The organism is Chitinophaga filiformis (assembly GCF_900102545.1).
Taxonomy (GTDB): Bacteria; Bacteroidota; Bacteroidia; order Chitinophagales; family Chitinophagaceae; genus Chitinophaga; species Chitinophaga filiformis.
The window spans coordinates 1,416,249-1,473,919 of record NZ_FNBN01000001.1; the positions used below are offsets into that span (position 1 = coordinate 1,416,249).

Genomic DNA, 57,671 nt, shown 5'->3' on the forward strand with positions numbered 1-57,671 from the left:
AGGCTGCGGAGAAGTTCGAGTTCAAATCATTTGAGCATGAGCAGGATATGGAGCAGTATAAGGGTGTGGTGAAGAAGTTTGTGGAGAGTCTGGGGTAATTACTTACCCGCAGCCGCCTGCAATCCTTCCACCGTCTTCTTATCACTACCGACGAAGATCTGCTTTCCAATGATAGCTACCGGCCTTTTCAAAAAGGTATACTCCTCAAGAATCAGGTCGCGGTAATCTTTTTCTGTGAGTTCCTTTTCGTGTAACCCCATTGGACGGTACTTCTGTGACCGGCGACTGAAAAGCGCCTCATAGCTTCCCGCCAGCTTATGCATCTCGTCGAGTTGTGCCGGCGTGATCTTTTCTGTCTTAATGTCCTGCAGTACAAATCCGTTCTCTTTAGCGCTGATTTCTTCCAGGATGCGTTTGCAGGTACTGCAGGTAGATAAATGATATATTTTCTTCATGTCATTCCACTTTCGACGCAAATATCTGCCGGCAAAAGGAACTTCCAAAATATCAGGCGCTCATTTCCGGAAACCGATCTTATCCAGGAGAGATAATCTGCATTTGTTTATACGTAATTCATCATTGATAATTACTTTTGGCGGATGCAAAAGAAATTGTTTTTACTGGATGCAATGGCGCTGATCTATCGCGCGTACTATGCATTGATCAGAAATCCACGCCTCACCAGCACGGGCAGGAATACCAACGCACAGTTTGGATTTACCTCAACCTTGCTGGACCTTATCAATAAAGAAAAGCCTACTCATATCGCAGTTGCTTTTGATACACACGCCCCCACTGAAAGGCACTCCACTTTTGTCGACTATAAGGCTAACCGTATGGATGCTCCTGAAGACATCCTGGATTCCCTGGACGATATAAAACGCATTATCACCGGCTTCAATATCCCTGTCGTGGAACTGGATGGCTACGAGGCTGACGACGTAATCGGTACCCTCGCCTGGCAGGCGGCCGATGCCGGATTCAGCGTCTACATGGTGACGCCCGATAAAGACTACGGACAGCTGGTAAGAGAAAACGTGTTCATCTACAAACCTCCTTATATGGGTAACAAGGAGGAGATCATGGGGCCAAAAGAAGTTTGTGAAAAATGGCAGATCACCGATGTACACCAGGTAATAGATATCCTCGGACTCATGGGAGACGCGGTGGATAACATCCCCGGTATCCCTGGCGTAGGAGAGAAGACCGCCATGAAACTGCTTTCCCAGTATGGCTCTGTGGAAGGTGTGATTGAGAACGCCGATAAGATTGGCGGTAAGATGGCGGAAAAGATCAAAGCCGGTGCGGAAAGCGCTATCCTTTCCAAACAACTGGCCACTATTATCACCGATGTACCAGTTAGCTTCCATGAAGAAAACTTCTGCATCAAAGCTCCCAATAAGGAGCAGCTGGCGGAGATCTTCACGGAGCTGGAATTTAAAACGCTCGGCAAACGTATACTCGGAGATGGGTTTGCCACAACTGCTGCCACAGAACCTGCCTCTCCGCCCAAAGCCCAGCTGGACCTGTTTGGCAACGAGATCCAGGGCGCTGTACCTCCTCCGACTGAGGAGCCACAGGAAGCACCGGTAAGTGTCCTGATCGCTGAAAAGAATATCAACAACACTCCCCATAATTATCAGCTGGCTGATACACCTGAGAAAAGGAAGGAACTGCTGGCCACCTTATTACAACAGCAGGAAATCTCTTTCGATACCGAAACAACCGGTACTGATGCTAATGCTGTTGAACTGGTGGGCATGAGCTTCTCCTTCAAAGCAGGAGAGGGCTGGTATATCCCCGTGCCGGCAGACAGAACGCAGGCACAGGAAATAGTAGATAGTTTCCGTCCACTGTTCGATACCACCCATATTCTCTTCATCGGTCAGAACATCAAGTATGATATGATCGTGCTGAAATGGTATGGTGTGGAAATCAAAGGACCAGTTTTCGATACGATGCTGGCCCACTATCTCATAGAGCCGGAAGGCCGCCGTGGTATGGACCTGCTCAGCGCCCAATATCTGCAATACGAACCAGTGTCTATCGAGACCCTGATCGGTAAGAAAGGAAAAGGTCAGGGCAACATGCGGGATGTGGAGATCGAAAAGATCAAGGACTATGCTGCAGAAGATGCCGACATTACCCTCCAGCTGAAAGAGAAGTTTGCACCATTACTGCCGCTGAAAGCAGTAGAAAAGGTATTCTATGAAGTAGAAAACCCGCTGGTGAAGGTGCTGACCGATATGGAATACGAGGGTATCTCCCTTGATATACAGGCACTTTCTGACTACTCCCGCGAACTCGAAAAAGAGATCAAACGCGCAGAAGAAAGCGTATATACACAGGCGGGCGTCCGCTTCAACCTGGCTTCCCCCAAACAACTGGGAGAGGTGCTGTTTGAAAAACTGATGCTCGACCCTAAAGCGAAAAAGACACGAACGGGACAATATGCTACCGGCGAAGATGTGCTGGCGAAGCTTTCCAATAAACACCAGATCGTGGAAGACATCCTGGTATTTCGTGAACTGAGCAAGCTGAAATCCACTTACGTGGATGCGCTTCCCCTGATGCTGAACAAGCGTACAAACCGTGTGCATACTTCTTACAACCAGGCAGTAGCAGTGACCGGGCGTCTCAGTTCCAACAATCCTAACCTGCAGAACATTCCTATCCGTACAGACAGAGGACGTGAAGTACGTAAGGCTTTTGTGGCCCGGAATGAGGAATATGTATTACTGTCTGCCGACTATTCACAGATCGAGCTGCGTATTATTGCGGCTATCAGCGAAGATGTGCATATGATCGAGGCTTTCCGTGGAGGACTGGACATTCACGCCGCTACCGCAGCAAAAGTGTACGGCGTGGAGCTGACAGATGTAACGCCAGACATGCGCCGCAATGCCAAGAGTGTGAACTTCGGTATCATCTACGGTGTGAGTGCCTTCGGTCTGTCTGAAAATCTGGGCATTGCCAGGAGCGAGGCGAAAACACTGATTGACAACTACTTTACACAGTATCCGTCTATCAAACAGTACATGGACAACCAGATAAAATCCGCACAACTGAATGGTTATGTGGAAACAATGCTGGGCCGCAAGCGCTGGCTGAAGGATATCAACTCCTCCAATGCAGTGGTGAGAGGTTACGCGGAACGAAATGCCATCAACATGCCGATACAGGGTACTGCTGCCGACATGATCAAACTTGCCATGATCTCCATCCATAAAAAGCTGAAACAGGAGAACCTCCGTTCCCGCATGATCCTCCAGGTACATGATGAGTTGGTCTTCGATGTACACAAAGACGAGATAGAACTGATCAAACCTCTGATAGAGGAGGGAATGCGTAATGCATTGCCACTGACGGTTCCCGTTGACGTTGAAATCGGTACCGGCGCCAACTGGCTGGAGGCGCATTAACGCTAATCAGGTTAGATCTTAAATAATTAATAACCAGGGACTAAAGCGCTATCATTGCGTGCCAGTTCCTGGTTTTTTGATCAATTACATTACACGTACAATATCCTCCCGGGATGCTATATTGAATCACCCCCGTAACACCATTGCAGCTACTATATTTCCTGCTGATAATTAGTAATTTTTCCCTTGCCCGCCCTATTGTGTTTTCAAAAATCGTTTACTAGCTTTCGCCCATGATCCTGACACCTCGCCTTCAATTATTACCATGTACCCTGCAGTATTTTGAAGCACTGTTACAGGGAGAAGAGGTATTGGGTGAACTGCTGAACATCCATATCCCCGAATCCTGGACAGAGTTTCCGGAAGTGATACTTGTAGCATACGACAAACTCCGTAATGACCCCAGCATGTTAGGCTGGTTCTTTTACCTGGTGATACACCAGGAAGACAAATGCCTTATGGGCGCCGGTGGATTTAAAGGGCGTCCCGACCGGAACGGTACCGTAGAAATTGGATATGAAATCTCTTCGCCTTACCGCGAGCATGGTTATGGCACGGAGCTGACCCAGGCCTTGGTCCGTTTTGCGTTTAACCATTCCTATGTGAACAAAGTAATCGCCCATACCGAAGAGGAATATAATGCAGCCGTGAAAGTGCTTCAGAAATCAGGTATGCACTTCGTAGGAGAGGCCCCTGAACAACTGTGGAAGTGGGAGATATCCCGGGAGGAATATTTGGCCATAGCGTTAAAATAACAATCCCGCACCCTCACACCCTGATTACTGTGCACCCGGAAGATTGTGTTAACGCCATCCTGCAATCTATTGCAACTCCCATTCATCAATCTTTACCCATTAAGAATGACTGTTTTAGCTTAGATTCGGCCATTTATTTTTCAAATATATCCAAACCTAGTTACAATGAAGACATGGGCACTTTGCCTTGCCGCTTTTTGCTCCACAGCGGCTATCGCACAAACAACCAATAAAGAAGGCAGTAACTACAAGTTCACTGTTATTAAGAACCTCGATGCTGGTGATGTAGAAAACCAAGGCAATACCGGTACTTGCTGGTCCTTCTCAGGACTTTCCTTTTTCCAGGCCGAAGCGCTTCGTATAGGGAAGGGCAAGAATATTAACCTCAGCGAGATGTATGTAGTAAGAAAAATGTATCCCCTGAAAGCATCTAACTATGTACGCATGCATGGTAAGGCCAATTTCGGTGAGGGCGGTGGATTTCCCGACGATTTGCTCTGCCTCCGTGAATATGGTCTCGTACCGCAAAGTGTATACGACGGTAATCGTGTAAAAACTTACAATCATGCCGAAATGACATCCATCCTCGATGGTATGGTGAAGAAGATCGGTGCTACCGAATCTGTCATCAACCCTAACTGGAGTAAAGCCGTTGACGGTGTATTGAACGCCTACATTGGCGACGCTCCTGAAAAGTTCGAGTACAACGGTAAGAGCTACACCCCTAAAACTTTCGCAAAGGAGCTGGGCCTCGATGCGGATGATTATGTAATGATCACCTCTTTCACACATCATCCTTACTATCAGCAGTTTGTGCTGGAAGTTCCGGACAACTGGAATTGGGATAAAATGTACAATGTTCCCCTGAACGACCTGACCACCATCACAGAAAACGCTATCCAGAACGGTTACACTGTTGCCTGGGCTTCTGATGTAAGCGAAAAAGGTTTCAACTTCGCACAGGGTCTGGCAATCGTTCCTGATGTTGCAAACCTTACTCCTGATCAGCTGTCAAAAGCATTCACTGAGCCTGTAAAAGAGTTGACTATCACTCCGGAGATCCGTCAGCAGGCTTTTGATAATTACGAGACGCAGGATGATCATGGAATGCACATTGTAGGTATGGCGAAAGACGCAAACGGGAAAGTTTTCTTCCGTGTGAAGAACTCCTGGGGAACTGCTAATCCTGGTAGCGGATACTTCTACGCTTCCGAACCGTTCTTTGCTTACAAGACTACCAGCATTATGCTGAACAAAAAAGCAATTCCAGCAGATATTGCGAAGAAGTTAGGGATCAAACAGTCTTAATTCATCTTTCTTTTTATAGTAGCGGCTGTCTCGTTTTGAGGCAGCCGTTTTTATTTTACTTGCGTTTTAAGAGTCTCTAAAGGTGCCTCCTTTTGTAAGTTGGGGATACTGCGCCGGTTTGGACCGCACACTTCATGGTAGGGGAGCCTCTTATCATGGAGAGTATAAAATTGGCGTTCACAAAAAGAATAGCCGTTCACTTATCAAGTAGTATGCAAGCCATTGACTAAATCAATCAGCTTCTGGGAAGAGCTGCACTTACCGATAGTAGGAGGCGGACGAGGACATGGGTGACTCTTCGATCCAGTTGGTATATCCATCTAATTGACGCCATCAATGGGTAAGCTTTGAAAGTAAGAGCGCTTACAAACCGGCAGAAATTACAATCCAATAGTGATATACATCAGGATTAGGCTAAGGCCGTAACAGCACCCGGCTTTCTATACGTGGACCACTTGAATCCAGACGGGGTTCAGGTGGAGACTACTGGCCTAAGTTGTTTGAAGCCGCTGATACGACCCACCAGGGGTTTAATAAATAACCAAAAGCTCAATACGACTTTCCAATGCCTAATCTTCCGAAGCTTCAAAGAACTCAGCCAGTGGTCCCACCTGAAAACCCCCGTCGTATGTCCCTTTTTTATCTCCAAAAACATCCTTGCCAAAGTCAAGTATCAATATTTCACACAGTAACTTTCCCCTGCTTTGATACCCAACGCAGCCCGCTAAAAGCATCCTCTATAAACAATAAAAACTGGAGTATTTACATTTAAAAAAGAAGAGGTTTCCTGCTCAAAAATTTAATTGACCGAAGCAATTAATTTAATTGACACAGTCATACATAATAGAAAAAACGCAATACAGCAAAGGATTTACAAACAAAACAAGCAGCAAGCATCACTTGCCTTCGAGACGCTGCGCCTCCTGATAAGTCCCCAGTCTCACCTTCACCGGCAACTGCGTCTGCTTCTCCCAATTCCACTCCTTTTTACAGAAAAAACCAAAATGTTGCTGATAGTAATCATTTGGTGCAAGAGGAGATTTTGCAGCAGACATCCCCCTGTTTTCCGTAACCTGAAATGAGGATAAATACACCGGCGCCACCACCTCTTTAGGAGTAGCAAGCCACAACTTACTTGACTTCGTCAAAGGATAAAGCGGCGCTACTGCTATCTTGTTCTGCGCAGATAGATGCGACAGGCAAGTAAATGTGATCAATCCCAATATGGACAATATTTTCTTCATAAGATATTCATTTATACCAATGCCTCCCAGCTACCCGCACCTTCCCTTATCAGTTCCGGCTCATCACCAGTGCAATCTACAACAGTAGAAAAGGTCAAACCTCCCAGACCACCATCCACAACAATGTCCACGATCTTCCCAAACTTCTCATGAATGATCTCCGGATCCGTATATTCCTCTACGTATTGATCCACCGGAAGGGACGTGCTCATTACAGGATTGCCCAACTCTTTTACGATAGCCCTGCATATATTATTATCGGGAACACGGATACCGACAGTATCCTTTTTGGCCTTTAACATACGCGGCACCGCCCGGCTGGCTGGCAGGATGAAGGTGTAAGGGCCGGGTAAGGCTTTTTTCAGCATACGGAAGGTAGGCGTATCCACACTCTTTGCATAGTCTGACAAATGGCTCAGGTCATAACAGATAAAAGAGAACTGTGCTTTGGCCGGGTTAATATGTTTGATCTGGCAGATCCTTTCCACAGCCTTATGCTGACAGATATCACAGCCCATACCATATACAGTATCGGTAGGATAGATGATCACACCACCGTCTTTCAAACACTCTACAATCGTTTTTAAATGACGGGGATTCGGATTGTCTGGATGTAAGGTTAAGAGCATACTACAAATTTACGAAACTACTCGGGGAAGCCGTCCCAATTTCCAGGCCAACACATTTTCCACATTAAATAATCTTACTATCTTTCCAACCAATTTGCAAAACAGATCTGGATGAATTTAAAAGGGATTGTTCCGAGAACCTGGAGAAGGCTGAAAAAGATTGCACTCATTCTATTCATTGCGCAATTCGTTTACATTATAATATTAAAGTGGGTCAATCCTCCGATCACCCTTACCATGATATCCTCCTGGTTTAGCCTCATCGGAACAGATAAACATTTCCATAAGACCTGGGCAGACTATGATGAGATCTCTCAGCATGCCAAGCTGGCAGTATTAGCCAGTGAGGATCAGCTGTTCCCGGACCATAATGGTTTTGATTTTAAGTCCATCGAGAAGGCCATGAAACATAATCAGAAAAGTAAAAAGATCCGGGGCGCCAGCACTATCAGTCAGCAGGTAGCTAAAAATGTGTTCCTCTGGCAGGGACGCAGCTGGATACGCAAGGGACTGGAGGTCTATTTTACTTTTATGATCGAAAAGATCTGGGGCAAAGAAAGGATCCTTGAAATGTATCTGAATGTGGCCCAGACAGGTGATGGTATCTTTGGGGTAGAAGCGGCGGCACAACAATATTATCATAAAAGCGCGGCCAGCCTGAATCGTGAACAGGCCGCCATGATTGCTGCATGCCTTCCGAATCCGATAAAATATACGGTAACTCCTCCGGCTCGTATTACATCTTACCGCCAGCGGAAAATATTACAACAGATGCGGTTCATTGCGCCAGACCCGGATATCTCTGAACTGGTGAGCAGCAAATAATATCAGCTGTTCCTTGTTTCAAGCAGTTTATCCACAGCAGTTATCGCCAACGCCCTTCTTTCTTCAAAACCGCCCTTGATCTCTACCCAGGGTACGCCAGATCCGGCAATAAGATTTCTATAGATATTGTAAAAATACTCCCGCATCCGGGGGGCGGGGTATTCCCGTTGCGGATCTTCCTCCCAGGGAATATCAATGTAGGTTAACAGGTACAGGTCGTAGTGACGGGCTGCCATGTGCTCCAATATCCGCGGATCACATGTGCCGTACTTATGTTCACTCCATACCTTGATGACATGTAGGTCCGTATCGCAGATCAGCAGCCCGTTGGCTTGTGTCGCCAGTTTATCTTCCAGCGCCAGCTGTCCTTCTGCTATCGTGAGCAGGTCGTGTTGTTCATAGGACCGGGGCAACTCTTCCAGGTATTGACGTGCATATTCCGGCACCCATATCGTTTGATAATGTGCCGCCAGCTGCTCACTCAATGTACTCTTTCCGGTAGACTCCGGCCCTATAACAACTACTTTCAACATATACTATAATTACTTCGCTATTCCTGCCGCGTGCTGTTCCCGCCAGATCTTTCTCCAGCTGAAATAGCCCAACACAGCAACAATGAACAGGAATATTGTCAATACTGCCGTAGGCAATAAATGTTTGTGGAACAATAAGGGGATAGCTACCAGGTTGGATACATTGAGTACCAGCCAGTTCTCTATCTTTCGCTTCGCCAACAGCCACATACCGCCGCAGGCTGTAGCAGAGACAAACGCATCTATCAGCGGAACGTCGGAGTTGGAATAATTACTGAGCAGGTAAGCAAAAAGGCCCCAGCCGATCACGGTTATCAGCACCGTTACTATCCATTCCCGGCGACTGGCCCATTCCACCGGTGTTTCGGGTTCACTCTTGCTCTTTTTTGCCCAGTGATACCAGCCATACACGCTCATGACGAAATAATAGATATTTAAAGTCGCTTCCGCATACAGGCGAAACTGTTCCCTCGACAGGAGATAAGCATAGATGCCAGTGCTTACCAGCCCCGTGGGGTACAGCCATATACTATTCTGTTTACTGCAAATCACACTAATCGCGCCAAATAGCGCCGCGACTATTTCCAGCCAGCTCATTGCCCGTATTCCTTCCTGTAAGCCCTGATATAATGCGTCAAAATTCATGTCCCAAAGTTATACTGCTTATTTATCTCCTATCAGACAGCCGGAAACATTCCAGGCGCTGAAGCTGTTGCCTTCACGCTCTCCCAGCGGGATCTTCACTTTAATGATATGTTTTCCCGGTGTCAGATCGGGTAGGGGAATCGTAACGGGTTCTGTTACACCGCCCGGACACCAGTTAGATCTGCTCAGATCAGAAGAGGCCAGCCCGTTCACAAAATTGGCAGTAGCGGGGTTTGATAAACGAAAGTTTCCGCAGTCTGTACGCCATGGAATGAAATGATATACCCGCGTACCGTCTATGAAGATCTCGTTCAGCTTTTTGTTGAACTCATCTCCACCGCCCCAGCCACCATGACCGGTAGTAGTATAACGCAGGCGCAGGTTCTTTAATCCTTCAGGAATGGTTACAGTTACCTGCAGGGAATCCTTTCCGAACATAGTACCATACTCCTGGTCCGCCATTTCCATCAGGTTGGTGGTATTGAAAACAGGCATTACCCAATGTCCAGCAGTAGTATCTTTCTGGTCGCTGTCTGCCGGATAGTATTTCAGACGCAGGCTCACCTTATGGCCACCTTTGTCGTAGTTGCCGATGTACACACCCAGCCATACTTCTCCCTGCAAACGGGGCAGCAACTCAGTGATATCCTGGCGATACACGGCAGAATCAGCCCACTGGTAGCCTTTTATCTTCACTTTCTCATTATAATAATTGATGCCGAAAGGAGTGAAAAAGCGCATCAACTCTATGGTTGGCAGATAGTTGTCTGTTGCTGCAACGCCACGGTATTTCTCATGATAAGCAGGCAGTTCTTTTACTCCCTTTTTCAGACCATCCAGGAAAGAGATCTTTTTATCTACGGGAATCATAAAGACTGATCCGGTACGATCGTAGGAGTCGCCGTTGGAGTATTCCGCCACTTCCGCAAACAGTGTAACATCCATGGTTTCAGGCAGTTTCACCTTTTTAAGGATAACAGTTCCTCCTGCATAATGGTAAGTCACATTCTCCTGCTCATCAGCAGGGTCATTAAATTTATTTCCCCAGCTGATCTGTTCCTGGTTGAAGATGTGCAGGGTGTTGAATCTGTTCTCAATAACCTGTCGCAGGTAAGTGGCATCGTCCACCATTGATCCCATCGTAGCCGGCCATTTCAGTTCTTCGTCCTTGATATTCCGTACGTCAACTTTTGTGGCAATGTATTCGGAGGTACCATTACGCAATGTTCTCAATATCAGACCCAGACCAGGAGCAAAACCCTGCACAGGCGTTCCTTTATAAGGCAGGGCATCGGTATACCAGATCTCAATACTGTTGGAGCGCACCTTTACCTTGGCTTTCTTACAGGGATATCCCAGCACGGTATCTATTCCCGGCAGCAGTTCCGGCTGATCATACGCGCTGAAAGCTTTTTTGAATGTCAGCAGTTGCCCTTCTTTATTGGTGATCATCTGGTAGGTAGCCTTTCCTTTGTTGTCCAGGAACTGCCGTTCTTTCTGCACAACGCTGTTCAATGCCTGGTAACTGGCCTTGCTTCCCTGGATGACGAGTTTTAGATTTCCCTCAGGAACATCTTTTCCGTTATAGCGAAAGCTATAGGTGATTTCAGCTCCTGGCTTTTCTTTCCCCGATTGTGCCTGTATTCCTCCCGTTATTAACAGGGCGATCCACAGTAATGAGTGTTTTTTCATAAGTATAAAATGTTTCCGAATAAGGGCTAAAGATATACCAGGGACAATAAAAAAGCACAGTCTAAAGACTGCGCTCTTTTTTAACACTATCATTCTCTCAACTATGGCTTATTCTGCTTCTGCCACCACTTCCTTTACTTCAGGGATCATACGCTTCATCATGCCTTCAATACCGGCTTTCAGCGTGATCATGGAAGAAGGGCAACCTGAACAGGAACCCTGCAGCATCAACGTCACAGTACCGTCTTCGTAATCTTTGAACTGGATAGCGCCACCATCCATCTCTACTGCTGGTTTAACGTAGTTTTCAAGTAATTCCTTGATACGTTTTACCACATCAGTATCATCCGCACTTACTTCATTGGTAGCGGCAGCCTTTGTTACCACGATTTCCTCTTCGTTGATAACGGGACGGTTATCTTCCAGATATTCTTTCAGGAAGGCTTTTATAGTAGGTATAATATCGTTCCAGTCAGTGTCAGGAGTTTTTGTCAGCGTAATAAAATTAGCCATAATAAAAACGCCCCTTATGAACGGGAAGCTGAACAGCTCGACTGCCAGAGGAGATGGCTTAGCGCTGGCCTCATCCGGGAAATCGATGTGCTTACCTGGGTACAACAGCTTGTTAGCCACAAACTTCATTGTTTCCGGGTTTGGCGTCATTTCCGTATATATGCTGATAATGGGATTGCCTGTTTTAATCATGTTACTCTAAACTTTTTGATGGAACAAAGGTAGCAACTTTCGTCCACATACCCAGTGGAATCAACGGTTTTCCATATCGAATTTTACAATAGGGATATAGAGGAATTTTAAATCACATATGTTTTTTGACCTTTTTATCCCCATTCCGGCACCGTTTGTGCAGCATTATCAACTTCATGGCCGGCAGTCTGTTACTCCGGATTGCTTAAATGAATGGTTTTGTTATTTTCGCAGTTTTTCAGGTCTTAACCTACATACCAGATGGTCAAGTATTTATTGGGAGTTGCGCTGATACTGACAGGCATCCTCAACCAGGTCAAAGCACAACTGCCACCTAAACGGGAATTTCGTGCAGTATGGATTGCCACGGTGGAAAATATTGACTGGCCTTCCAGGAAAGGATTGCCGGTTGAGATACAGAAACAGGAATTTATCAATCTCCTCGATAAACAGCAGCGTAACGGCATGAACGCCGTTATCGTGCAGATCCGTCCGGTAGCTGACGCCTTCTATGATTCACCATTTGAACCATGGTCTGAGTATCTGAGCGGCGTACAGGGACAGGCGCCCAATCCGTATTATGATCCGCTGCGCTTTATGCTGGAAGAGACCCATAAACGGGGTATGGAATTCCATGCCTGGTTCAACCCCTACCGCGCCGCTATCAGCACAGGAAAGAATGCTGTTGCTCCCAATCACATCACCCGCATGCGGCCTCAGTGGTTCGTCAATTTTGATGGTAAAAAGTATTTTGATCCGGGTATTCCGGAAGTACGTGAATATGTTACCCAGATCATCCGGGACGTTGTACGCCGCTATGATATAGATGCCGTACACTTTGATGATTATTTCTATCCTTATCCGGTTGCCGGCAGGGAGTTTCCCGATAACAGCTCCTACCGCCAGTATGGCCGTAATATGCAGAAAGACGACTGGCGCCGCTGGAATGTGGATACCATTATCCAGATGGTGAGTAAAATGATCAAGGAAGAAAAACCCTGGGTGAAGTTTGGCATCAGCCCATTCGGCATCTGGCGGAATAAAATTAAGGATCAGGATGGCTCTTATACCACAGGACTCTCCAATTACGACGACCTGTACGCTGACGTTCGTAAATGGCTGCAGAATGGCTGGATTGATTATGTAGCGCCGCAGCTATATTGGGAGCGGGGGCACCGGGCTGCCAACTACGAACTCCTGCTTAACTGGTGGGCACAGCATGGTTATGGCCGCAATGTGTATATCGGCCAGGGAGTATACCGTATCCGCAGTAATGCCGCCTGGAGCAATCCGGCAGAACTGCCTATACAGATCACAGAACTCCGCACCCTTAACACCATCCACGGAAGCGCCTTCTATAGTAATAAATCATTCAATGGCAATCCTTTGGGATTTGAAGATACCCTGCGCAATCACTTTTACCGTTACCCGGCCCTGCGTCCCGCTATGCCGTGGATAAACCTGCCAGCGCCATTGCCGCCTTATTTTATAGATGCTTTTGAGAGAATGGATGGCCTGCATCTTTATTGGGCAGATGACGATACTTCTGGTCGTACACAACAGTATGTGCTATACCGCTTCAACGCCAACGAATCTATCAATCTGAATGATCCTACCAAAATACTGGCTATCGTACAACAGATGCCTGACCCGCAGTTCATCGATTATTCCTATGTGAAGGGAACGCTTTACACTTACGTGGTTACAGCGTTGAACCGGCTGCAAACCGAAAGCTGGGCAAGCGATCCACTATACATGAGAAAGTCTGGAAAGAAGACCTTATTTGTGTTTGATCCTGAGCCAGCCGGCAGATATCAATAACATATTAACACATAAAAAAGCGGGGAACATGTTAAACATGCTCCCCGCTTTTTTTATCAGTCATGATCAATTACTTATTATATACTGCCTGTACCGGTTTTCCCACGGCGCCATTCGGCATCTGGATGTGTAGCATAGCTGCAATAGTTGGTGCAATATCCGCCATACTCACCACATCGTTGGTCGCTCCGTGTTTCACATGCCAGCCCATGAATACCAGCGGGAGATGAGTATCATACGGGTTCCAGTTGCCGTGGGTGGTACCCTTATCAGACCCGGAATACCAACCCGGCTCAGGGATAATCACCACCGCTCCACAACGTTTGGAATTATATCCGTTGGCGATCATTGCCTTGATGGGTTCTGGTATCGGACTGTTACCCAGGTTATCCACATCCGCAGCAAATTGTACACCTGGCAGCTTTTGCAGATACTGAACAGCCACTTTCTTTATCGCATCATAATCAAGCTTCTGTGCTGAAATGGTTTTCAGGTCGAACCCAATATGATAGTTTTCTGAATTCACGGCCAGTTTATCCACACCAAAGTGTTCTTTCAATACAGCATTCAATCCTGTCATCATTCTGCTGTCTGGCAGTCCGGCCGGGATCTTGTACTCTTTCATAAATCCTACGGAGTTGGCAGCGCCATGATCGGCAGACAGGAATACCAGGTATTTGCCTTTGCCCAGGCGCTGGTCCAGGTAGTGGAAGAAGGCCGCCAGGTCTTTATCCAGACGCAGATAGGTATCTTCTACTTCGATGGAATTAGGCCCGTATTTATGCCCCACATAATCTGTTGAAGCACAGTTGATAGTAAGGAAATCTGTTACCATATTGCTACCAAGATTATATCCTTCAATGGCTGCTTTTGCAAATTCCAGGGTAAGTGTATTGCCGGACGGCGTAGTACGCAGGCTTCCTTTATCCTTCTGATAAATATCCTGCATGTTGTGCGGAAAAGTAGCTGTTGTTTCTCCGCTGAAAATGCCTTCCCATTTTACGTTATCCTCCGTACTCTGAACGTAGGTGTTGATAGGATACAGCGTTTCCCAGGGTTTTGACATCAGCTGCGCCGGCAGTTGACGAGCGTTAAACGCCTTCACCCATTCCGGCAGATCCTGCATATAATAAGAGCTGGTCACAAAGCTGGCGTTGCTGTCATCCAGCCAGAAAGCGCCATTAGCGGTATGGCCTGCTGGTAGGATAGAAGCCCTGTCTTTCAGAGATACGCCCACTACCTTTGACCGGAAGTTAGTAGCTATTCTCAGTTCGTCGGTAATCGTAGAGGCCAGCAGGTTACGGGGAGACATTTTGCCGGCATCAGTGGTGGTTCCTACCGGCTGTACGGTTGTATCCTCTGTACAATACCAGTGGCGACCGCTTACCTGGTCGGTCCAGTCATTGCCTGTGATGCCGTGAATAGCGGGTACAGAGCCCGTGTAAATGGTACTGTGACCCACCGCCGTAAAAGAGGGAAGATGAGTAATGAAAGTATTCTCACAGGAAAACCCTTCAGACAACATTCTCCTGAATCCGCCGGATTCATAGCGGTCGTAATACCGGTACAGGTAGTCCCAGCGCATCTGGTCAACAACAATCCCTACAACTAACTTTGGACGATCCTCCGGTTTCTGGGCAGAAACAGCAACTGCCTGCAACATAGCGCCAGCGAGCACCAGTGCAGACAGTGAATGACATAGTTTTCTCATGATAAATAATTTCAACAACAAATAAGTCCTGACTATTAACGCTTTCGGTTATTTAAGGTTGTCAAATTATCCATCCTTTCAAAATTAAGTTTGTGCAAATAGTACCAGCGGGAATATAACAGGATAAACACCTTGTTTCTTCTCTGCTTGTTCTCTGCGTCTTCTCTGCTTGTTCTCTCAGGCAGGGAAACCACCGACTCCTGATCATTAACTAGCGACCGGTTGCAGGCATAAGTACAATACTGCCGCAATAGCAGCTCCTATAAACGGACCAACCACAGGTATCCAGGCGTAGTCCCATCCGCTACCTTCTTTCCCTTTTACCGGGAGAACAGCATGCATGATACGCGGACCTAGATCCCTTACAGGATTGATCGCATATCCGGTAGTGCCCCCGAGCGACAGCCCTATGGCCAGTACCAGCAAGGCAACCGGCAAGGCTCCCAGTGAGCCCATTCCCACCGGCGTCTTCTCTTTCCCTAATTCCGCTCCGGTAAAGTAAAAGATGGTGAATAGCAGTACGAAGGTGCCTATCACTTCACTGGCAAAATTGCGCCCGTTATTCCTGATAGCAGGCGCTGTACAATAACAGGCCTGTATCAATCCCGGGTCAGCAGTAATATCCAGGTGATCTTTATAATAGAACCATACGAGAAAAGCGCCCGTCATGGCGCCCAGTAACTGCGCCACTATAAAAAGGAAAACTGCCGACCAGGCAAACTTGCCGGCGATAGCCAGCGCCAGCGTCACCGCAGGATTCAGGTGTGCGCCGCTGTAAGGACCGGCCACCACCACACCTACAAATACGGCCAGGGCCCAGCCGGTCGTGATCACGATCCAGCCGCCGCCGTTGCCTTTTGTCTTGTTGAGAATAACATTTGCTACTACGCCATTGCCCAGCAGTATCAGTAACATGGTTCCCAGAAACTCTGCTAATAAAGGGTGCATCGAGAATTATTTTTATCAGTTTTCATTAGTCGTGGTGCGGGATGATATCCCAGATCATCCACAGTTATTATTGGCTTACAACAACGTCTTCCTGTGCCGAGAATTTCGCCCAGGCCTTTACCGCCTTTACAGCATGGCTCCAGCCTTTGATCCATTTGTGCACATCCTCTTCTTTACCTGCCGGGGTGAAAGAATGGTCTACCTGCCACTGGCGGGCAATTTCCTCCTGATCTTTCCAGAAACCTGTTGCCAGTCCGGCCAGATAAGCGGCGCCCATCGCCGTTGTTTCCGTAATCCTGGGGCGTATAACCTTGGTTCCCAGTATATCAGCCTGGAACTGCATCAGCAGGTTGTTGTTGGTTGCTCCGCCATCCACGCGCAGTTCCTTTATGCTGATACCGGCGTCTGCCTCCATCGCGCGTAGCACTTCCATAGTCTGATAGGCAATACTCTCGAGCGCTGCCCTTGCAATATGCGCCGACGTTGTACCCCTGGTCATGCCCACCAGCGTACCTCTCGCATGCTGGTCCCAGTGCGGAGCCCCCAGACCTGCGAATGCAGGTACCAGGTATACTCCGTCGTTATGAGCCACCTTCGCCGCCAGGCCTTCCACCTCGGAAGAAGACCGGATAATGCCCAATCCATCGCGCAGCCATTGTACCACAGCTCCCGCAATGAAGATGCTGCCTTCCAGGGCGTATTCCACTTTCCCGTTTATTTTCCAGGCAATCGTAGTAACGAGGTTGTTCTGTGAAAGGATAGGCAGTTCACCAATATTCATCAGCATAAAACATCCCGTACCATAGGTGTTCTTTACCATACCGGGGGAGGTGCACATCTGCCCGAACAGGGCCGCATGCTGGTCGCCCGCAATACCGGCAATAGGAATCGTTACTGAGAAAATAGAGGATGCTGTTTCCGCGATCAGCTCACTGGACTGCTTCACTTCCGGCAGCATCGTAGCCGGAATATCAAAGAGGGACAGCAATTCTTCGTCCCAGCTTTGTGTATGTATATTAAATAACATCGTCCGCGAAGCATTGGTAATATCTGTCGCGTGTGTTTTTCCTTCTGTGAGGTTCCATACCAGCCATGCATCCACGGTGCCGAAAGCCAGTAATCCTTTGGATGCTTTTTCCCGGGCACCGTCCACATTATCCAGGATCCATTTCACTTTCGTCGCGGAGAAGTAAGCGTCAATTACAAGACCCGTCTTTTCACGGATCATCTGTCCATGGCCTGCTGCTTTCAATTCATCACAATAGGCGGCAGTACGGCGATCCTGCCAGACGATGGCATTGTGCACGGGTTTCCCTGTATGGCGGTCCCACACAATGGTAGTTTCCCGCTGATTAGTGATCCCAATGGCCGCAATGTCTGTTCCTTTCAATCCGGCTTTGGCTACTGCTTCGGCAGCAACGCCTAACTGGCTGGACCAGATCTCGCTGGCATCATGCTCCACCCATCCGGGGGAAGGGAAGATCTGCCTGAATTCTTTTTGGGCTACAGATACGATGGCGCCGGCTTTATCAAAGATGATTGCCCTTGAGCTGGTGGTACCCTGATCCAATGCCAGGATGTACCGGGTTATTTCCTTTTCCTTCATATAGCAAACACGTGAAATTTAACGGATGTGGAACTATGATTTATGTTGTTGATGTTCTGATCACTGCAGGAGATAATGTGCTGCTATCGCTGTAAAGGTTTTCACCTGCGCATCCTCCCAGGTCTTATCTTTCCCCAGTTCCGCTGCCAGTATAGCGGCAACGGCAGGGGCCATCTCCACAGCAGCACGGGCATCCAGCAAGAGTGCCCGTAATCTTCTGGACAAGACATCATCTACGGTACGGGCCATTTCCTGCTGCACCGCCCAGACCACCTGCGCCTCAATATAAGGCAACCGGGGATGCAATTGTTTAGACAACTTAGGATTAGCTTTTATCAGGGCATTGATCTGCTCTGCATCACTGCCATATACGTCTAGCGGGGCAGGAGCGGGAGCCGCTGTCGTATATCCGTGAATGTGCAGGCCTTGCGTTGTACAGGGAACAGCTGCCAGTTCACCGGTAGCGATGGCCGTATCCACGGTATCTTCCGCCATTTTGCGGAACGTGGTCCATTTTCCGCCTGTAATGGTAATAAGTCCTGAAGTGGCGGTAATCACCTTATGGCTGCGGGATATTTCCTTGGTGCTATCGGTATCTTTCTGTGGAGCGGCCAATGGTCGCAGGCCCGCATATACGCTCAACACATCTGCGCGGGTAGGCGCTTTTTGCAGGTAACTGCCAGCAGTCTGCAGAATGAAATTGATCTCTGCTTCGAGCGCCTGTGGTTCCAGGCTATGGTCGTTCAGTGGCGTATCTGTTGTACCTACCAACACTTTCCCATGCCAGGGCAGGGCAAACAACACACGTCCGTCCGCTGTTTTCGGAATCATCAATGCGCTGCTGCTGTTCAGGAAACTCTTATCCAGTACAAGGTGTACTCCCTGACTGGGACGGATAGTGGGCCGGGCACCTGGTTCATCCATCTGCAGTACTTCGTCGGCAAATACACCGGTCGCGTTGATCACCGTTTTAGCCTGGAAATCATATGTTTCTTCTGTTTCCATGTCCTTCGCGCTTACCCCGTTTATTTTTCCGTTGCCGTTTTTCCGGAGACTGGTCACTTTAAAATAGTTCAGCAGTACGGCTCCTTTTTCGGTGGCTGTCTGTGCCAGGTTTATTGCCAGACGGGAATCGTCAAACTGTCCGTCGTGATAGACAATACCACCTTTCAAACCTTCGCGACGTATAGCCGGCATGGCTTTGATAACCTTCTGTCGCCCAATAACGCGGGAGGGGCCGAGGCTAAGTCTACCGGACAGCAGGTCATATAGCTTCAGGCCTATACCATAGAAAGGGCCCTGCCACCATTTATAGTACGGGATGATGAATTCCTGGTCGTGTGCAAGATGTGGCGCGTTAGCCAGCAGCAATCCTCTTTCGTACAGGGCTTCTTTTACCAGTCCTACGTCACCCTGAGCCAGATAGCGCACCCCTCCATGCACCAGTTTTGTACTACGGCTGGAGGTGCCTTTGGCAAAATCGGACTGTTCCAGCAGGAGAGTATGGAAGCCCCGCTGAGCGGCATCCATAGCAATGCCTAATCCGGTAGCGCCACCACCGATTACAATAATATCCCAAACGACTGTTGCCGTATTGCCTAGCTGTTGTTTAAAGGTTAACCTGTTCATTGTGAGGAATATGCTTTATTTTCTTTTAATTAGTTTCGGTTTATTTCATTCTCGTCCGCAAAAAATAGAGCGGGTGCTGGCCTTCCCGTAAACCGAAAATAAATATTTTGCTCGTTCCTTTTCAGGAAGTTAATGCATAAACGCGCATTTATACATGATATTCTTCACTTTTTACTAAATATTTTTTCTGATGCAATGTGTTAAATTCAACAACATGAAAGTACTTTTGTAACGAATTGGAAGAAGGCATAACTGTATTTGTTCCAAATCTGTTTAAAACATGTAATGCTTTTTTCTACAACTGCTAATTTTTTGCCCATATGTCAATGATCAATATTGCAGAAAGACACAAATACATTCTTGACCGTTTAGCTGAGAAAGGATATGTGAATGTAGTTGACCTCTGCAAGGAACTGGATGTTTCCGGTGTTACCATTCGTAAAGACCTCAAACTGCTTGAAGACAAGTCTCTTTTATTCCGTTCACACGGAGGCGCTACAGTGAACAATCCCTACATTAACGACAAGCCTGTTAATGAGAAGGAAAAACTGCGCCGCGAGGAAAAGAACAATATTGCCATTGCAGCAGCCGGCATGATAGCCCCGAATGATGCCATTATTATCTCTTCAGGAACTACCGCGCTGGCATTGGCCAGAAATGTCCATCCTAAAGGACATCTCACAGTGATCACTCCCGCACTCAACGTAGCACAGGAGCTGCTTCGCCATCCGGAGATCGAAGTATTACAGCTGGGAGGTATTGTACGTAACAGTTCTTCCTCAGTAACAGGCACCTATGCCGAAAGGATCCTGGCCGACTTCTCCTGTTCCAAATTATTCCTTGGCCTGGACGGTATTGATATCGAATTCGGGCTGACTACTACTAATCTCCTTGAAGCACAGTTGAATCAACGCATGGTAGCTGCAGCTCAGAAGACGATTGTACTGGCAGATTCTTCTAAATTCGGCCGTCGTGGTTTTGGAAAGATCTGCGATCTGGAAGATGTGGATGAGATTATTACGGATACCGGTATTTCGGCGCATATTGTAAAGGCGCTGGAGGAGATGGGGATAAACGTCACCATCGTTTAATCTATTTATCATTATATACATTGTACCGTTGACGGGTCCGGTTTTTATTGCCGTGCCCCGGGTGCATTTTATGGCGTTATCCCGGGGGTTGCACCCATTGTACGTCATCCGGGGGTTTGCGCGCGTTATACGTCATCCGGGTTGCACCCGTTATACGTCTTCCCGGGGTTGCACCCCGCGCTACAAACACTGAGACCCCTGCCGGGGTCTATTGTCGCGAATGGTTTCATTGGCTGTTACATGGATATAAATAGGGTTCAACCCTATCCGGATTAAGGCGAGATTCAGTAGAGGTTCGTTCCGATAAGCTTTGAGATAACCTTATCCTTCCTTGATCTTCCCTTTTAAAGGGAGCATTAAGGGAGGGTAAGGTTATCTCAAAGCTTATCGGAACGAATCTCTATTATATCTCTATCGAACCCACAAGCCTCGTTATTGTCTCAATCCACCCATGAAGGGGTAAAATCACTGCTCACTTTCTCCGCAAACCCCTCTTACCCTCAACACATTAAACATTTTCGTCACCCAACAAGCCCCTCGCTGGCCCAAATATGGTCACATATTACCCGTCTACTTATTTAATTCTAACAAATGCCCATACTTTTTTAATCTTTTCTAATTTTTAGTGGTTATACAAAAACTTTCGTAAAAAATGCCGGTTTCCTTTAGTATCTTTATACCGTTCCCGATAAATTACGGTACCTCAACCGCCCAGAGTAAGCGGGGAAGGTGTGCCAAGGTCAAAAAATCTAAACGAATGCAAGAAGTGAAGCAATTGCAAGGACTGTATCACCCGGATTTTGAGCATGATGCATGCGGAACAGGCTTTACTGCCCACATCAAGGGCCGTAAATCGCATCAGATCATCCGGGATGCGTTGACCATGTTGGAAAACATGGAGCACCGCGGTGCATGTGGTTATGAGCAAAACACCGGTGACGGGGCTGGTATCCTGATCCAGCTGCCACACGAGTTCCTGTACGACGAATGCCTTAAGATAGGCATTAGCCTCCCTGAATTTGGAAAATACGGGGTAGGCATGATTTTCTTTCCGAAAGAGCCTCGCTGGCGCGAAGAGTGCCGTGAGATCCTGAACCGAGCGGCCGAGAAACTGGGACTGGAAATACTGGGTTACCGTAAGGTGCCGGTACGCCCGGACGGTATTGGTGAAGGCGCACTTTCTGTTGAACCGGAAATTGAACAGGTATTTATTGCCTGTCCTTATCATATTACGGACAATGATACTTTTGAGCGTAAACTCTTCGTACTGCGTAACTACGTTTCCAAAACCGTTCGCAACACCGTACCGAAAGAGAAAGCGCTTTTCTACATTCCTTCCCTTTCTACAAAAACGATCGTTTATAAAGGTCAGTTAACAACTTACCAGGTACGTCATTATTATGCTGACCTCAGCGATGAGAAGATGGTATCTGCATTTGCACTGATCCACTCCCGTTTCGCTACCAACACTTTCCCAAGCTGGCGCCTGGCTCACCCTTACCGCTACATTGCGCATAATGGTGAGATCAACACCCTGAAAGGAAACCTGAACTGGTTGAGAGCAGGAGAGAAGGACTTCGTTTCCAAATACTTCTCACAGGAAGAAATGGACATGATCCTCCCTCTTGTGGAAGAAGGTCAGTCTGACTCTGCGAGCCTGGATAACGTAGTGGAACTGTTGCTGCTTACCGGCCGCTCACTGCCACACGTGATGATGATGCTGATCCCTGAAGCCTGGGATGGTAACGAGGATATGGACCCTGTGAAGAAAGCGTTCTACGAATACCACGCTTCCCTCATGGAGCCATGGGATGGTCCGGCTTGTATCTCCTTCACAGATGGTAAGATCATCGGTGGTACCCTGGACCGTAACGGTCTGCGTCCTGCCCGCTTCGTTATCACTAAAGATGACCGCGTGATCATGGCGTCTGAAGCTGGTGTACTCCCAATCGATCCTAAAAATGTAAAAGAAAAAGGCCGCCTGCAGCCTGGTAAAATGTTCATTGTGGACATGGAACAGGGTCGCATCATCGGTGATGAGGAACTGAAACAGAATATCTGTTCCCAGCAACCTTATGGCGAGTGGCTGAATAAATATAAGATCCGCCTGGAAGAACTGTCTGAGCCAAGGGTTACTTTCACCCACCTGGAACACGATCAGATCTTTAAATATCAGCGCGCGTTCGGTTATTCTACAGAAGATCTTGAAACCATCATCGCGCCAATGGCCCTCGATGGTAAAGAACCAGTAGGCTCAATGGGTACGGATGCTCCGCTGGCCATCTTAAGTGATCAGCCGCAGCACCTGACCAGCTATTTCAAACAGCTGTTCGCACAGGTAACCAACCCGCCAATTGATCCGATCCGTGAAAAGCTGGTAATGTCACTGGCTACCTATGTAGGTAACAATGGCAACCTGCTGGACGAAGATCCGCTACACTGTCATGGTCTGGCGCTTCGTCATCCGATCCTGACCAACTTCGAACTGGAAAAGATCCGTAGTATAGATACCGGTTTATTCCAGGCCAAGACCCTCCATACTTACTTCAGAGCCGACGGTAAACCAGGCTCCCTGGAAAAAGGCCTGCAGCGTCTGTGCCGTTATGCGGTAGATGCTGTGGAAGATGGTTTCGAAGTGATCATCCTGTCTGACAGAGCGATCGACTCAGAACATGCCGCTATGCCTTCCTTACTGGCTGCATCTGCTGTACACCACCACCTCATCCGCAAAGGATACCGTGGTCAGGTAGGGCTGATCGTAGAAGCGGGGGATGTTTGGGAAGTGCACCACTTCGCCTGTCTGCTGGGCTTTGGCGTAACTGCCATCAACCCATACCTGGCGCTGAGCACGATCCGTGACATGAAGCTGAACGACAAACTGGAGACTACCCTGGATGTAGATAAACTGAAGAAGAATTACATCAAGGCTGTATGTGACGGTTTGCTGAAAGTATTCTCTAAAATGGGTATCTCCACCCTGCAATCATACCAGGGTGCACAGATATTTGAAATATTAGGTATCAACCGCCAGGTAGTAGATAAATATTTCACCGGCGCAGTGTCCCGTATACAGGGTATGGGCCTCGATGAAATAGCCCGCGAAACACTGGCTAAGCACTGGATGGGTTACGGCCGTAAGGAAACACCTGTACAGCGTCTTACAACCGGCGGTATCTACCAGTGGAAGAGAAAAGGGGAATTCCACCTCTTCAATCCGACCACCATCCACCTCTTACAATATGCTACCCGTATGGGCGATTACAGCATATTTAAGAAGTATTCCAAAGCGGTGAACGACCAGAGCGAAAAAGCGGCCACCCTACGTAGCCTGTTCGCTTTCAAACGTACCCGTCCTTCTGTTCCGCTGGAAGAAGTTGAATCAGCTGAAAGCATCCTGAAGCGTTTTGCTACCGGTGCGATGAGCTTTGGTTCCATCTCCCACGAAGCACACTCCACACTGGCTATCGCGATGAACCGTATCGGTGCAAAGAGCAATACCGGTGAGGGTGGTGAAGACGAAATCCGTTACGAACAGCTGCCAAATGGAGATAGCATGCGCTCATCCATCAAGCAGGTGGCAAGTGCCCGTTTTGGTGTAACAAGTAATTATCTGACAAACGCGGACGAGCTCCAGATCAAGATGGCACAAGGTGCTAAACCTGGAGAAGGCGGACAGTTACCTGGACATAAAGTAGATGACTGGATCGCTAAGGTGCGTCACTCTACACCAGGTGTAGGTCTGATCTCTCCTCCTCCGCACCACGATATTTATTCCATCGAGGACCTTGCTCAGTTGATCTTTGACCTGAAAAATGCTAACCGTGCCGCACGTATCAGTGTAAAACTGGTATCCAAGGCTGGTGTTGGTACCATCGCTGCCGGTGTTGCCAAAGCAAAAGCGGACGTAGTACTGATCTCCGGTTATGACGGTGGTACCGGTGCTTCTCCGATCAGCTCTATCAAACATGCGGGTCTGCCATGGGAACTGGGTCTGGCTGAAACACACCAGACATTGGTAAAGAACAAACTGCGTAGCCGCGTAGTGGTACAGACCGATGGTCAGCTGAAAACCGGCCGTGACATCGCTATCGCTGCTCTGCTAGGTGCAGAAGAGTGGGGTGTGGCAACTGCTGCACTGGTAGCAGAAGGATGTATCATGATGCGTAAGTGTCACCTGAATACCTGTCCTGTAGGTGTAGCCACCCAGGATCCTGAACTGCGCAAGCGCTTCAACGGTGATGCTGAGAATGTAGTGAACCTGTTCAGGTTCCTGGTAGAAGAACTCCGTGAGATCATGGCGGACCTTGGTTTCCGTAAGGTGACCGAAATGGTAGGCCAGGTGGACAACCTCCAGGTACGTGAAAACATCTCTCACTGGAAGTACAAACAACTTGATCTGTCTCCGATATTATATAAAGAACCTGCTGACGCTGAAACTGGCCTGTACAAACAGGAAGAACAGGATCATGGTATCGGCGAGGTGATTGACTGGCAGCTGCTGAAATCAGCACAGCCAGCGTTGGAGAAAAAATCCCGTGTATTCCACCAGTACAACATCAAAAACACTGACAGGGCTGTAGGTACCATCCTCAGTAACGAAATATCCAAACGTTATGCAGGAGCAGGCCTTCCGGAAGATACTATCCACTACAAGTTTGTGGGTTCTGCCGGACAAAGTTTCGGTGCTTTCAATACTAAAGGTGTAACACTGGAACTGGAAGGGGAAGCAAATGACTACTTCGGTAAAGGTTTATCCGGTGCAAAACTGATCCTTTATCCTTCTCCGGAAGCAGGCTTCAAAGCGGAAGAGAATATCATCGCAGGAAACGTTGCCTTCTATGGCGCCACCTCCGGTGAAGCTTACATCCGCGGTAAAGCCGGTGAACGCTTCTGTGTACGTAACTCCGGCGCTACAATCGTAGCAGAAGGTGTGGGCGATCACGGTTGTGAATATATGACGGGAGGTAAAGCAGTGATACTGGGTGAAACCGGCCGCAACTTCGGTGCAGGTATGAGTGGTGGTATTGCCTATATATATGATGTAAAAGGTGTGTTTGCAGGACGTTGCAACAAGGACATGATTGACCTGGATCCGCTGGACCAGCAGGATGCTGCTGAACTGCAGGACCTGATCACCAAGCATCATGCATATACGAACAGTACTGTGGCCAAGTTCATACTGAAAGACTGGGAAAACCAGCTGCGCCACTTCGTGAAAGTGTTCCCGAAAGAGTACAAAGCTGTACTGAGCGCAAGCAAGACGGGAGCACAGCAGGTAGAGAAGTAGTAACATTCTAACATCTAAGACAAGAGACAATGGGCAAACCAACAGGATTCCTGGAATTTACACGGGAACTGCCGGGCAAAACTCCAGTAACGGAGAGAGTCCAACACTATAACGAATTCGTAGAGAAGTATTCAGACACAAAACTGAATGAACAGTCTGCACGCTGTATGAACTGTGGCGTACCATTCTGTCACAGTGGTTGTCCCCTGGGCAACGTGATCCCTGAGTTCAACGATGCGGTGTATCAGAAAGACTGGAAAGAAGCTTATGAAATATTAACCAGTACCAACAACTTCCCGGAATTTACAGGCCGTATCTGTCCTGCTCCGTGTGAAAGCGCCTGTGTACTGGGTATCAATCAGCCTCCGGTAGCTATCGAAGAGATTGAGCGTCACATTATCGAAATTGCTTTTGACAAAGGACTGGTACAGGCTAAAACGCCAAGAGTACGTACTGGCAAAAAGATTGCGGTGATCGGTTCCGGTCCTGCAGGTCTGGCTGCCGCTGCTCAGCTGAACTATGCCGGCCATAGTGTGACTGTATTTGAAAGAGATGATGCTCCGGGTGGTCTGCTCCGTTACGGTATCCCTGACTTCAAACTGGAAAAATGGGTAATAGACCGCCGTATTAAACTGATGGAAGAAGAGGGCGTTGTGTTCCAATGCAATGCAAACGTAGGTGTGAATGTGAGCGTGAATGATCTGCTGCGTGAATACAATGCGATCGTACTGGCAGGTGGATCTACTATTCCACGTGACCTCAGCATCCCTGGCCGTCAGCTGCATGGTGTACATTATGCGATGGATTTCCTGAAACAACAGAATAAACGTGTAGCCAACCGTCCTGTTTCCGGTCATGATATCCTTGCCGGCGGCAAGAATGTTGTAGTAATAGGCGGCGGTGATACCGGTTCTGACTGTGTAGGTACTTCTAACCGTCATGGAGCCATTAGCGTAACCCAGCTTGAGTTACTACCGAAACCTCCGGGAGAGCGTACACCATATATGCCGTGGCCTACTTATCCAATGGTGTTGAAAACCTCTTCCTCTCATGAAGAAGGCGCTGAGCGTCAATGGGCAATCGGTACGAAAGAATTTGTCGGTGATGAGAAGGGCAACCTGAAAGGGCTGAAAATAGTGAACCTCGAATGGGCACTGGGTCCCGACGGCAGACCAGGCGGCTTCAAAGAAGTGCCTGGCAGCGAACAGGAAATCCCTTGTGAATTAGCCTTCCTGGCGATGGGCTTCTTACATCCTCAACATACCGGCCTGCTGGACGAGCTGGGTGTAGAAAGAGATGAGCGTGGCAATGTGAAAGCCGGTGAGAAAGCCTTCCAGACTACCATACCAAAAGTATTTGCTGCCGGCGATATGCGCCGCGGACAGTCTCTGGTGGTATGGGCAATCAGCGAAGGACGTGAGTGTGCCAGAAAAGTAGATGAATTCCTGATGGGCACATCACAACTCGAAAGTAAAGACGATTCCCTGCAGGCACTGGCTGTATAAGCTACCAATGCCGCAGAGAACATGCTATAAAAATATCAAAGAGTCTCATAAGCAGGTTTAGATTTTGTTGTAACCTTCAGCCGGGCCGGGTTTTTACCCGGCCTTTTGCATGCCCTCAGACCGTTGCCGTTTTTGGTTTATATTTACAGTATAATTTATCCCAGAGATCCCTATGAGAGCACTTCTACTGTCACTGGTTGCCGGCATGTTCCTGCTACCTGCTTATGCCCAGAAAAAGATCAAACTTGCATCCGTGGACAAAAAACTTGATAGCGTCAAGCACTATCATAAGATCCTCATTGTAGGAGAAGGAGGGATGCAGTCCCGGATGTACATGGATCATCTCTCTCCGGAACTGATCAAAGAACTGAAAGCGCATAACATTGAGTGTAAATATGAATACCTGGGAGACCCTCATAAAGTGGATACTGATTACGCACTGAAGAAAGCGGAAGCCTGGCCCCATGACGCTGTGCTCCGCTTTTACCCGCTTGCCGCCACTGAAAATTTGAGCACACATTATATAAACACTGCTCCTATGATGACTCACACCGGAGCCATGTCTTATACAGGATCCGGATCATTAAATGAATATTACCTGGTTGATGATTTTGAAATTTTCCTGACTGAGGGTCCGGAAACAATATGGTCTGCACGTTTGTCCACCAGCATTGAAATGGGAAAAAACACCGTGTACAAAAGGATCCGGAAAGTGATACTCGATGATATGGCGAAACAGAACGTGTTGACACTCTAATATCCTCCTTCTGAAAAACAGTACATTTGTATTCTTATGAGGCAATTGGTACTTTCTATTATGTTATGCACAGGCCTTGTGCAATATTCTTCCGCACAGGTAGGCACTTCAGTTTACGATACCCATCAATACAAAAAAGGGATCTATAAAACTTTCCAGGAGTTCAGGGCAAACACACCATCCATTACCGGAACAATTACTGTAAAGAACAGAACCCCTGCCGCACAGGTCTACCTGCTGTCGGCTCCTAATGAGCTGAACCTGGTAGACTCTACAGGGAAAGAACAGAAAGTGAAAAAATACTGGGGATATTCAGACGGCGCCTCCATTTACATAAAAGATAACGGGCTGAATAAGCTGGAAGAGATCGGGTATTATTGCCTGTATCGTATCCATTCCATTACCTCCGCTACGCCCAACCGGGCCACAGGAGGTATGGTCTTTGAAAACACGCCTCCACAAACGGCCGATAAGAGAGTATTGAACCTGGTAACAGGAGATGTATACGACCTGACAATGTTCAATATGCGCAAGTATATACTTAGTCAGGACACAGCATTGCTGCGGGAATTCAATGAAGACAAACAGAACAAGAACAGATTGGTATATTATATTCAGAAGTTCAACCAGCGGAACACTCCATCCTGGTAATATCAATATCCGGCATTTTATTTAAGCGCCCTCTATTCCCTCATTCCCCGGTTGTTACCAGGGGCTGGAAACACGCAGCTCCTAAAGGAGCCGGTCTGCGCAACCTTTCCTCCGTTTTCAATTTGATCTGTGACTGGAACTTTTTTATACCTTCCAACTCAGCAGGTATAGTATTTGTTTGTTTACCCTAGTAAGCATACGTACCCTAAAGCATTTTATTTCAGTAAATTACTGTATAAGTAACCTTTTTCATAGTGACAGATCCATCTACAAAGGAAGAAAAACATCATCATGGTCGTCCCTGGTGGCGGTGGGTATTGTGGGGGCTTGCAGTCCTCCTGATACTCCCTGTAATGGTGATATTACTTTTACAACTGGAGCCTGTGCAGGACTACATTCGCCGGCAAGGAGAGCTGTATCTGCAAAAGAAGCTGCACACACAGGTGCGCATAGGATATCTCCGTGCGCGTGGATGGCGGTATCTCGAACTGAAGAATGTATATGTTGCCGACAAGTCATCGAAGACTTTGCTGTTTTCCGGCTCGCTAAAAGTGAGATACAATTTGTTGGCATTTATCAACAATGAGTTGCAAGTCAACGGCCTGGAATGGGATTCTGTTCTCATCAATGTTTACCGTAATCAGGGGGATAGCACCTATAACTATCAGTTCGTTGTAGATGCCTTCGGCCCCAAAGACACCACACCCGACACGCTTTCTGAAGAGACAGGCTCTTCCCTTCAGTATCATCTTAAAGACATTAGCCTCCGGCAGGTGCGGCTTCGCTTTGCCGACGCAAAAGAAGGGATGACCGCTATTGTACATTTCCGGGAATTGCATATAGATCCGGATGACTTGTTGCTGGACGAGGGCTTGTATGCATTCCGGGGCATTGAACTGGATGGTTTGAAAGGCTTATATACACAGGGCTACCGTCCTAAAGTGCTTACGAATACAGCACCTCCACCAACACCGGCAGATACAGCCAGTACGCCATTCCACCTGTTGTTGAAAAAGCTACATATCAAAAACAGCGCTTTCCTCTATTCAGATGAGGCCAGTGGTCTTGCCACCGTCTGGCGTATCAGTGATTTCCAATTGGTGAACTCAAGCATTGACCTGGACTCAACCCTGGTGCAGATAGGAGATCTGCGCATTGGCAAAACAACCGGTTCATTTACCCTATCATCACCAAAAGATACTTCTGCGCCAATACCTTCCGACAGTGTTCCGAACACCTGGAAAGTGCTGGCCACCAAGGCAGAGTTGGAACACCTGGATTTCAAATTTGATAATAACGCGGCACCACCGCCAAGAGGAACGGGGAATGATCCGGACTATAATCATCTCCTGCTCTACAACCTCAATACCTCACTTTCCAATATCCTTTATAAACCCGATACCATCAGCGCCGTACTTAAGAAGCTGGAAGCCAGGGAGAAATCAGGTTTTGCCGTAAAAGAAGCGCGTTTCAATGTGTTGTTCACTCCTCAATCGCTGGCATTGCAGAACATGCTGGTGCAAACAAATAGGAGCCTGCTCAGAAAACAAATTGCAGTAACGGTGCCATCCTGGTCTACGCTTTCTGAGAATATGGATCTCTTACAACTCCGCGCCAATATTGACTCTTCTCATATCTCCCTGGGCGAGTGGCTGCCTTTCGTTCCTGATTCGCGCCAGAATCCATCAATGAAACCATTGTGGAACAAAGAGATAGATGTAACAGCAGTATTAAAAGGCAGCCTGGGAAAACTGATCATAGAAACATTGCGTATAGCAGATAACGTTGGCAACCGCATTCGCACCAACGGTGAAATTGAACATGCAACAGATGTAAACCGGCTCTATGCAAATCTGCCTTCTGTATATATTCAATCTGGTAATAAACAACTAAGATCCTGGTTACCAGCAGGTACGCTACCGGATACCCCGCGCTTGCCGGAACAGATGCTCATTACAGGTAAGATGCTTGGCGGTATGCAGGACATGAAAACACAGCTGCAACTCACCAGTAGTTCAGCCAATGCACAATTGTCTGCACATCTGGTAAATATCATGGATAGTATCCGCGCCCGTTATGATGTAACGGTGGCCTCTTTTAAAGTCAATCCGGGTGTTCTCCTGTATGATACCACAATGGGCTGGATCAGCGGACGACTGTCAGCCTCCGGACAAGGATATACTTTCCCAGGTATGGTGGCCTGGGCAAACGTCAACCTGGATGCAGCTACTTATAACAGGTATACCTATCGTGATATAGCCATGACGGCCAATATAGACAAGCGGCAGTTACAAGCGCAGGGCCAGAGTAACGATACCAGTATCACACTCGCTTTTGATGTCAATGCTTTATTAAATGATACCAGCGTACAGTCTTTGCAGGCCTCCCTTCAGATGGACAAGGCAGACCTGCATACAACCAACTGGTATAGCGAGCCGCTGGTCCTCAAAGGAAACCTGACAGCAGATTTCAGTAGTCTTGCGCCTCAACGCCTGGTGGGTACTGCTCTTTTAGATAACTGGCAGATTGCTACAAACGGACAGGTATTTCCACTGGATACTATTGCACTCATTACCAAATACGAAGACCAGCAGTATATCTCGCTGACTGGCCCCTTTGGATTTATTAACGCCAATGGCAATATAGACTATACGAAAGTAGGCAGCGCTTTCAGTCAGCTGATTAACAAACCATTGCAACCATACGATAGTGCCAGATTGGTGCAACTACCTGCGGGACAAACACTGTTCTGGAATGCCTCTTTAACCTGGCCCCGGAGTCTCAGGAATATGGCGCCCAGTCTCAGGATGGAATATCCACTGCTTATTAACGGACGCCTGAACTCCGACAGTAGTCTTTTGGTGCTGAACGCCAATCTGCCTAAACTCTCTTATGATTCCATGCGCGTTGACAGCGTAAAGCTGATTGCTCAGATACATGACACCTCGCTGAATGCGACCCTGGATCTTGCTCAGTTGTATCATAAAATTGCTCCGCTAAATCATACACAATTAAAAGCCAATGCAGTAAGTGGCAAACTGGAATGGGACCTCTTGCTGGATGATACTAAGCGTAAGCCAAAATATAAAGCCGGTGGTTATGTTACCTTCCTGCCCGCCAATGCTATGGACCTTTCCCTGAAAACGGATCTCTTGCTGAACAGGCAGCAATGGAAAGTGGATGAGAATAACCATATTCACATCATCAATGGAGGACCTGACACGGCTCAGCTGACACTTTCTTATCAAAACCAATCGATTCAGATACAGACCTTAAGAGATAGCGGCCAGGGAAAACTGCCTCCGTTAAAGACAACTATCAAAGATTTCAAATTATCCACCATTACAGCGTTGCTGTCGTCGGATACACTACTGGCAAATGGCTTACTGAATGCAGAAGCCCTGGCCAGTAACCTCGATAATTCTCCAATAATAAAAAGCACCCTAAAAGTAGATTCTCTCGTTTTCAGGGGAACGCCTGTGGGTACACTGGAAGCAAACGTGGAAACGCCACAGCCTAACCAATATAAACTTACGGCCAATCTCACTGGCAATCAGAATGATGTAAAAGTAGACGGCATCTACGATTCAACTATCAATGCGAAGGTGGATATCAACAACCTCAATATGGCATCTCTCGAAGCCTTTACTTTCGGGAATGTAACACGTATGCACGGTAGCGCAGATGGACAGTTCACTATTACAGGCACTACTGACAAACCAAAAGTGTTAGGAACACTGCATTTCAATGATGCCGGTGGTACTATCACCTATGTCGGCGCCAACCTGCGCCTGCCGGATGAAACCATCACGATGGACGAGAAAGGGATTGCATTTAACCAGTTTGTAGTTGCCGACAGTCTTGACAATGAATTGGTTGTAGACGGTCGTATCAATACGCCGGATTTCAGCAATTACAATTTCAATCTTGATATCAACTCGGAGAACTTTATGGTACTGGGGAAACAACAGGATCCCCAGCAATTATATTACGGTCCGGCGTTTATAGATACCCGTATCAGAGTACGTGGTAATCTTGATCTTCCCAGAGTTGATGCCAGTGTGAAACTCAGGGACAAATCCCATGTGACTGTTACCCTGCCTTCCGAAGAACCTGGTGTAGCAAACAGGGAGGGGGTTATCATATTTGTGGATAAGTCCAATCCGGTGGATTCCAGTCTCTTTAAAGCAGTAGACAGCACCAAATTCCAGAATCCACGTCTGAAGGGCATCAACTTTTCCGGTAATATAGAGATCACTCCAGAATCCATTCTCAAGATCATCATTGATCCTGTAAATGGTGATTTTGTAGAGGCACAGGGAACAGCCAATATCAATGCCACCCTGGACGCCAGCAGTAAAATGACACTTACAGGGCGTTATGAAATAAGTGAGGGAAAGTATGAAATGTCCCTGAATCAGCTGATCAAGCGCTCTTTCAGTATAGAAAAGGGTAGTACTATTACTTTCAGTGGAGATGCCATGGAAGCAGACCTGGATATTACAGCCCGCTATACTGTCAATGCCGCAGCAATTGATCTGGTACAAGACCAGGTGACCAACTTATCAGAAACAGACAGGAACAGGTACCGGCAAAAATTGCCTTTCTATGTATATCTCCGTATCAAAGGGCAGATGATGAAACCAGAGATCTCTTTTGAGCTGGACATGCCCGAAGCGGAACAGAACGCCTTTAGCGGAAGTGTGTATAATCGTCTGAAACAGATCAACCAGATTCCTTCTGAATTAAATAAACAGGTGATGGGATTACTGGTAATGAATAGCTTCATTCCAGAAGATCCGCTAGCCAGTGATGGTGGCGGCAGTGGCGATTTTGGTGTACGTAATATGGCGCGCCAAAGTGTAAGCAAGATCCTGTCACAGCAGTTAAACAACCTGGCGGGCAATCTTATTAAAGGCGTAGACCTGAATTTTGACGTAGAGTCCAAAGAAGATTATTCCACCGGCTCAGCCCAGGAAACCACCAATCTTAAAGTAGGCGCCTCCAAGAAATTGTTCAATGAAAGGCTTTCCGTTTCTGTTGGCTCCAATGTGATGTTGCAGGGAGAGAACCAGGCCAACCCATCAACCCTGGTGGGTGATATTTCTGTAGAATATAAACTGACAAAAGACGGTCGTTACCGGGTAAGAGTATATCAGCGCAATGATAACAGTACGGTCATTGAAGGCCAGGTAGTGGAAACGGGCGTTGCTTTTGCGCTCATTATGGACTACGATGAATTCCGTGAAATACTCCACAGTGTTAAATCCCGGGAGAAAAAAGCAAGGCTCCGCAATAAGAAAACTGTCAGCAAAAAATAAGATGAGCAGAATAAACAGGCATATATCCTTCATTGTTACTGCAGTGCTCTTCGCCCTGTGCATGGGTGCCTGCAGTACCACCAAAACAGTTCCTGAAAACGACCGGTTATATACGGGCACTAAAGTGAAATGGGAGGGAAAGAAACCCAGGGACTACGGTACCCTCTCTGCCGGACTGGAAAGCCGGACAAGGCCGAAGCCTAACCGGAAGTTCGCTGGTATGCCCATCAGGCTTTGGTTATATAATCTGGGTAAGGAGCCCAAAGGCAAGGGATTGAATTACCTGTTAAGGCGTAAGTGGGGAGAACCTCCGGTCCTGCTGAGCAGTGCTAAACCAGATTATACGGCAAATGTGTTGGAGCAGTACCTCGTTGACAATGGATACTTTCAGGCAGATGTGATATCGGAGACCAAATATCAGGGAAAGAAGAAAGCATCTATCACTTACACCGCTACCCCCAATAACAGGTACCGCATTAAAAGCGTTACCTATGAAACTGACAGCAGTGACCTTGGTAAAGCAATTGCAGCCGCACAAAAAGGCAGTTCGCTCAAGCTCAGACGTCCATTCCGCTTAGACAGCGTAGTGGCAGAACGCAACCGCGTACATAACATTTTAAAGGAACAAGGTTATTATTACTTCACGGCAGACCATCTGCTTGTGGAAGTAGACAGCACCAACAATGGCATGGTTGACCTTTATCTCAGGATGAAAGAAGAAACACCATTGGCGGCACGCAAGCAATACAGGATGAAGAATGTTACCCTTTATCCGAATTACTCACTGGACAATGACTCCCTCTCCCGAAGAGGTAAAGCCGATACATTTCAGCATATCAGGATTGTCGATTCTACGCACAAATTCAAGCCCAGTGTACTGGCACGCTCAGTATTCCTGAAGCCGGACAGTTTATACAAATTGAGTGATCATAATACCACCCTGCACCGGCTGACCGATCTGGGTACTTTTAAATTTGTGAAAGGACAATTCCGGCCGGCAAGGGGAGACAGTTCGAGATTAAATGCCAGTTTTTTCCTGACGCCCTATCCCCGGAGGAGCTTATCTGCTGAATTAAGAGGCACTTCCAAATCCAACAACTTTGTCGGTTCTGAAATAAGGATCACTTCCCGCAACCGTAACTGGCTGCATGCGGCGAACCTCTTTGAAATCACTTTATCAGGTGGTATGGAATGGCAGGTAGGAGGAACTCAGACGGCTAATAATACCACGCTGAAAGGAGGCAACTCCTACAACTTAAAGGCGGAAGCTGCTGTTACCATTCCAAAGTTCTGGTTACCGATATTCAATTTCAATGTAAAAACACCATATGTACCACGTACACGTATCAGCTTAAGCTATGAACTGTACAGCCGTAGCCAGTTATACAACTTAAACGCCTATTCTTTCCAGCTCCAGTATATCTGGCGGCAGACGCAATACCTGGAACACAAATGGTCGCCCATTGCCATTACATACGTGCTGCCTACAAGTACCACTCCTGGTTATGACAGCATTCTGAAGTTTGATCCCAGCCAGCGGGCAGCTATCGAAAAGCAGTTCATCCTGGGCGGCAACTACAGTGTTACCTACAATAACCAGTCTAACAACAGGGAACATAGTTTCTATCTGAATGGGGATCTGGATTATTCCGGTAATGTTGCGGGATTGGTGATCCCTAAAAAGGACACAGCAAGGACACTGTTTGGGGCTCCGTTCGCACAGTATATACGACTGACAGGAGATATAAGACACTATTGGAAACTTACGCGCAAGCTGACGTGGGTAAACCGTATATATGCCGGTTTCGGTATTCCTTACGGCAACTCGACAACGCTCCCCTTTATAAAACAATATTTTATAGGTGGTAGCAGTAGCCTTCGCGGATTTCGTGCCAGAACACTGGGCCCGGGAAGATATAAAGACACTACCAGCCGCTTCCTCGCAAATGAAGCCGGCGATATCAAACTGGAATTTAACTCCGAAATGCGTGCACGTCTTACGGGTATCTTTAATGCAGCGGTATTCCTGGATGCGGGGAATATCTGGCTGAAGCAGGATGTACCTTCCAAGCCAGGCAGTAAATTCAAAACCAGTACTTTTGGAAGCCAGATAGCTGTGGATGCGGGCGTGGGTTTACGTATAGATGCTTCCATCATCGTAGTAAGACTTGATCTGGCATTTCCTTTACGCAAGCCCTGGCTACCTTCCGATGAAAGATGGGTAATAAAAGATATTAACTTTGGCGATCCGGATTGGCGTAGGGAGAACCTCATATTAAATATAGCGATTGGATATCCTTTCTGATTTTTTTACCTTGGGCAGGCGAAACCCAGCCCTATAAAAAACAGACCTATGATAACAACGAATTATACACGCCTATTTGTCATTCTGCTATGTAGTTTGCTTTGCTTTTCATCCTGCAGCAGAAAGATCACCGAAAATGGAAAAGCATCTTACTATGCCGACAAGTTTGAGGGCCGTAAAACCGCCAGTGGTGAAACTTTTCACCAGAATGGATTAACGGCTGCACACCGTACATTGCCATTTGGTACCAAAGTAAAAGTGATAAACATTTCTAATGGTAAGTCCGTAACCGTGCGGGTCAACGACCGTGGTCCTTTTTCACAGGGAAGAGTGATCGATCTTTCCAGGAAAGCAGCCAAACGTATCGGCATGTTGAGCACTGGAGTGGCAGTAGTAGAGATAAAGTATAAAAAGAAGAAAAAATAACCAGATTATCATGATAAAGAGAAAGGCGTCCTGCTAAGCGGGACGCCTTTCTCTTTATAAACTATCTGCCGTCAGGCATGTATACCTTCACCTATTTCTTCCACCATTTTTCTGCAGAAAGCCGGCAGATCATTAGGATTACGGCTTGTCACCAATCCGTTATCAACCACTACTTCCTTATCAATCCAATTGGCGCCTGCATTGGTCAGGTCTGTTTTCAAAGAAGGATAGGAGGTAACCGTCCTTCCCTTTAGTTCCCCTGTTTCTATCAATGTCCATGGACCATGACAGATGGCCGCAATTGGTTTACTATCATCAAAGAAACCGGATACGAAGTTTACTGCCTCCTGGCTTTCCCGCAGGTGGTCTGGGTTCATTACTCCGCCAGGTAGTACCAATGCATCATAATCTTTGGCATTGGCCTCCCCAACTACTTTATCCACAGGATATGTCTTGCCCCAGTCTTTTTCGGCCCATGCCTTTACCTCTCCCTCATGCAATGATATCACATCTACATTGGCGCCAGCGTTCTGTAAGGCCTCTAATGGTTTTGTAAATTCAACCTCTTCAAAACCATCAGCCACCAATATGGCCACTTTTTTATTACTGAGTTTGTTTTCCATAATTTTTACATTTTATGGTTTTTGAGTATTTAAGTTGCGTAGGATCCCTAACTATCTGCAACAAAAACAATTCCTAACACCCAAACATCGTCTCATGGCCATGATATAGAACATCTTTCCTTGATATTCAATTTATCTTTTGTGCATTTTTTTACTCATAGTTAGACTGACAATACTCATTTATCTCACATTTATATGGTATTTAGGCTATTTTTTTTGGAATTATTCTGGTTGTATCGTTATTTGCACCGCAATCAGTTTTACCATATTCTCATGAGAAAACACCATTTGCTATAAGAGTCTGAGAATGCATGTTTTTAATCCGAGGTCTGCTGAAATAGCAATAAGTGATAGTTGAGAGAAAGCTGAATAATTGTTATATATCCAATCTCTATTAATTCCCTTTTTTGTACAGTAATTTTTGCCCCGTCACGTTTGCGGAGTGGAATTTGCATGACTTAAGTTGACCTTCAACATTATTTAAATATAGTCTTCCATATCCTAGTCTTAAATAGCCAATCTGCTGCCGGTGATACTCTTCGCCGGCAGTCCTTCTTTTATCTACTCCCCGGCTACTGCATTTAATGCTCCATTCTGTTGTAACAATGTGTATATATAACTGGCCCTGAATTGCTGACCATTGATGTTGTACAATGGATCGTGGCTACCTGCGGAATCTGCCTGTGCATCAGCAGAAACATATAGAGGATGTACTGCATTTCTGGCGAAAACATTGGATGCTGCCGGATCCAGGATATATTGTTCATTATCATAGGGAATGCTCAATGCCTCCCTGGACAGTTTAAGATTCACGGAAAGGTGGTTTATATATTCTGAGATGAAGACCTGTCTGTCAAAACTTGCCGGCTGCCCCTGTTCCAACTGTTTGTGGGCAGCACTCAATAAGTTGGCCGTATACTGCACCAGTTCAGGATTATAAAAATTGACGCGGTCTGCATATAAATTCCAGACACTTGTTACTCCCTCCAGCGCAGCTGCCGCTTCTTTCAGACTCTGACCTGATGCGGGAGAATCGAATCCGCTGAGAGACAGCGCCATGATCCTAACAAGCTCCAGTCTCATTGCATCAAATAATTGGGCGTCTGTTGGCAGTGGTTTAGACTCCACCTGGGACAGGCTATTCACTGCAGTTACCAGCTTACGTGCTACTATATAAGCGGCCTGTGTATCAGCTGTTTGCAGGGATGGATACAATAAACGCTCAAGCGTCTGAAACGCTTGTTTGTTACCACTTGTCGTGTCATCACCTCTGCCGTTAATAAGTTGTACTGTATATGGACTGAAGTATTCAGCGAAAACCTCAATGTTTTTATAAGCAAGTCTTGATTCACTGAATGCCTGCTGCACAGATTCAGGAGACTGATGGGTAGCCAGTGCAGTGCACAATTTATCTACTTTCATCCTGAGTCTTCCTACAGCCGGCTCATACCAGCTAAGTACATTTTTCTCAGCAGCTATTTTATTGCGGGTGGATTCGTAAATGCTATAGCCGCAAATGACCAGGAGAATGACAGCTATTCCAAAAATTAATACGCGCATAGATTTAAAAATCACCAGTTATTAAAAAGCATTTCTAATTTTACCTATGTAAACTGATGGCAGCATAATAATGCATTGTGTAACCGCATGAGTTGGCGGGCAAGCGGATCGATTGTCCCTGAAGACAATTATTATGTGAACAGTTGTAGGTGGTTATTAGTACAAGATAGTAACCGGTTGTTAATTCCTCGTTACGCCAATTTTAAGTTAATTTTAAAATCGTCAGCATAAATCAGTCTACGATGGTTAAGCCGAATCGCATATTGCCCATTCACGATGTATTGGAAACACTGAATCCTTTCAAGGCCAGGAAGCAACGGTTGATGAATTATAATCCGGTGACAGGGCCGCTTACGCGAAAGCAGACGGTATGTGAAAAAATCAGCATCTTCAGCTATCGTAATGGCCATTGTGAAGAAGAGACGGTAATGGGGGGCGATGTGGAAGCCATTTTCAAACACATTGATACTCAAAATACTGTATGGATCAATGTGGATGGGATCAACAAAGAGACGGTACACGATATCTGTATGCGCCTGGACATTCATATTCTGCTGGAAGATGACATTATGAGTGTTGGGCAACGTGCAAAAATGGATGAGATAGGAGAGCACCTGTTCTGTTTGTTGCCCATGATGTACTTCAATCTAAATACCTGCACCATTGAACAGGAGCAGGTGAGTATAGTGTTGGGAAAAAATTTCGTTATTTCTTTCCAGGAAGATGCAGAAAGGGATGTATTCAACCACATCAGAGATAAAATAAGGATCAATAATTCCAGGATCCGTTCTGCGGGCGCTGACTATCTCTGCTATTCCCTGCTTGACGTTATTGTGGACAGTTACTACAGTATCATTGAAAAGTTAGGAGAACGCATAGAATTAATGGAGGATGCTGTGCAGCATCAGGCGAACACACGTGCACAGGCCCGGATAAATTTGTTAAGAAAAGAACTCCTGCTGTTCAAAAGGGCTATAGCCCCGGTAAGGGAGTTGATTAATGGATTTCTCAAGAGTGATAGCGATCTGCTGGAAGAGCGGACTACGAAATACTTTAAGGATGTACATGACCATATCATCCAGGCAAATGACCTGGCTGAAAACTACCGCGATGTGATATTAACGGTGCAGGATCTGTATCATACTCAGCTCAATCTCAAGATGAATGAGATCATGAAGGTACTTGCGGTAGTAACTACCCTGATGGCGCCGCTGACATTCATAGCCGGTATCTATGGGATGAACTTCGACAATATGCCGGAGTTGCATACAAAGAATGGTTACTATTTTACCATGCTATTCATGTTGATCATGCTCATTGCAATGGTCATCTTCTTTAAAAAGAAGAAATGGTTCTGATCATTTCTTTTTATAGATAGGTACCGTAGAGCAGGGTTCTCCATACATGAGGCTTTTCACTACAGGCGTGAGCAGACGGGTGATTTCGACATAGGCAGCTTCTCCGGCTCCCTGATCGCCACAACCTTTGATAACCACACGTTTATCAAGGTATTCGTTCACATCAATAGATGCCAGGTTCTTCATAAACTGCACCTGGTGCACATGCTTTTTGTTACCAAAAGCAGCAAAATGAGCTACTGGTGACAGGTAAGTCATTACCAGCATATATGCCCAGAATGGTATAACAGCATCTGCAGTGCAGACGATGGCTACATTTTTATTACGGTATTGTTCCCAATCGAGTGACTGAAGTGCGGCCCTGAAATCTTTTTCCTTGAGAATCAGCTCCATAAAGAGGTACTGCTTCAGATCAAATTCAACTATTTCTTCTTTCGGATAATAATCTTCCAGATCCAGGGTGATCAACCCACTCTGTGCTACCTTATTTACAATCTCTTCCATAAGCCCTACTTTTTACTATTGCAAAGGTACTAAAAGTATCTATGGGATTACCGGGCAGGGTGTTGTAGCAGAGGTAACGAATAAGGGTGCCGGAGAATAAAATGGGGTAAAACAGAAGCGCCAGGGGATCCTCCCTGGCGCTTCATTATCAGTTATTTGAAGAGTCTTATTCCTTAAAAGAATTTGCTACGGTTATCTTCTACCTTGCTCAGTTTCTTCAGTACTGAGAACAGTTGCTGGTCTAATGCAGAAAGCAGGCTTTGTTCATAAATACGGCTTACGCTTTTTGGATCCTGAGGCTGGCCGGAAGGCTGGAAAGCATTCACTTTCAATACATATACACCTGCGTTACCTTCTATTGGAGCAGATACTTTTGCAGTACCCCAGCTCTTATTGAATGCAGCACCTACTACGCGTGGTTCAAAACCGAGGCTTGCAACAAACGGAGTTCCGAAAGAAATATTATCAGCTGTTTGCACCGGCTGGTTAGTTGCCTGCTGTGCGGCTTCCAGGGAAACTGGAGCTTTCAACTTCTCGATGATCTGTTCAGCTTTCTTATTCTTTCTCACTTCAGCTTCTACGGAAGGTCTTACATCTTCCAGCGCAGCAACACCTTCTTCACGAACCGCTGTCAGTACAGCTACTACATAATTATTATCAAAGGTAAATACGTTGCTCACGTCACCTTTTTTAGCATCGTATGCCCAACGAACCAGCTCACGTGCCTGACCAATACCAGGGATCGTGTGATCCATTGGACGGAGGTTATCAGCGATACGTTTGTTGAGACCACCCTGCTGGATAGTTTTTTCAAATGTTTTCCAGTCGCGGTTCTTAGCAGCAAATTCATTTGCATCAGCGTATGCTTTACTATCTGTTTCGCGGCTTGGAGATACTGGTTTAGCGAGGTAAGCGATTTTCACTGCCTGGCCTATATTCTTCTGATCAAGAATTTCGATCAGGTGATAACCTGCCAGTGTTTTTACAACACCGATAGTTCCTTTACTTTTTTCCAGTGCGAAATCTTTGAATTCTTTCAGGAAGTCAGTGGAAGGAGTTACATCATATTCACCACCGGTTGGTTTGCTTCTTACGTCATCGGTATATTGTTCAACCAGGGCTTTGAAATCAGCACCACCTCTTACAGCTCTTTCGATACTATCGATACGGGCTTTAGCGATTGAATCAGGTAAACCGCCACCTTGCTGGTTTTGAGTAGCTATTAATATATGACGAACTTTAACGCTGTCAGGTAATAACTTACGATCGATCATTTTTGCGAAAACGATCAGATTATTATCATAATATGGTCCGAACACAGCACCATTTGGTAAACTTACCAGGGTGTCTTTCTGAGGTACCATCAGTGCACTCTTTGCAACATAGCTATCATAGAAAGGCAGGTCGGAGTTGCGGTTGATGAAAGCGGCAACATCAGCATTGCTGATAGTGTCCAGTTCCTGCTTAGCTTCGAACAGCACTTTCAGTGCAGCAGCTGTATCGGCTGCAGAAGGCACTACATTAAAAGATATATAATCTACTTTGCGGGATTCTTCTGTTTTGAACAGTTCTTTATGACTATTAATATAACTATTCAGTTCGCCGTCGCTTAATTTAATAGTGGAGTCAGCGATAGTGGCGTAAGGAACTGACACATAAGAAATAGATGCCAGCTGTCCATTATCCTGGATCTGCTTCTCAGCTAACCATTTTGGATAATACACCGCTTGTTTGATCAGGGAAAGATATTTCTGAGAAATCCTTGACTGAGCAATATAATCTTCCAGCTGTAACAGACCAGCACGCATCTGACCGGATTTATCCTGATTGATGCTGGCGAGTACCTGTTGCATACGGGCACGATCAAATTGTCCTGTCTTCTCGTCAGTAAACTGTTGGGTAACAATCGGGCTTGGATTTTTACCAGTGAACTGATCTTTGATCTCTTCGTCAGTTACGGCCAGACCCAGTTTATTATACTGAGCTTCCATGATCTGTTTGCTCAGGAACTGATTCCAGGCAGATTCACGTGCCTGTTCGGTAATCTGATCATTCATCACATTTTGTCCCTGACGCATCCGGTCTTCAGCAGTTTTAATCATCTGCTGATAATCGGAGAATTCGAGTTCTTCACCATTTACTTTTCCTACAACAGTGGAACGACGAATAAGAGAGTTTTTGCCGAAAAAGGCATCTTGTAGCAGGAAGCTGACAATAGCCAGGCAGATCACTACTACGATCACCACGGCATATTTATCCCTGATCTTCTGAATAACTGACATATATTATATAGTCTAAATTTTTTAAGGAAAGCAAAAATAGAATAAAATAACTGTAACTACAAAACAGATTTTATTGCCTCAAACCCAATACAGGAAAGGATTTCGGCCAATTTAGCGGGAAATAGATTTTAGTGTTCATTCACAGGTTATCCACATTTGTCATGATTTTTGTACCAGGTTGTGTATTACACCCAGGGATTTTTCAATACGGCTATGGGCCATTATTTCCGAATTTTTGCCTTCTTTAAAACATGGGGCTGTTTATTCACATTTCACAGGAGGCAATTTCTTCATTCACATCTAAATGTGTACAAAGAACAATGTAAAGCTAAAAAAGCAATCTTAACCTGATATAACTTTTTAGTTGTAGTTTATCCACATTGATTGTTAAAAAGACGGCAGAATTTGTCCAATATCTTGGTAAAAACCTCACTTCGGATACCTGAAAACTAAATTTGTTATTTCCTGAGGAAAAGGTTCCGGTCTGTAAAAGTGTTTTTTGGGGATTGTCGGGCAGGTCTATTAACATGTTTTCAATAGGTTCACAACAGAAAAAATATTCACCGTAAACGATATCCACGGGTGTGGATGAAAGTAGGGTTTTCCAATACTATGGCCGATCTTCATTGTTAATTTCCTGTGGATAGCCAACACAAAAAGAATAACAACTACATTTGTACATCATGGTCAAAATTAGTTCTCACATATTCACAGCCCTAATAGTAGTGGGTTTTTCTTTTTTAAATAATAAACTATATATATAATTATGATGAGGGAGCTGGAAATTGCAAAAAGCGAACTGCAAAAAAAAGGGTACCTGGATTTGCCGGTCGATGTACGCCTGGATCTCTTTGCAGAAATCGAACGGTTAAAGAAGGAAAAGAACGCGATCGTCCTGGCACACTATTACCAGGAACCCGACATCCAGGATGTGGCCGACTACATCGGCGACAGTTTGGGCTTAAGTCAGCAGGCCGCAAAAACTGATGCAGACATTATTGTTTTCGCCGGCGTACATTTTATGGCGGAGACAGCTAAAATTCTGAGTCCGCAGAAAAAAGTTTTACTGCCCGACCTGAAAGCAGGATGTTCACTGGCGGATAGCGCACCTCCGGAGTTATTCAGAAAATTCAAAGAAAAGCATCCTGACCACCTTGTTATTTCATACATAAACTGCTCTGCAGGGATCAAAGCGCTCAGCGATATCATCTGCACGTCGTCTAATGCCGAAAAGATCATCGAAAGCGTTCCCAAGGATCAGCCGATCATTTTTGCCCCCGACAGGAATTTAGGGGCTTATTTAGCCAAAAAAACGGGTAGGGACATGTTACTGTGGAACGGTGCCTGCATGGTTCACGAGATCTTCTCCCTGGAAAAGATCACAAAATTGAAGATCCGTCACCCGAAGGCTAAGGTGATAGCGCATCCGGAATGTGAAGCAGCAGTACTTGAGATCGCTGATTATATAGGATCGACTACCGGACTGTTGAAGTTTTCTCAGAAAGACGACGCACAGGAATATATTGTCGTGACCGAAACCGGCATTCTCCACCAGATGCAAAAGGAAAATCCGGGCAAAACTTTCATTCCGGCGCCACCAAATAACGCATGCGCATGTAATGATTGTCCTCATATGAAGTTAAACACACTCGAAAAGTTATACCTGTGTATGGAATATGAGGAACCAGAGATCACAATGAACGAACAATTGAGGATTGCTGCAAAGAAGCCTATCGAAAGAATGTTAGAGATCAGCGCTCAATACGGATTATAGTTAATTAATTGATATTTAGTAAGTTATAAAGAAATAGATAGCTTATTTATTCCAAAAAGGCCCGGTTGATACGTCAACCGGGCTTTTTTTACGCTCCTGAATGCCTTATAGTTGCGATGAAAATCAGTACTCTGGGTATATGGTTAGATGATTTACGTATGAGGCGCTTCAATTTGAAGGGCTTATAGTTTCAATAGAAAATCTTTCCCTGTAGGTACCTACGGGAGAATTTGATTTTATGCAAAATATAAGGCCTTCGTTTTTGAATGGCTTATAGCAACGATGAAAATTTGAATCTGATGTATGGGGCAGTGTATTTAATTCTGAGCGCTTTAAAATGAAGAGCTTATGGTTGTGATGAATTGAAATTTCCCGTAGGTACCCACGAGAAATTGGCATGTATCAAAAACATAGCGCCTTCATTTTTGAAGGCTTTATAGCTGCGATGAAAATCTGTTTTCGAGGATATGGCCGGGGCTATCAAATTCTGGGCGCTTTAAATTGAAGGTCTTATGGTTGCAATAAGTGGATTTTTTCCGTAGGTACCCACAGGAAATGACGTTTTATTCAAAATATAAGGCCTTCAAAAATGAAGGCCTTATAAATGCGATGGAAACTAGTATCCTGGCTATTCTCCGGAGCGGAAAAATCTAAAGGGCTTCCCGAATTCAATGAATTATCCACACTTTAACTACAGAGATGAATCCGGACTAGGATAGTCCGCCGTTACAGAAAATCACACTCCCGTTGATATAAGTATTTCCTACAACTCCGACGATAGCGCCGGCAATTTCTTCAGCTGTGCCGACTCTTCCTACTGCTACCTGCGTTGAAAGTTGTTCAAAAGTTGCTTGTTTGTCTGTTTCGCTCAGGAAGTTCCACCAGGGAGTATCAATTACACCCGGAGAGATAGCATTGACGCGAATTGGTTTAAGATCTTTCGCTAAGATTGGAACCATTACCTCCAGCGCACCATTTATTGCAGCTAATCCTGCAGTACCAGGTATGCGGGCAGTTGTAGAAGAAGCCGTAAGGATTGTGATGCTTCCATTTTTCGCCAGAAAGGGTAGGGCTGCCTGGATTGTTTGCAGGTAAGGCCAGAATTTTTTCTCAAAGCCTTCCCGTAGGTCATCAATAGACAGTTCCTGGAATAATCCGCCGCCTTTTGCGCCGCTAAGGGTGATAATCAGGTGGTCGAAAGGTCCATTTGAAGAAAAGAAGCTTGCCAGCTCATTTTTTTCTATGCTATCCAGAGCTACGACCTTCAATTCGGGGTCGGATATACGAAGAGCATCTATTTTTTTCTGATCACGTCCTGTTACTACGACATCTCCGCCTAATTCGAGTAACATTTTTGCGGTAGCCAGTCCGATACCAGAAGTGCCACCGGCAACAACTACTTTTTGATTCTTAAAATGCTTTGTCATTGTCTGTTTGTTTAACAGTACAAAGTTCCAAAGCCGGCTGGCGGAAAAATTGTTCAAAGGATGCAGATCATTGACCAGATACTGCAAATCCGTTTTTATTTTCCTGTTGGCGGTACGCCAGAGGTGTTAGTCCGGTTGACTTTTTAAAGAAATGACTGAAAGCGGCCGGCTCACTGAAGTTCAGCTGATACCCAATCTCGGCGGCGGATAGGGAAGTGGATCTTAGTAGCACTTTCGCCTCCTGGGCTAACATCTCACTAATAGCGTCGGAAGCTGTGCGCGTGCTGACACTTTTTACGATTCTGTTCAGATGATTTGGAGTAACATGCAGCAGTTTCGCATAATCTGCAACTTGCCGGAGAGATAAAAAGTGTTCCCCAACCAGTCTATAGAACTGAGTAACCAGATGGGTGCTGCTCCCTGGATTTGTTGGAGGGGCTGACAGATTTTGTCTTTCATAACTCCGTTTTGCTGTCAGCAGCATCAAATAGAGGTACATTTTTATTGCAGTTTCTCTACCTGAACTTATATCCTGTAGCTCCTGGTTTATTTTTAAAAGGAGGGAGGTCAATTCTTCCACCTCCGATTGACTACAACCGAAGATCTGTTGTCCGGAGTAATTAAGGAAAGGAAACTCCTGACCCAATTTATTTTGTGGAACCAGATCCTGAATGAAACTTTCTTCAAACAGAACATAGTATCCGAATATATCCTGACTGGCATTTGACTTGGCATGTATTTGTCCGGGGATAGAAAAGTTAAGGGCGCAGGCACTGGCTTCAAAATGTTCCAGGCCGAGTTGCACATGAAGGGAGCCGCGGGTGAGTATACCAAACCTATAAAAGGCGGATTTTGCCGGACCATAATCCGGTATCATTCCTTCTGTGGAATAGATTTCAAAACCGGGAAGTCTTTTGTGTGTGGCCAGTTGGTGGTATCCGAATGGAGATGTTTGTGTACTGTCTCTATGAAGTGCAGCGTGTTGGGAGGAGAGCTGGTGGGTTGGAATGTTGTCAGGCAGTTTCATACTATCAAAAATACGAATGATCCATTATCTGTCAACAGTAGGATAGATCATTCGTATTTGGTTTTCAGAGTACTTCTTCTACCCATATAAAGTCAGCTTCTGTTTTGCGGAGGGATAGATTATAGCCGGCTACCATGATGGAGATTGGATCTCCGAGTGGAGCAATCTTCTCTACTTTTACGGTTTCACCGGGCACACAACCCATCTCCATCAACTTAATGTGCAGATCATCTTTTTCAAAAGACGTGATCACGGCACTTTTACCTATAGCAAGCGAAGACAATTTAATCACTCCTTTTTTCATTCGTTGTAATTTAATCTTTAATGCCTGGTGCTTTTTCTAAAACTTAGCAGGTGATAAATTGTATATCTTACTAAGGTCTCGATGTTTGATGGAGCAAAGGTACAGGCTGAGGTCCAATCGAACAAAGACAGAATAGGAGGAAACGGAAATTTCACTTTATTTTTACATTCTCAATTACTTATAAAAACATAGAACACTGGTTATGGCTATCAATTTTACCCCTCATGAGGTGAAGTTAAATCTAAAGAACAGGACGGGACTGAAGACTTTTATTAAGAATTTGTTTGCCAGGGAAGGACAGGGCCTGCGTAATCTGCAGTATGTTTTCTGTTCAGATGAGTATTTATTGCAAATTAACCAGCAGTTTTTGAACCATGATACCCTCACGGATATCGTGACTTTTGAGTTAGGAGAGGACCCGGAGGTTACTGAGGGGGAGATTTATATTAGTATAGAGAGGGTACAAGAGAATGCATTGAAGTTTAAAGTGACCGAGGAGCATGAATTGCATAGGGTGATCTTTCATGGCGCCTTGCATTTATGTGGATTTAAGGATAAGACGAAGGAGCAGGGTGCGTTAATGAGGGAGAAAGAGAATGAATATCTTGAGCTTTACTTTGGAAAGAATTCATAATGTTCCACGTGGAACATTTGTGAAAACCCCGGGGATGGATACATTCCGGGGTTTTGTTTTTGTGGATGTTCCTGGATTTCCGTTCTGGTTCCGGTCGTCATCCCGTTCCGGTTCCCGGGGTTATCACCCCGCGCTACAAACACTACCACTCCTAACGGAGTGGATCGAAGCGGATGATGAATAATGTTTCAAGCAAGTTTAACCCCAGTAATAAGCATGTAAGCTCTCATAGTAAGGCAGTTTATTTTGTATTGAGATGATTTGCGAAAGCTCTGGATAAATACATCCCATTTTTTTGTTTTACGGACACAATCACGATTCCCGTTCCCATTTCCATCCCAGGGAAGATATACCCCGGGCTACAAACACAACCACCTCTTGACAGGTAGATCGAAGCGGATAATGCACGATGTTTCAAACAATTTCAACTCCAATAATAATATGTAGGCTTTCATAGGGGAGTTTATTTTCTATCGAGAGGAGTGCTGGTGACCTGGGCTATTTATACCCGAAGTTAGATGCTCTCCATTTCCATTTCGCTGTCAGACCGGAGTCACCTTACTGTGTATTTCATAGTATTTGGATGAACCTGCTAATGGATCGGCTAGTACAATTTATGATTATTGCATCCATGTAGTCCTTAATAGAATGTGGCTTTACTATACTCTGAACTAGCTGTTATACCGGTAAGCTCTCTATCGTAATTCATATACAAACCATGGATTAGCCGTATATAACCCATATATAACCCATATCTCTATAAATATGGGTTATATATGGGTCATATATGGCTTATATATGGGTTATATATGGGTTATCTCACCAAATACACTATGGTAGCGCTCTTACAAGGAGTATATGAAAACCTTATTGCGTATCTGTTTGTAAAAGAAAAGCCTTTACAGTATATATAAATCTTATGTTTGTCTGAAAGCACCTTCTCTTAATATATTTATAAGCAGGGGCAATCAAGGGAAGGTATACCCTCTGAGACCTCTGATATAGGTAGAAAACAGATACCCTTTTAAAAAGAAGGTGCCTGGATTAAACTGAATGGATAAAATGATTCCCGAAAGAAGTAGGTGAGTAGTTCCGGATTGTATTATTTGGGATTGATTTGATTGCGCTATTTTTTATTTCAGTTGGATAATTACATTTTGTTCTATGTGCCCTACCTAACAATCCTAGTTTATAGTTCCAGAGTAGGGAGTCGATATGATTAGACGAGAAGCTTGGGTTCAACTCAATTTTCCATTTCGATCCGAGGAATAAACACCTTGTTAAACATTCTACAAGATGTTCCACGTGGAACATCATATATCCTTCCTTCTATGTACTTTTGCATTTCTATTTAAACAAGATTATGTTTCCATCTTACGATGTTATTGTGGTAGGCGCCGGACATGCCGGTTGCGAGGCGGCGGCAGCTGCTGCAAATATGGGGTCCAAGGTTTTGCTGGTAACCATGAATATGCAAACTATAGCTCAGATGAGTTGCAACCCGGCAATGGGAGGCATCGCTAAAGGTCAGATAGTAAGAGAGATTGATGCTTTAGGTGGATACTCTGGTATAGTTACAGATCAGTCAATGATACAGTTCCGCATGCTGAACCGTTCTAAGGGACCAGCTATGTGGAGCCCACGTACCCAGAATGATAGAATGCTGTTTGCTGCAAAGTGGAGAGAAGCGTTGGAGCAAACGCCTAATGTGGACTTTTACCAAGACATGGTGAAGGGACTGCTGGTGAAAAATGGAGTTTGTTTTGGTGTGGTGACAGGACTCGGTCATGAGATAAAGGCAAAATCAGTTGTATTAACTAATGGCACATTCCTGAACGGAGTGATGCACATAGGAGATAAACAGTTCGGTGGAGGTAGGGTAGCAGAGAAAGCTGCGACCGGAATTACCGAACAACTTGTTTCCCTCGGTTTCGAAAGTGACCGTTTGAAAACAGGAACACCTCCAAGAATTGACTCAAGAAGTCTGGACTATTCAAAAATGGAAGAGCAACCAGGTGATGATGTGATCACCGGGTTTTCGTATTTGGATATTGAGAAGATCAAACCGGAACAACAAAGAAGTTGTCATATTACCTACACCAGTGATAAGGTACACGAGATGCTGAAGACTGGTTTTGATAGATCGCCGATGTTTCAGGGAAGGATCCAGGGGGTTGGTCCAAGATACTGTCCAAGTATTGAAGATAAGATCAACAGGTTTGCCGAAAGAGATAGACACCAGTTATTCGTAGAACCGGAAGGTTGGAATACTGTAGAGATTTATGTGAACGGTTTTTCAACATCGCTTCCTGAAGATGTACAGTATAAAGCACTGCAGTTGGTGCCAGGATTTGAGAATGTGAAAATGTTCCGTCCGGGTTATGCGATAGAGTATGATTACTTCCCACCAACCCAGTTGCAGTTCTCTCTGGAGACTAAGCAGATTCAGAATTTATTTTTTGCAGGACAGATCAATGGAACAACTGGTTACGAAGAGGCAGCATGTCAGGGATTGATGGCAGGTATCAACGCTCACCTGAAAGCAAGTGGTCAGGCGCCATTTGTGTTGAAGAGGAGCGAAGCATATATCGGAGTACTGATTGATGACCTGATTAATAAAGGTACTGATGAACCTTACCGCATGTTTACTTCGAGAGCTGAATTCAGAACTTTGTTGAGACAGGATAATGCAGATCTCCGTTTGACTGAAAGAAGTTTTGAGATGGGACTCGCCGGACAAAACAGGTTAGACAAAGTGACCTTGAAGAAAGAAGGAGTGGAGAAGATAAAAAGTATCCTGAAAGAATTGCCAATCGATCCTGAAGAAATTAATCATCTGCTGGCAGAGAAAAATTCTTCGCCACTTCCTCAAAGGATGCGCGCCTATCAGATTTTGTTAAGACCATCTCTTGATATTTTCTCTATGAAGAATGGTGTAGCTAAAATTGGAAAAGCACTTGCTGAGTTTAGCGATGAAACTTTGGAACAGGCAGAGATCCAAATCAAGTATGAAGTCTACATCGAAAAAGAAATCGACCTGGTAAAAAGAATGAGTCAGATGGAAGATCTGATCATACCTGATAGTTTCGATTATTCAAAACTTGTTTCATTAAGTAATGAAGCTAGACAGAAATTTAATAAAATTCGTCCACGTACATTAGGACAAGCGAGCAGGATCAGTGGAGTGAACCCAAGTGATGTACAAATCCTGATGGTATATATGGGGCGCTAAAAAATAATATTGAATTGAAAATAAAAAATACATGCTTTCTATGAGCATGTATTTTTTTTGTCTATATTCGTTTGTCGACCAAAATATGGAACCCTGAAAAGAGATGAGCCAGACCGAACCTATGACACGACTGAACGAATTTTCATCCACGAAGAATTTCTAACGAAGCAAGGTTGAAATTTATTTATAGCCAATTTCTATGAGAGCAAGTTGACATCTGCTATAAATTTATTCACCACCGGATTTCCTGGAAAATTTACCAAAAAACTATTTCGCGATCTAACTATATGGATTAATGAAGCATTGCAATTCAATGTAATGTAACATTACTCCAATATTATTTATTCATTTAATAGAATGAATAACGATTAAAGTTAAGGTTAAATTAGAAGTATACAGTACCCGGTCCGTTTCTTCGGACTGGGCTATTTTTACCCAAAAAGTATTAAATTATTGAAAATCAATTTATTAGATATTTTTATAGTGAGCTCATTATCTCCTTAAATTTCGACGATCTCGCAAGGGGTAATATGATTGGTTCAAAACAGGGTCAGTTGAGAAATATGAGGTTTAAAATGCTTTTTTCTACTTTATATCATATTTAGTAATTTGTCTTATCTAAAAAGTCCTGGTTTATGCTCAATGCCTTACTTACTTCCACCGTTTTATTAACCTCCACTATGCTGTCGGCGCAAACTGATACAACTAAGGAAAAATATTTATTGATAGGCACTTATACAAAAAGTGCGGAAGAGGGAATTAATGTTTATGCATTTAATACTACTACCGGTGCATTGCGTTTTGTGAGCACTGCCAAAAATGTAGACAATCCATCTTACCTGGTGATTGCACCTGATCAGAAGCATGTGTATTCAGTGAATGAAAATAATGAAGGAGGAGTAAGTGCTTTTGCCTGGGATACGACAAGTGGTGAATTGACTTTTCTGAATAAGCAACCCTCGGGTGGTGCTGCACCTTGTTACATCACTACCGATGAAGATGGCAAATATGTAATCGTGGGAAATTATGGAGGAGGAAGTTTATCGGTATTGCCTGTTCGTGCTGATGGAAAAATTGACGCACCGGTTCAGACAATAGAACATACCGGTACCGGTCCAAATAAAGAGCGACAGGAAAAACCACATGTGCATTGTACCGTATTTGGTCCGGATCATAAATCATTGTATGTGTCAGATCTTGGCATCGACCAGGTGGTCATTTACAATTATAAGCAGGGAGATGTATTACCACTCATGCCGGCAGATACGGGATATGCTTTGTTGCCTCCCGGATCTGGTCCGAGACACATTACTTTTCACCCCAATGGAAAGTGGGCATATGTGATTCATGAACTGGATGGAAAAGTTACAGGCTTTAATAATGTAAGAGGTAAACTGAATCCCTTCCAGGCGATATCAACTTTACCTGCTACTTACAAAGGACCCATATCAGGAGCAGACATTCACGTTTCTCCGGATGGAAAATTTTTGTATGCCTCCAACAGAGATAAGTTGAACAATATTGTGATCTATAGTATTGACCGTAAAAATGGACAACTGGTAAAAAAAGGGGAACAGTCATCCGGTGGAAAAGCACCGCGCAATTTTATGATAGACCCTGATGGTAACTTTTTATTAGTGGCAAATCAGAATACTGATAATGTAGTAGTGTTTAAAAGAAATAAAACGACCGGGTTACTAAAAGCTACTGGTCAGGAAATTAAAGTTCCAAAACCGGTATGTTTAAAAATGATCGGTAGTAATTAAGAGTGGACAATCTTCCTGTACATCTGATTGGCACAACTTTTTCAGCAGAACTTAAAAAGAAAGATTATGAAAAAGAAAGGGGCAAAACCAACAGATAAAAAGTCCGAACTGAATGAAGACGAAAAATTCCCAGGTTATCCTGCGTATCCTGCAAATGAAGATATCACTTACAGAGGTGAGCAGGAAGAGCTCGATGTGGAAAAGGTAACCAGGTCTTCCCGTATCAATAATGAACTGGCGAGAGATTCATCTGGCAATCTGTCTGACCAGGAGGAAGGAGAGGATGGACTGGATGTTCCGGGAGCAGATCTTGATGACGAGAATGAACGGATCGGTGAAGAAGACGAAGAAAATAATTATTATAGTTTAGGAGGTGACAGACATGAAGATCTTGAGGAGGGTAGCGATGAGCCATAATTGTATATTACAATAATGGAGTCAACAGTCTACATACTGCATCTATAAACCGCTCCCAGATGGAACGGTTTTTCCATAGACGTCGTTCAATATGAACAGAATCTTGCAAGTCCTGTTCGAAAGCCGAGTTTAATTTATGCACAACTTGTTTGTCATAAACCACTACTGCAATTTCACTATTCAGATAGAAACTCCGGTAATCCAGATTAACAGAACCAACAATAGCAAGATTATCGTCTATCGCAATTGACTTCGCATGTATAAAACCCTTTTGATAGAAATAAACTTTCACGCCGGCATCAAGCATTGACTTGATGTAAGATTGTGCTGCGTGTTGAACAAAAAAAGAATCTCCGCGGAAAGGTAAAATCAGTTGTACATTTTTACCCGCCAGTGCTGCCATCTGTAGGGCAGTTAATATTTGTTCGTTTGGAATAAAGTATGGATTGCTGATGCGGATAGAACGCCTTGCCACATTGATCGCCATCAGAATAGTTTGCATCGCCATAGGAAAATCTGAATCAGGACCACTGGCAACAATATCCACAAAACAATTCTCTCGCAGATCGGAACGATGAAAGTAAGGCGGACCGAAAGGAAAAGTATTTTTACTGCAGTAACGGTAACTCATCATGAATTGCAACTGCAATAAATTCACAACATCGCCTTCCAGTTTCAGGTGCGTGTCTCTCCAGAATATCGGATGTTTTTCGTTATTCAGATAACGGGCATCCATATTGATACCTCCTGTAAATCCTACTTCTCCATCTATGATGATGATCTTTCTGTGATTACGATAATTAGCGTTGAGATAAAAGTTGATCAGTACAGGTGAAAAAGCAAAGACTTCTGCACCATGTTCTTCCAGCAGATCTGGAATGTCTCCTATGTTATCACTTCCCAGATCATCGTATATAAATCTGACTTCTATTCCTTCTTTTAATTTCTCAATCAGGATATTGGCTACTTCATTTCCTACATCGTCAGCGGCAAAAATGTAGTACTCAATATGTATATGATGTTTTGCTGCTCGTAATGCTTCCATCACTGCGGGGAATTTTTCTTCTCCATTCAGTAAGAGCTGCACACGATTATCACGCGAAAGTACGGAGTGCCGGGTATTCAGTAACATGGCAGATATTTCCTGCTTACTTGCCACCAGGTGTCTGAGTTGTATTTGTAAATGTTCTATTTCTTTTCGCTGCGACTCCCAATATCGCAACATCAACGTTTCATCTTTACTGCCTTTCAGGGTGAAACGCCGTTTCTTGCGGAGATCTCTACCCAGGTAATAATATACTACTAATCCCAGTATGGGAACGAAGACCAACAACATGATGTAAGCCATCGCCTTAACCGGGTTACGGTTTTCCAGCAAAATAGTGCCTACCACCCCAAGAAAGGAAAGTGAAATAAGCACATACCCGGTGATTTTCAATGCTATATGCCAATCTGTACCCCAGAGGAAATATAATATCTGATACACGCCGTTTCTTTCTAAATAGTTAAGAATAAAGGTAATGGTAATATCATTAGAATAAATTATGCCCATCAATCGTTCTTAACATAAATTATCATTTTTTTGTGTTCTTACAACGAACTGTACATGAAGGAATCAATCCTTATTAAACTCGAGGCCTCACGTCGGGAGCTACTGGATCTGGGACTACGTAACCCTTTATTGAATTATCGTTTACCCCTTAGTCGTGGAGTGCATATTGAACAGGAAAGCGTTGCTAATATATATGAAGTATTGGTGAAGCAGGGAAAAGCAATGACTTTTCTTCCCAAAACTGATTCAAAAGAAAAGAAAGAAAAAGAAGTTGATGTTGCAGAACCTTCCTTGCCTTTGCAGGAACCGGAAGAGGTAGTATATGATACTCGTCTGCAGACAACTGAAACTGCTACTGCATTACAGAACAGGTTATTGAATACTTACTATGCTGCACGTACCAGCCTGGAAGAACAGGGTGTGAATATTCTGTTCCTCACATTGGGGATGTTGAAGTGGTATGAAAAAGATAATGGTAAAGAGCAACGGCAGGCGCCATTGATATTAATACCTGTTTCTCTTGAACGTTCCAGTGCAAGAGAAAGGTTTCGTTTACGCTATACCGGTAGTGAGGTAGAAATGAATCTTAGTTTACAAACTAAGATAAAAGCAGAATTTGGTATTACGATACCTGATATGCCGGAAGCAGATGAAATAGCAGTACTTGATTATATCGGGCAGGTGGATGCAGCCATCAACGGTATGCAGAACTGGGAAGTGGTTACGGATGCGGTTGAACTTGGGTTCTTCTCTTTCGGTAAACTAATGTTGTATCATGACCTTGACAGTGATGGATGGCCTGCTGATGAAAAGCCTGCTGAACATCCTATTCTGCAAAGTTTATTTGGAGATGGATTCAAAGAGCATGCACCGGATATCCGTGAAGATGCATTTATTGATACTGAAACAACAGCACATGAATTACACCAGGTAGTTGATGCAGATGGTTCTCAGTTACTGGCAATGTTGGCTGTGCAGGAAGGACGTAACCTGGTAATACAGGGACCTCCCGGTACAGGTAAATCACAAACCATTACTAACCTTATTGCCAATGCAATTGGTGAAGGAAAAAAAGTATTGTTCGTTGCTGAGAAAATGGCTGCGTTGGAAGTCGTGAAACGCAGGCTGGACAGCATTCAATTGGGAGAGGCTTGTCTTGAACTGCATAGTCACAAAGCCAATAAGAAAGAGCTGCACCAGGAGCTAAGGAGAACGCTGGAACTGGGTAAGCCTGCTATTCTTCAACTGCAACAGGAAGTAATATTACTCGATGATTACAGGAAAGAGTTGAATGATTATAGTATTGCTGTAAACACGCCCGTTGGAGAAAGTGGCATTACTCCTCACCAGTTGATGGGCTATCTGTTAAAATTGAAAGAACAGTTTGCAACAATAGAACTACCACGTATAGCTGTATCTGATATTGATTCATGGAATGCATTGCGCATGCAACGTGCAGAAGCAATGGCAACAAGGATCGAGAACAGATTGGTTGAAACAGGGATACCTTCAGCATTATTATTCTGGGGAAGTGAGTTAACAGTATTGACGCCAGCAGGTCAGGATAAATTAATACCGGTATTAGAGAAAGCAGAAAGTACCACTGTTGCTTTACAACATGAAAGCGCAATTATCGCAGGACAGGTTGGATTACCAATGCCTCTCAACAGGAAGCATAGTATGGATCTGTCTTTCTTTGTACAACTCGCATCCGTTCGTCCGGATATATCAGGTGTACAATTAAAACATCCTGCGTGGCTGCAGCAGAAAGAAGATATCAAAGAGTTCATTGAAACAGGTAAACGACTGCGACAGATCCACCAGGTATATGATCCTATTCTTATTCCTGAAGCATGGGATCAGCAGGTACTTGAAATGCGACAGCACTTACTGGCGTTTGGAGATAAGTGGTATAAGTTTTTAAACGGCGACTATAATAAAACGAATCGTCAGTTAGCTGCTTTGTGCAGAGCGGGTGCACCTGATGACTTGCAGGGAAAGTTGTCCTGTATTGATGCTATTCTTGAAGCAAGGCGATTGAATAAATTATTGCAGGAACATGAAGTGCTTGCGAAAGAGTTATTTGGACAACGTTTGCAGAAGGGACAGGCAAACTGGGAATTGCTGGAAAGCATTACTAACTATTTAACGGAAGTACATAAGCAGATCAGTTATAGTACTTGTTCTGCTGTGATCTTAGATTACCTGGAGAAAAATGAACCGGTAGAAACGGCGAAGCGCTACTATGATACATTGCTGAAACACCTGCAACAACAGGGTGCTGCAATAGATGCTATGGTTACTGCATTTGCACTGAATGAGAAAAAACGCTTCCGCGAGATTACGCCATTACTGCAACGACCTTATGAAGATCAGATCCTGTTGACGCAATCAT

At 45.2% G+C, this 57,671-nt stretch carries 40 protein-coding genes (2 of these 40 cut by a window edge); 21 read left to right on the top strand and 19 right to left on the bottom strand.

Annotated elements, in window-relative coordinates:
• Nucleotides 1-98, top strand: the 3' portion of a protein-coding gene (locus BLR32_RS05860) for a glycosyltransferase (RefSeq protein WP_089829458.1). 1,000 nt of this gene lie to the left of the window's left edge; only the last 98 of its 1,098 coding nucleotides appear in the window; its start codon lies beyond the left edge, outside the window; the stop codon is at nucleotides 96-98.
• Here the strand turns inward: BLR32_RS05860 and BLR32_RS05865 are convergent, their stop codons facing one another.
• Nucleotides 99-455 carry an arsenate reductase family protein gene (locus tag BLR32_RS05865; RefSeq protein WP_089829460.1) on the bottom strand — a complete coding sequence of 119 codons (357 nt, stop codon included), beginning with the start codon at nucleotides 453-455 and terminating at the stop codon, nucleotides 99-101.
• Between the two features lie 144 nt (nucleotides 456-599).
• Here BLR32_RS05865 and polA point away from each other — a divergent pair, with 144 nt between their 5' ends.
• From polA to BLR32_RS05880, 3 genes are all read left to right on the top strand, one after another.
• Nucleotides 600-3,422, top strand: coding sequence for a DNA polymerase I (gene polA, locus BLR32_RS05870; RefSeq protein ID WP_089829462.1), 2,823 nt, complete (start codon nucleotides 600-602; stop codon nucleotides 3,420-3,422).
• A 233-nt stretch (nucleotides 3,423-3,655) separates the two neighbouring features.
• Complete coding sequence (locus BLR32_RS05875) at nucleotides 3,656-4,177, top strand: GNAT family N-acetyltransferase (RefSeq protein WP_089829464.1); 522 nt, start codon at nucleotides 3,656-3,658, stop codon at nucleotides 4,175-4,177.
• 165 nt (nucleotides 4,178-4,342) lie between these two features.
• A complete protein-coding gene (locus BLR32_RS05880; protein WP_089829466.1) occupies nucleotides 4,343-5,485 on the top strand; it encodes a C1 family peptidase in 1,143 nt (380 codons plus the stop codon).
• A gap of 896 nt (nucleotides 5,486-6,381) precedes the next feature.
• On the opposite strand, the gene BLR32_RS05885 is transcribed toward BLR32_RS05880, so the two are convergent.
• Together BLR32_RS05885 and BLR32_RS05890 are read right to left on the bottom strand one after the other, a co-directional pair.
• Nucleotides 6,382-6,729 (bottom strand): hypothetical protein, encoded by a 348-nt coding sequence (locus BLR32_RS05885; protein ID WP_089829468.1) that lies wholly within the window; start codon nucleotides 6,727-6,729, stop codon nucleotides 6,382-6,384.
• Between the two features lie 11 nt (nucleotides 6,730-6,740).
• The gene (locus BLR32_RS05890; protein ID WP_089829470.1) at nucleotides 6,741-7,358 is read right to left on the bottom strand and encodes an L-threonylcarbamoyladenylate synthase; all 618 of its coding nucleotides are present in this window, start codon (nucleotides 7,356-7,358) and stop codon (nucleotides 6,741-6,743) included.
• Nucleotides 7,359-7,469: 111 nt separating this feature from the next.
• Here BLR32_RS05890 and mtgA point away from each other — a divergent pair, with 111 nt between their 5' ends.
• A complete protein-coding gene (gene mtgA / locus BLR32_RS05895; RefSeq protein ID WP_089829472.1) occupies nucleotides 7,470-8,183 on the top strand; it encodes a monofunctional biosynthetic peptidoglycan transglycosylase in 714 nt (237 codons plus the stop codon).
• A gap of 2 nt (nucleotides 8,184-8,185) precedes the next feature.
• Here mtgA and BLR32_RS05900 read toward each other — a convergent pair whose 3' ends face one another.
• From BLR32_RS05900 to BLR32_RS05915, 4 genes are all read right to left on the bottom strand, one after another.
• Complete coding sequence (locus BLR32_RS05900; RefSeq protein ID WP_089829474.1) at nucleotides 8,186-8,716, bottom strand: AAA family ATPase; 531 nt, start codon at nucleotides 8,714-8,716, stop codon at nucleotides 8,186-8,188.
• Between the two features lie 9 nt (nucleotides 8,717-8,725).
• Nucleotides 8,726-9,361: a nicotinamide riboside transporter PnuC gene (gene pnuC, locus BLR32_RS05905; RefSeq protein ID WP_089829476.1), complete on the bottom strand. Its 636-nt coding sequence runs from the start codon at nucleotides 9,359-9,361 to the stop codon at nucleotides 8,726-8,728.
• A gap of 18 nt (nucleotides 9,362-9,379) precedes the next feature.
• Nucleotides 9,380-11,053 (bottom strand): PNGase F N-terminal domain-containing protein, encoded by a 1,674-nt coding sequence (locus BLR32_RS05910; protein ID WP_245705367.1) that lies wholly within the window; start codon nucleotides 11,051-11,053, stop codon nucleotides 9,380-9,382.
• Nucleotides 11,054-11,161: 108 nt separating this feature from the next.
• Entirely contained in the window at nucleotides 11,162-11,758 is a 597-nt protein-coding gene (locus BLR32_RS05915) for a NifU family protein (RefSeq protein ID WP_089829478.1), read from the bottom strand.
• Nucleotides 11,759-12,019: 261 nt separating this feature from the next.
• Between BLR32_RS05915 and BLR32_RS05920 the strand changes: the two genes are divergently transcribed.
• On the top strand, nucleotides 12,020-13,579 hold the full coding sequence (locus BLR32_RS05920; protein WP_089829480.1) for a glycoside hydrolase family 10-like protein: 1,560 nt from the start codon (nucleotides 12,020-12,022) through the stop codon (nucleotides 13,577-13,579).
• Nucleotides 13,580-13,649: 70 nt separating this feature from the next.
• On the opposite strand, the gene pafA is transcribed toward BLR32_RS05920, so the two are convergent.
• The 4 genes from pafA to BLR32_RS05940 all read right to left on the bottom strand — a co-directional run bounded on the left by pafA (nucleotide 13,650) and on the right by BLR32_RS05940 (nucleotide 19,473).
• Nucleotides 13,650-15,290: an alkaline phosphatase PafA gene (pafA, locus tag BLR32_RS05925; RefSeq protein ID WP_089829481.1), complete on the bottom strand. Its 1,641-nt coding sequence runs from the start codon at nucleotides 15,288-15,290 to the stop codon at nucleotides 13,650-13,652.
• Between the two features lie 207 nt (nucleotides 15,291-15,497).
• Nucleotides 15,498-16,238 carry an MIP/aquaporin family protein gene (locus BLR32_RS05930; protein WP_089829483.1) on the bottom strand — a complete coding sequence of 247 codons (741 nt, stop codon included), beginning with the start codon at nucleotides 16,236-16,238 and terminating at the stop codon, nucleotides 15,498-15,500.
• A gap of 67 nt (nucleotides 16,239-16,305) precedes the next feature.
• Entirely contained in the window at nucleotides 16,306-17,844 is a 1,539-nt protein-coding gene (gene glpK, locus BLR32_RS05935) for a glycerol kinase GlpK (RefSeq protein ID WP_089829486.1), read from the bottom strand.
• A 60-nt stretch (nucleotides 17,845-17,904) separates the two neighbouring features.
• Nucleotides 17,905-19,473, bottom strand: coding sequence for a glycerol-3-phosphate dehydrogenase/oxidase (locus BLR32_RS05940; RefSeq protein ID WP_089829487.1), 1,569 nt, complete (start codon nucleotides 19,471-19,473; stop codon nucleotides 17,905-17,907).
• 320 nt (nucleotides 19,474-19,793) lie between these two features.
• On the opposite strand from BLR32_RS05940, the gene BLR32_RS05945 reads away from it, so the two are divergent.
• The 8 genes from BLR32_RS05945 (at nucleotide 19,794) to BLR32_RS05980 (ending at nucleotide 36,816) form a co-directional block, all read left to right on the top strand.
• Nucleotides 19,794-20,564, top strand: coding sequence for a DeoR/GlpR family DNA-binding transcription regulator (locus BLR32_RS05945; protein WP_089829489.1), 771 nt, complete (start codon nucleotides 19,794-19,796; stop codon nucleotides 20,562-20,564).
• Nucleotides 20,565-21,321: 757 nt separating this feature from the next.
• Entirely contained in the window at nucleotides 21,322-25,851 is a 4,530-nt protein-coding gene (gltB, locus tag BLR32_RS05950; RefSeq protein WP_089829966.1) for a glutamate synthase large subunit, read from the top strand.
• 29 nt (nucleotides 25,852-25,880) lie between these two features.
• A complete protein-coding gene (locus BLR32_RS05955; protein ID WP_089829492.1) occupies nucleotides 25,881-27,356 on the top strand; it encodes a glutamate synthase subunit beta in 1,476 nt (491 codons plus the stop codon).
• A 172-nt stretch (nucleotides 27,357-27,528) separates the two neighbouring features.
• The gene (locus BLR32_RS05960; RefSeq protein ID WP_089829493.1) at nucleotides 27,529-28,113 is read left to right on the top strand and encodes a hypothetical protein; all 585 of its coding nucleotides are present in this window, start codon (nucleotides 27,529-27,531) and stop codon (nucleotides 28,111-28,113) included.
• A gap of 36 nt (nucleotides 28,114-28,149) precedes the next feature.
• Complete coding sequence (locus BLR32_RS05965) at nucleotides 28,150-28,764, top strand: hypothetical protein (RefSeq protein WP_143011370.1); 615 nt, start codon at nucleotides 28,150-28,152, stop codon at nucleotides 28,762-28,764.
• Nucleotides 28,765-29,018: 254 nt separating this feature from the next.
• The gene (locus tag BLR32_RS05970; RefSeq protein ID WP_143011371.1) at nucleotides 29,019-34,085 is read left to right on the top strand and encodes a translocation/assembly module TamB domain-containing protein; all 5,067 of its coding nucleotides are present in this window, start codon (nucleotides 29,019-29,021) and stop codon (nucleotides 34,083-34,085) included.
• Nucleotide 34,086: 1 nt separating this feature from the next.
• Nucleotides 34,087-36,390: a translocation and assembly module lipoprotein TamL gene (gene tamL, locus BLR32_RS05975; RefSeq protein WP_176842178.1), complete on the top strand. Its 2,304-nt coding sequence runs from the start codon at nucleotides 34,087-34,089 to the stop codon at nucleotides 36,388-36,390.
• A 48-nt stretch (nucleotides 36,391-36,438) separates the two neighbouring features.
• Complete coding sequence (locus BLR32_RS05980; protein ID WP_089829501.1) at nucleotides 36,439-36,816, top strand: septal ring lytic transglycosylase RlpA family protein; 378 nt, start codon at nucleotides 36,439-36,441, stop codon at nucleotides 36,814-36,816.
• Nucleotides 36,817-36,887: 71 nt separating this feature from the next.
• On the opposite strand, the gene BLR32_RS05985 is transcribed toward BLR32_RS05980, so the two are convergent.
• Entirely contained in the window at nucleotides 36,888-37,439 is a 552-nt protein-coding gene (locus tag BLR32_RS05985) for a type 1 glutamine amidotransferase domain-containing protein (protein WP_089829503.1), read from the bottom strand.
• A 561-nt stretch (nucleotides 37,440-38,000) separates the two neighbouring features.
• A complete protein-coding gene (locus BLR32_RS05990; protein WP_089829505.1) occupies nucleotides 38,001-38,999 on the bottom strand; it encodes a hypothetical protein in 999 nt (332 codons plus the stop codon).
• 242 nt (nucleotides 39,000-39,241) lie between these two features.
• Here BLR32_RS05990 and corA point away from each other — a divergent pair, with 242 nt between their 5' ends.
• Nucleotides 39,242-40,357 (top strand): magnesium/cobalt transporter CorA, encoded by a 1,116-nt coding sequence (gene corA / locus BLR32_RS05995; protein WP_089829508.1) that lies wholly within the window; start codon nucleotides 39,242-39,244, stop codon nucleotides 40,355-40,357.
• On the opposite strand, the gene BLR32_RS06000 is transcribed toward corA, so the two are convergent.
• Together BLR32_RS06000 and BLR32_RS06005 are read right to left on the bottom strand one after the other, a co-directional pair.
• Nucleotides 40,358-40,861, bottom strand: coding sequence for a DUF2480 family protein (locus BLR32_RS06000; protein ID WP_089829509.1), 504 nt, complete (start codon nucleotides 40,859-40,861; stop codon nucleotides 40,358-40,360).
• A 173-nt stretch (nucleotides 40,862-41,034) separates the two neighbouring features.
• Entirely contained in the window at nucleotides 41,035-43,143 is a 2,109-nt protein-coding gene (locus BLR32_RS06005) for a peptidylprolyl isomerase (RefSeq protein ID WP_089829511.1), read from the bottom strand.
• A 766-nt stretch (nucleotides 43,144-43,909) separates the two neighbouring features.
• On the opposite strand from BLR32_RS06005, the gene nadA reads away from it, so the two are divergent.
• A complete protein-coding gene (nadA, locus tag BLR32_RS06010; protein WP_236385158.1) occupies nucleotides 43,910-44,917 on the top strand; it encodes a quinolinate synthase NadA in 1,008 nt (335 codons plus the stop codon).
• Nucleotides 44,918-45,627: 710 nt separating this feature from the next.
• Here the strand turns inward: nadA and BLR32_RS06015 are convergent.
• The 3 genes from BLR32_RS06015 to BLR32_RS06025 form a co-directional block, all read right to left on the bottom strand.
• On the bottom strand, nucleotides 45,628-46,344 hold the full coding sequence (locus BLR32_RS06015) for an SDR family oxidoreductase (RefSeq protein ID WP_089829968.1): 717 nt from the start codon (nucleotides 46,342-46,344) through the stop codon (nucleotides 45,628-45,630).
• Nucleotides 46,345-46,411: 67 nt separating this feature from the next.
• Nucleotides 46,412-47,371, bottom strand: coding sequence for a helix-turn-helix domain-containing protein (locus tag BLR32_RS06020; protein WP_089829515.1), 960 nt, complete (start codon nucleotides 47,369-47,371; stop codon nucleotides 46,412-46,414).
• Nucleotides 47,372-47,435: 64 nt separating this feature from the next.
• Nucleotides 47,436-47,675, bottom strand: coding sequence for a FeoA family protein (locus BLR32_RS06025; RefSeq protein ID WP_089829516.1), 240 nt, complete (start codon nucleotides 47,673-47,675; stop codon nucleotides 47,436-47,438).
• A gap of 202 nt (nucleotides 47,676-47,877) precedes the next feature.
• On the opposite strand from BLR32_RS06025, the gene ybeY reads away from it, so the two are divergent.
• The 4 genes from ybeY (at nucleotide 47,878) to BLR32_RS06045 (ending at nucleotide 53,724) form a co-directional block, all read left to right on the top strand.
• The gene (gene ybeY / locus BLR32_RS06030) at nucleotides 47,878-48,309 is read left to right on the top strand and encodes an rRNA maturation RNase YbeY (RefSeq protein ID WP_089829519.1); all 432 of its coding nucleotides are present in this window, start codon (nucleotides 47,878-47,880) and stop codon (nucleotides 48,307-48,309) included.
• 1,363 nt (nucleotides 48,310-49,672) lie between these two features.
• Nucleotides 49,673-51,541, top strand: coding sequence for a tRNA uridine-5-carboxymethylaminomethyl(34) synthesis enzyme MnmG (gene mnmG, locus BLR32_RS06035; RefSeq protein WP_089829521.1), 1,869 nt, complete (start codon nucleotides 49,673-49,675; stop codon nucleotides 51,539-51,541).
• Between the two features lie 635 nt (nucleotides 51,542-52,176).
• Nucleotides 52,177-53,307: a lactonase family protein gene (locus BLR32_RS06040; protein WP_089829522.1), complete on the top strand. Its 1,131-nt coding sequence runs from the start codon at nucleotides 52,177-52,179 to the stop codon at nucleotides 53,305-53,307.
• 66 nt (nucleotides 53,308-53,373) lie between these two features.
• On the top strand, nucleotides 53,374-53,724 hold the full coding sequence (locus BLR32_RS06045) for a hypothetical protein (protein ID WP_089829523.1): 351 nt from the start codon (nucleotides 53,374-53,376) through the stop codon (nucleotides 53,722-53,724).
• 7 nt (nucleotides 53,725-53,731) lie between these two features.
• On the opposite strand, the gene cls is transcribed toward BLR32_RS06045, so the two are convergent.
• Nucleotides 53,732-55,210 (bottom strand): cardiolipin synthase, encoded by a 1,479-nt coding sequence (cls, locus tag BLR32_RS06050; RefSeq protein WP_176842179.1) that lies wholly within the window; start codon nucleotides 55,208-55,210, stop codon nucleotides 53,732-53,734.
• A gap of 120 nt (nucleotides 55,211-55,330) precedes the next feature.
• Between cls and BLR32_RS06055 the strand changes: the two genes are divergently transcribed.
• A protein-coding gene (locus BLR32_RS06055; RefSeq protein ID WP_089829526.1) for a DUF3320 domain-containing protein crosses the window boundary here: on the top strand, nucleotides 55,331-57,671 show its 5' portion. Its footprint extends 2,327 nt past the window's final position; only the first 2,341 of its 4,668 coding nucleotides appear in the window; its start codon is at nucleotides 55,331-55,333; its stop codon lies beyond the right edge, outside the window.

Coding starts and splice junctions, on each gene's coding strand:
- BLR32_RS05965 (WP_143011370.1), top strand. CDS start 28,150: ATGAGGCAATTGGTACTTTCTATTATGTTATGCACAGGCCTTGTGCAA.
- BLR32_RS06015 (WP_089829968.1), bottom strand. CDS start 46,344: ATGACAAAGCATTTTAAGAATCAAAAAGTAGTTGTTGCCGGTGGCACT.
- nadA (WP_236385158.1), top strand. CDS start 43,910: ATGATGAGGGAGCTGGAAATTGCAAAAAGCGAACTGCAAAAAAAAGGG.
- BLR32_RS06040 (WP_089829522.1), top strand. CDS start 52,177: ATGCTCAATGCCTTACTTACTTCCACCGTTTTATTAACCTCCACTATG.
- mnmG (WP_089829521.1), top strand. CDS start 49,673: ATGTTTCCATCTTACGATGTTATTGTGGTAGGCGCCGGACATGCCGGT.
- gltB (WP_089829966.1), top strand. CDS start 21,322: ATGCAAGAAGTGAAGCAATTGCAAGGACTGTATCACCCGGATTTTGAG.
- BLR32_RS05915 (WP_089829478.1), bottom strand. CDS start 11,758: ATGATTAAAACAGGCAATCCCATTATCAGCATATATACGGAAATGACG.
- BLR32_RS06025 (WP_089829516.1), bottom strand. CDS start 47,675: ATGAAAAAAGGAGTGATTAAATTGTCTTCGCTTGCTATAGGTAAAAGT.
- BLR32_RS05875 (WP_089829464.1), top strand. CDS start 3,656: ATGATCCTGACACCTCGCCTTCAATTATTACCATGTACCCTGCAGTAT.
- BLR32_RS06045 (WP_089829523.1), top strand. CDS start 53,374: ATGAAAAAGAAAGGGGCAAAACCAACAGATAAAAAGTCCGAACTGAAT.
- BLR32_RS05980 (WP_089829501.1), top strand. CDS start 36,439: ATGATAACAACGAATTATACACGCCTATTTGTCATTCTGCTATGTAGT.
- BLR32_RS05885 (WP_089829468.1), bottom strand. CDS start 6,729: ATGAAGAAAATATTGTCCATATTGGGATTGATCACATTTACTTGCCTG.
- BLR32_RS05940 (WP_089829487.1), bottom strand. CDS start 19,473: ATGAACAGGTTAACCTTTAAACAACAGCTAGGCAATACGGCAACAGTC.
- BLR32_RS05945 (WP_089829489.1), top strand. CDS start 19,794: ATGTCAATGATCAATATTGCAGAAAGACACAAATACATTCTTGACCGT.
- BLR32_RS06020 (WP_089829515.1), bottom strand. CDS start 47,371: ATGAAACTGCCTGACAACATTCCAACCCACCAGCTCTCCTCCCAACAC.
- BLR32_RS05920 (WP_089829480.1), top strand. CDS start 12,020: ATGGTCAAGTATTTATTGGGAGTTGCGCTGATACTGACAGGCATCCTC.
- corA (WP_089829508.1), top strand. CDS start 39,242: ATGGTTAAGCCGAATCGCATATTGCCCATTCACGATGTATTGGAAACA.
- BLR32_RS06005 (WP_089829511.1), bottom strand. CDS start 43,143: ATGTCAGTTATTCAGAAGATCAGGGATAAATATGCCGTGGTGATCGTA.
- BLR32_RS05985 (WP_089829503.1), bottom strand. CDS start 37,439: ATGGAAAACAAACTCAGTAATAAAAAAGTGGCCATATTGGTGGCTGAT.
- BLR32_RS05880 (WP_089829466.1), top strand. CDS start 4,343: ATGAAGACATGGGCACTTTGCCTTGCCGCTTTTTGCTCCACAGCGGCT.
- BLR32_RS05865 (WP_089829460.1), bottom strand. CDS start 455: ATGAAGAAAATATATCATTTATCTACCTGCAGTACCTGCAAACGCATC.
- BLR32_RS06000 (WP_089829509.1), bottom strand. CDS start 40,861: ATGGAAGAGATTGTAAATAAGGTAGCACAGAGTGGGTTGATCACCCTG.
- glpK (WP_089829486.1), bottom strand. CDS start 17,844: ATGAAGGAAAAGGAAATAACCCGGTACATCCTGGCATTGGATCAGGGT.
- pafA (WP_089829481.1), bottom strand. CDS start 15,290: ATGAGAAAACTATGTCATTCACTGTCTGCACTGGTGCTCGCTGGCGCT.
- BLR32_RS05910 (WP_245705367.1), bottom strand. CDS start 11,053: ATGAAAAAACACTCATTACTGTGGATCGCCCTGTTAATAACGGGAGGA.
- mtgA (WP_089829472.1), top strand. CDS start 7,470: ATGAATTTAAAAGGGATTGTTCCGAGAACCTGGAGAAGGCTGAAAAAG.
- ybeY (WP_089829519.1), top strand. CDS start 47,878: ATGGCTATCAATTTTACCCCTCATGAGGTGAAGTTAAATCTAAAGAAC.
- pnuC (WP_089829476.1), bottom strand. CDS start 9,361: ATGAATTTTGACGCATTATATCAGGGCTTACAGGAAGGAATACGGGCA.
- BLR32_RS05900 (WP_089829474.1), bottom strand. CDS start 8,716: ATGTTGAAAGTAGTTGTTATAGGGCCGGAGTCTACCGGAAAGAGTACA.
- BLR32_RS05890 (WP_089829470.1), bottom strand. CDS start 7,358: ATGCTCTTAACCTTACATCCAGACAATCCGAATCCCCGTCATTTAAAA.
- BLR32_RS05955 (WP_089829492.1), top strand. CDS start 25,881: ATGGGCAAACCAACAGGATTCCTGGAATTTACACGGGAACTGCCGGGC.
- tamL (WP_176842178.1), top strand. CDS start 34,087: ATGAGCAGAATAAACAGGCATATATCCTTCATTGTTACTGCAGTGCTC.
- polA (WP_089829462.1), top strand. CDS start 600: ATGCAAAAGAAATTGTTTTTACTGGATGCAATGGCGCTGATCTATCGC.
- BLR32_RS05960 (WP_089829493.1), top strand. CDS start 27,529: ATGAGAGCACTTCTACTGTCACTGGTTGCCGGCATGTTCCTGCTACCT.
- BLR32_RS05990 (WP_089829505.1), bottom strand. CDS start 38,999: ATGCGCGTATTAATTTTTGGAATAGCTGTCATTCTCCTGGTCATTTGC.
- BLR32_RS05930 (WP_089829483.1), bottom strand. CDS start 16,238: ATGCACCCTTTATTAGCAGAGTTTCTGGGAACCATGTTACTGATACTG.